60 protein-coding genes (1 of these 60 cut by a window edge) are annotated in these 56256 nt (G+C 74.9%); 11 read left to right on the plus strand and 49 right to left on the minus strand.

The features are described 5' to 3' along the window. The first annotated feature begins 199 nt into the window (after nucleotides 1–199). Nucleotides 200–517: a DUF4031 domain-containing protein gene (locus IR158_RS15455; protein ID WP_291814345.1), complete on the plus strand. Its 318-nt coding sequence runs from the start codon at nucleotides 200–202 to the stop codon at nucleotides 515–517. 105 nt (nucleotides 518–622) lie between these two features. Here IR158_RS15455 and IR158_RS15460 read toward each other — a convergent pair whose 3' ends face one another. The 3 genes from IR158_RS15460 to uca all read right to left on the minus strand — a co-directional run bounded on the left by IR158_RS15460 (nucleotide 623) and on the right by uca (nucleotide 7138). After that, entirely contained in the window at nucleotides 623–1597 is a 975-nt protein-coding gene (locus IR158_RS15460) for an energy-coupling factor ABC transporter permease (protein WP_291814346.1), read from the minus strand. Between the two features lie 88 nt (nucleotides 1598–1685). After that, the gene (gene atzF, locus IR158_RS15465; protein WP_291814347.1) at nucleotides 1686–3485 is read right to left on the minus strand and encodes an allophanate hydrolase; all 1800 of its coding nucleotides are present in this window, start codon (nucleotides 3483–3485) and stop codon (nucleotides 1686–1688) included. Then, nucleotides 3482–7138, minus strand: coding sequence for an urea carboxylase (uca, locus tag IR158_RS15470; RefSeq protein WP_291814349.1), 3657 nt, complete (start codon nucleotides 7136–7138; stop codon nucleotides 3482–3484). The genes atzF and uca overlap by 4 nt, the downstream gene beginning before the upstream one ends. Nucleotides 7139–7306: 168 nt before the next feature. Between uca and IR158_RS15475 the strand changes: the two genes are divergently transcribed. Further along, nucleotides 7307–8929, plus strand: a complete 1623-nt coding sequence (locus IR158_RS15475) for a sodium-dependent transporter (protein ID WP_291814350.1) — start codon at nucleotides 7307–7309, stop codon at nucleotides 8927–8929. Further along, a complete protein-coding gene (locus tag IR158_RS15480; RefSeq protein WP_227578154.1) occupies nucleotides 8929–9063 on the plus strand; it encodes a methionine/alanine import family NSS transporter small subunit in 135 nt (44 codons plus the stop codon). Before IR158_RS15475 ends, IR158_RS15480 begins: the two co-directional genes overlap by 1 nt. Nucleotides 9064–9103: 40 nt before the next feature. Here IR158_RS15480 and IR158_RS15485 read toward each other — a convergent pair whose 3' ends face one another. The 6 genes from IR158_RS15485 to urtA form a co-directional block, all read right to left on the minus strand. Further along, nucleotides 9104–9778, minus strand: coding sequence for a GntR family transcriptional regulator (locus IR158_RS15485; protein ID WP_291814351.1), 675 nt, complete (start codon nucleotides 9776–9778; stop codon nucleotides 9104–9106). A gap of 72 nt (nucleotides 9779–9850) precedes the next feature. Beyond that, nucleotides 9851–10543, minus strand: a complete 693-nt coding sequence (gene urtE / locus IR158_RS15490) for an urea ABC transporter ATP-binding subunit UrtE (protein ID WP_291814353.1) — start codon at nucleotides 10541–10543, stop codon at nucleotides 9851–9853. Then, the gene (gene urtD / locus IR158_RS15495; RefSeq protein ID WP_291814355.1) at nucleotides 10543–11466 is read right to left on the minus strand and encodes an urea ABC transporter ATP-binding protein UrtD; all 924 of its coding nucleotides are present in this window, start codon (nucleotides 11464–11466) and stop codon (nucleotides 10543–10545) included. Before urtD ends, urtE begins: the two co-directional genes overlap by 1 nt. Then, nucleotides 11463–12671 (minus strand): urea ABC transporter permease subunit UrtC, encoded by a 1209-nt coding sequence (urtC, locus tag IR158_RS15500; RefSeq protein ID WP_291814357.1) that lies wholly within the window; start codon nucleotides 12669–12671, stop codon nucleotides 11463–11465. Before urtC ends, urtD begins: the two co-directional genes overlap by 4 nt. After that, nucleotides 12668–13552, minus strand: a complete 885-nt coding sequence (gene urtB, locus IR158_RS15505; RefSeq protein ID WP_291814358.1) for an urea ABC transporter permease subunit UrtB — start codon at nucleotides 13550–13552, stop codon at nucleotides 12668–12670. Before urtB ends, urtC begins: the two co-directional genes overlap by 4 nt. 107 nt (nucleotides 13553–13659) lie before the next feature. Continuing rightward, on the minus strand, nucleotides 13660–14949 hold the full coding sequence (urtA, locus tag IR158_RS15510) for an urea ABC transporter substrate-binding protein (RefSeq protein ID WP_291814360.1): 1290 nt from the start codon (nucleotides 14947–14949) through the stop codon (nucleotides 13660–13662). Between the two features lie 223 nt (nucleotides 14950–15172). On the opposite strand from urtA, the gene IR158_RS15515 reads away from it, so the two are divergent. The 8 genes from IR158_RS15515 (at nucleotide 15173) to IR158_RS15550 (ending at nucleotide 22324) form a co-directional block, all read left to right on the plus strand. Then, the gene (locus IR158_RS15515) at nucleotides 15173–15475 is read left to right on the plus strand and encodes an urease subunit gamma (RefSeq protein WP_291814362.1); all 303 of its coding nucleotides are present in this window, start codon (nucleotides 15173–15175) and stop codon (nucleotides 15473–15475) included. A gap of 76 nt (nucleotides 15476–15551) precedes the next feature. After that, nucleotides 15552–15890 (plus strand): urease subunit beta, encoded by a 339-nt coding sequence (gene ureB, locus IR158_RS15520; RefSeq protein ID WP_291814363.1) that lies wholly within the window; start codon nucleotides 15552–15554, stop codon nucleotides 15888–15890. Beyond that, on the plus strand, nucleotides 15890–17593 hold the full coding sequence (locus IR158_RS15525) for an urease subunit alpha (protein WP_291814364.1): 1704 nt from the start codon (nucleotides 15890–15892) through the stop codon (nucleotides 17591–17593). The genes ureB and IR158_RS15525 overlap by 1 nt, the downstream gene beginning before the upstream one ends. 418 nt (nucleotides 17594–18011) lie before the next feature. Continuing rightward, on the plus strand, nucleotides 18012–18557 hold the full coding sequence (locus IR158_RS15530) for an urease accessory UreF family protein (RefSeq protein WP_291814365.1): 546 nt from the start codon (nucleotides 18012–18014) through the stop codon (nucleotides 18555–18557). Then, nucleotides 18550–19365 (plus strand): urease accessory protein UreG, encoded by an 816-nt coding sequence (ureG, locus tag IR158_RS15535; RefSeq protein WP_291814366.1) that lies wholly within the window; start codon nucleotides 18550–18552, stop codon nucleotides 19363–19365. The genes IR158_RS15530 and ureG overlap by 8 nt, the downstream gene beginning before the upstream one ends. Next, nucleotides 19362–20120, plus strand: coding sequence for an urease accessory protein UreD (locus IR158_RS15540; protein WP_291814368.1), 759 nt, complete (start codon nucleotides 19362–19364; stop codon nucleotides 20118–20120). Before ureG ends, IR158_RS15540 begins: the two co-directional genes overlap by 4 nt. Before the next feature lie 59 nt (nucleotides 20121–20179). Then, nucleotides 20180–21004 (plus strand): urease accessory protein UreD, encoded by an 825-nt coding sequence (locus tag IR158_RS15545; protein WP_291814369.1) that lies wholly within the window; start codon nucleotides 20180–20182, stop codon nucleotides 21002–21004. A gap of 90 nt (nucleotides 21005–21094) precedes the next feature. Next, a complete protein-coding gene (locus tag IR158_RS15550) occupies nucleotides 21095–22324 on the plus strand; it encodes a pyridoxal phosphate-dependent aminotransferase (protein ID WP_291814371.1) in 1230 nt (409 codons plus the stop codon). A gap of 45 nt (nucleotides 22325–22369) precedes the next feature. On the opposite strand, the gene IR158_RS15555 is transcribed toward IR158_RS15550, so the two are convergent. The 40 genes from IR158_RS15555 to IR158_RS15750 all read right to left on the minus strand — a co-directional run. Further along, complete coding sequence (locus IR158_RS15555) at nucleotides 22370–22855, minus strand: hypothetical protein (protein WP_291814372.1); 486 nt, start codon at nucleotides 22853–22855, stop codon at nucleotides 22370–22372. Next, nucleotides 22852–23214: a response regulator gene (locus IR158_RS15560; RefSeq protein ID WP_291814374.1), complete on the minus strand. Its 363-nt coding sequence runs from the start codon at nucleotides 23212–23214 to the stop codon at nucleotides 22852–22854. The genes IR158_RS15555 and IR158_RS15560 overlap by 4 nt, the downstream gene beginning before the upstream one ends. A 31-nt stretch (nucleotides 23215–23245) precedes the next feature. After that, complete coding sequence (locus IR158_RS15565) at nucleotides 23246–23698, minus strand: chemotaxis protein CheX (RefSeq protein WP_291814375.1); 453 nt, start codon at nucleotides 23696–23698, stop codon at nucleotides 23246–23248. Continuing rightward, nucleotides 23695–24078, minus strand: a complete 384-nt coding sequence (locus IR158_RS15570) for a response regulator (protein WP_291814376.1) — start codon at nucleotides 24076–24078, stop codon at nucleotides 23695–23697. Before IR158_RS15570 ends, IR158_RS15565 begins: the two co-directional genes overlap by 4 nt. Further along, nucleotides 24075–24998, minus strand: coding sequence for a protein-glutamate O-methyltransferase CheR (locus IR158_RS15575; RefSeq protein WP_291814377.1), 924 nt, complete (start codon nucleotides 24996–24998; stop codon nucleotides 24075–24077). Before IR158_RS15575 ends, IR158_RS15570 begins: the two co-directional genes overlap by 4 nt. Beyond that, entirely contained in the window at nucleotides 24995–26062 is a 1068-nt protein-coding gene (locus tag IR158_RS15580) for a chemotaxis response regulator protein-glutamate methylesterase (protein WP_291814379.1), read from the minus strand. The genes IR158_RS15575 and IR158_RS15580 overlap by 4 nt, the downstream gene beginning before the upstream one ends. 17 nt (nucleotides 26063–26079) lie before the next feature. Continuing rightward, nucleotides 26080–27768: a methyl-accepting chemotaxis protein gene (locus IR158_RS15585; protein ID WP_291814381.1), complete on the minus strand. Its 1689-nt coding sequence runs from the start codon at nucleotides 27766–27768 to the stop codon at nucleotides 26080–26082. A 105-nt stretch (nucleotides 27769–27873) separates the two neighbouring features. Then, a complete protein-coding gene (locus tag IR158_RS15590) occupies nucleotides 27874–29502 on the minus strand; it encodes a methyl-accepting chemotaxis protein (RefSeq protein WP_291814384.1) in 1629 nt (542 codons plus the stop codon). Nucleotides 29503–29579: 77 nt separating this feature from the next. Next, on the minus strand, nucleotides 29580–29993 hold the full coding sequence (locus IR158_RS15595) for a chemotaxis protein CheW (RefSeq protein WP_291814386.1): 414 nt from the start codon (nucleotides 29991–29993) through the stop codon (nucleotides 29580–29582). Next, a complete protein-coding gene (locus IR158_RS15600) occupies nucleotides 29990–32206 on the minus strand; it encodes a chemotaxis protein CheW (RefSeq protein ID WP_291814388.1) in 2217 nt (738 codons plus the stop codon). Before IR158_RS15600 ends, IR158_RS15595 begins: the two co-directional genes overlap by 4 nt. Nucleotides 32207–32286: 80 nt before the next feature. Then, nucleotides 32287–32574: a carbon storage regulator CsrA gene (csrA, locus tag IR158_RS15605; RefSeq protein WP_291814390.1), complete on the minus strand. Its 288-nt coding sequence runs from the start codon at nucleotides 32572–32574 to the stop codon at nucleotides 32287–32289. Between the two features lie 47 nt (nucleotides 32575–32621). Then, nucleotides 32622–33749, minus strand: coding sequence for a hypothetical protein (locus IR158_RS15610; RefSeq protein ID WP_291814392.1), 1128 nt, complete (start codon nucleotides 33747–33749; stop codon nucleotides 32622–32624). Next, entirely contained in the window at nucleotides 33727–35781 is a 2055-nt protein-coding gene (locus IR158_RS15615) for a flagellar biosynthesis protein FlhA (protein WP_291814393.1), read from the minus strand. Before IR158_RS15615 ends, IR158_RS15610 begins: the two co-directional genes overlap by 23 nt. Before the next feature lie 2 nt (nucleotides 35782–35783). Continuing rightward, nucleotides 35784–36929 carry an EscU/YscU/HrcU family type III secretion system export apparatus switch protein gene (locus IR158_RS15620; protein WP_291814394.1) on the minus strand — a complete coding sequence of 382 codons (1146 nt, stop codon included), beginning with the start codon at nucleotides 36927–36929 and terminating at the stop codon, nucleotides 35784–35786. After that, complete coding sequence (locus tag IR158_RS15625; protein WP_291814395.1) at nucleotides 36926–37693, minus strand: flagellar biosynthetic protein FliR; 768 nt, start codon at nucleotides 37691–37693, stop codon at nucleotides 36926–36928. The genes IR158_RS15620 and IR158_RS15625 overlap by 4 nt, the downstream gene beginning before the upstream one ends. 9 nt (nucleotides 37694–37702) lie before the next feature. Further along, on the minus strand, nucleotides 37703–37975 hold the full coding sequence (locus IR158_RS15630) for a flagellar biosynthetic protein FliQ (RefSeq protein ID WP_291814396.1): 273 nt from the start codon (nucleotides 37973–37975) through the stop codon (nucleotides 37703–37705). Continuing rightward, nucleotides 37975–38853 carry a flagellar type III secretion system pore protein FliP gene (fliP, locus tag IR158_RS15635; protein WP_291814398.1) on the minus strand — a complete coding sequence of 293 codons (879 nt, stop codon included), beginning with the start codon at nucleotides 38851–38853 and terminating at the stop codon, nucleotides 37975–37977. Before fliP ends, IR158_RS15630 begins: the two co-directional genes overlap by 1 nt. Beyond that, nucleotides 38850–39284 carry a flagellar biosynthetic protein FliO gene (locus tag IR158_RS15640; RefSeq protein WP_291814400.1) on the minus strand — a complete coding sequence of 145 codons (435 nt, stop codon included), beginning with the start codon at nucleotides 39282–39284 and terminating at the stop codon, nucleotides 38850–38852. The genes fliP and IR158_RS15640 overlap by 4 nt, the downstream gene beginning before the upstream one ends. Further along, nucleotides 39284–39967 (minus strand): flagellar motor switch protein FliN, encoded by a 684-nt coding sequence (fliN, locus tag IR158_RS15645; RefSeq protein ID WP_291814402.1) that lies wholly within the window; start codon nucleotides 39965–39967, stop codon nucleotides 39284–39286. Before fliN ends, IR158_RS15640 begins: the two co-directional genes overlap by 1 nt. After that, a complete protein-coding gene (locus IR158_RS15650; RefSeq protein ID WP_291814404.1) occupies nucleotides 39964–40896 on the minus strand; it encodes a flagellar motor switch protein FliM in 933 nt (310 codons plus the stop codon). The genes fliN and IR158_RS15650 overlap by 4 nt, the downstream gene beginning before the upstream one ends. 102 nt (nucleotides 40897–40998) lie before the next feature. Further along, nucleotides 40999–41487: a flagellar basal body-associated protein FliL gene (locus IR158_RS15655; RefSeq protein ID WP_291814406.1), complete on the minus strand. Its 489-nt coding sequence runs from the start codon at nucleotides 41485–41487 to the stop codon at nucleotides 40999–41001. A 54-nt stretch (nucleotides 41488–41541) separates the two neighbouring features. Further along, nucleotides 41542–42432, minus strand: a complete 891-nt coding sequence (locus IR158_RS15660) for a flagellar motor protein MotB (RefSeq protein WP_291814408.1) — start codon at nucleotides 42430–42432, stop codon at nucleotides 41542–41544. Further along, nucleotides 42429–43208 carry a MotA/TolQ/ExbB proton channel family protein gene (locus IR158_RS15665; protein ID WP_291814411.1) on the minus strand — a complete coding sequence of 260 codons (780 nt, stop codon included), beginning with the start codon at nucleotides 43206–43208 and terminating at the stop codon, nucleotides 42429–42431. The genes IR158_RS15660 and IR158_RS15665 overlap by 4 nt, the downstream gene beginning before the upstream one ends. Continuing rightward, nucleotides 43208–43486 carry a flagellar FlbD family protein gene (locus tag IR158_RS15670; protein ID WP_366928454.1) on the minus strand — a complete coding sequence of 93 codons (279 nt, stop codon included), beginning with the start codon at nucleotides 43484–43486 and terminating at the stop codon, nucleotides 43208–43210. The genes IR158_RS15665 and IR158_RS15670 overlap by 1 nt, the downstream gene beginning before the upstream one ends. A gap of 131 nt (nucleotides 43487–43617) precedes the next feature. After that, the gene (locus tag IR158_RS15675; protein WP_291814413.1) at nucleotides 43618–44196 is read right to left on the minus strand and encodes a D-alanyl-D-alanine carboxypeptidase family protein; all 579 of its coding nucleotides are present in this window, start codon (nucleotides 44194–44196) and stop codon (nucleotides 43618–43620) included. A 2-nt stretch (nucleotides 44197–44198) separates the two neighbouring features. Then, nucleotides 44199–45377, minus strand: coding sequence for a flagellar hook protein FlgE (locus IR158_RS15680; protein ID WP_291814415.1), 1179 nt, complete (start codon nucleotides 45375–45377; stop codon nucleotides 44199–44201). A gap of 27 nt (nucleotides 45378–45404) precedes the next feature. Then, nucleotides 45405–45896: a flagellar hook capping FlgD N-terminal domain-containing protein gene (locus tag IR158_RS15685; protein ID WP_291814417.1), complete on the minus strand. Its 492-nt coding sequence runs from the start codon at nucleotides 45894–45896 to the stop codon at nucleotides 45405–45407. A 12-nt stretch (nucleotides 45897–45908) separates the two neighbouring features. After that, nucleotides 45909–47147 carry a flagellar hook-length control protein FliK gene (locus IR158_RS15690; protein WP_291814419.1) on the minus strand — a complete coding sequence of 413 codons (1239 nt, stop codon included), beginning with the start codon at nucleotides 47145–47147 and terminating at the stop codon, nucleotides 45909–45911. Next, nucleotides 47144–47584, minus strand: a complete 441-nt coding sequence (locus IR158_RS15695) for a flagellar export protein FliJ (protein ID WP_291814421.1) — start codon at nucleotides 47582–47584, stop codon at nucleotides 47144–47146. The genes IR158_RS15690 and IR158_RS15695 overlap by 4 nt, the downstream gene beginning before the upstream one ends. After that, on the minus strand, nucleotides 47581–48918 hold the full coding sequence (locus IR158_RS15700) for a FliI/YscN family ATPase (RefSeq protein ID WP_291814565.1): 1338 nt from the start codon (nucleotides 48916–48918) through the stop codon (nucleotides 47581–47583). Before IR158_RS15700 ends, IR158_RS15695 begins: the two co-directional genes overlap by 4 nt. 8 nt (nucleotides 48919–48926) lie before the next feature. Beyond that, on the minus strand, nucleotides 48927–49565 hold the full coding sequence (locus IR158_RS15705) for a FliH/SctL family protein (protein ID WP_291814423.1): 639 nt from the start codon (nucleotides 49563–49565) through the stop codon (nucleotides 48927–48929). After that, nucleotides 49558–50556: a flagellar motor switch protein FliG gene (gene fliG, locus IR158_RS15710; protein WP_291814425.1), complete on the minus strand. Its 999-nt coding sequence runs from the start codon at nucleotides 50554–50556 to the stop codon at nucleotides 49558–49560. Before fliG ends, IR158_RS15705 begins: the two co-directional genes overlap by 8 nt. Next, complete coding sequence (gene fliF, locus IR158_RS15715) at nucleotides 50553–52151, minus strand: flagellar basal-body MS-ring/collar protein FliF (RefSeq protein ID WP_291814427.1); 1599 nt, start codon at nucleotides 52149–52151, stop codon at nucleotides 50553–50555. The genes fliG and fliF overlap by 4 nt, the downstream gene beginning before the upstream one ends. Beyond that, on the minus strand, nucleotides 52151–52423 hold the full coding sequence (locus IR158_RS15720; RefSeq protein ID WP_291814567.1) for a flagellar hook-basal body complex protein FliE: 273 nt from the start codon (nucleotides 52421–52423) through the stop codon (nucleotides 52151–52153). Before IR158_RS15720 ends, fliF begins: the two co-directional genes overlap by 1 nt. A gap of 47 nt (nucleotides 52424–52470) precedes the next feature. Then, the gene (locus IR158_RS15725; protein ID WP_291814430.1) at nucleotides 52471–52872 is read right to left on the minus strand and encodes a flagellar basal body rod C-terminal domain-containing protein; all 402 of its coding nucleotides are present in this window, start codon (nucleotides 52870–52872) and stop codon (nucleotides 52471–52473) included. After that, the gene (locus IR158_RS15730; RefSeq protein ID WP_291814569.1) at nucleotides 52872–53213 is read right to left on the minus strand and encodes a flagellar biosynthesis protein FlgB; all 342 of its coding nucleotides are present in this window, start codon (nucleotides 53211–53213) and stop codon (nucleotides 52872–52874) included. Before IR158_RS15730 ends, IR158_RS15725 begins: the two co-directional genes overlap by 1 nt. Nucleotides 53214–53412: 199 nt before the next feature. After that, a complete protein-coding gene (locus IR158_RS15735) occupies nucleotides 53413–53757 on the minus strand; it encodes a hypothetical protein (protein ID WP_291814431.1) in 345 nt (114 codons plus the stop codon). A gap of 1 nt (nucleotide 53758) precedes the next feature. Then, the gene (locus IR158_RS15740; protein ID WP_291814432.1) at nucleotides 53759–54196 is read right to left on the minus strand and encodes a flagellar export chaperone FliS; all 438 of its coding nucleotides are present in this window, start codon (nucleotides 54194–54196) and stop codon (nucleotides 53759–53761) included. Between the two features lie 12 nt (nucleotides 54197–54208). After that, nucleotides 54209–55606 carry a flagellar filament capping protein FliD gene (fliD, locus tag IR158_RS15745; RefSeq protein WP_291814434.1) on the minus strand — a complete coding sequence of 466 codons (1398 nt, stop codon included), beginning with the start codon at nucleotides 55604–55606 and terminating at the stop codon, nucleotides 54209–54211. 119 nt (nucleotides 55607–55725) lie between these two features. Then, nucleotides 55726–56256 carry the 3' end of a flagellin gene (locus tag IR158_RS15750; protein WP_291814435.1) on the minus strand. 642 nt of this gene lie beyond the right edge of the window, so 531 of the gene's 1173 nt are visible here — the last part of the coding sequence; the start codon falls outside the window, past its right edge; the stop codon is at nucleotides 55726–55728.

Below are 56256 nucleotides of genomic sequence, written 5' to 3' on the forward strand. Positions count from 1 at the left end.
AGCGACGCGGACCCGTCCCGCCGGGGACGCGGACCGCGAGCGGACCCCGTCCCGCAGTGGACGTCAGCGACGTGGACCCCGTCCCGCAGTGGACGTCAGCGACGTGGACCCCGTCCCGCCGGGGACGCGGACCGCGAGCGGACCCCGTCCCGCCGGGCGCGCTCGCGACGCGCGCGGGCCGCTCTCGTAACCTCGGACCGTGACCGTCCTCGTCGACCCCCCGCTGTGGCCCCGGCACGGGACCGTGTGGGGGCACCTCGTGAGCGACACCTCGTACGCGGAGCTGCACGACTTCGCGGAGCGCGCCGGCATCCCGCGGCGGGCGTTCGACCAGGACCACTACGACGTGCCGGCCGAGCGGTGGGACGACGTCGTCGCGCTGGGCGCCGAACCCGTGGGCACGCGTGACCTGGTCCGCCGCCTGCGCGCCTCGGGACTGCGCGTCACCGCCCGCGAACGTCACCCGCCAGCTCCCCCGGCGGGACGGCCAGGACACCCGGCACGTCCCACCGGCTGAGACACGGCCCCCACGAGACCGGGCTCGGTCGTCGATCGCGGCATCGAAGGACGACCCAGCCCGGTCTCGCGCGGACCGCGTCCCGGGATGTGGACGACGGGCGCCTCAGGCCTGGACTGCCGTCCGCGACCGCGCCACCGCCGCGGCCAGGCCCACCGCGAGCGCTGCACAGACCAGCACCCCGACCGCTCCCGCCACGGCGACGAGCACACCCCCCGCGTCGCCGTAGTCGGCCAGCGGCATCCCGGCGAGCGCGTGGTCACGGGCCGCACCGGCGAACCCGGTGCGTTCCGCGGTCGCCTCGAGGCCGTCGGGCGCGGACGAGGCGAACGACGACAGCACCACGGCCGCCAGCCCTCCGAGTCCGGCGAGGACGCCGGCAGGACGCAGCGCCCCCGAGCGGGCGGGCGCGCCGTCGCGCGCGGTGAGCGCGACCGCGTCGGGCCGCACGGCGACGACCACCGCGACCACCGCCCCCGTGATCACGGCCTCACCGAGCCCGATCAGGGCGTGCACACCGAGCATGTGCGCCGCCAGCGCACCCGTCGGCACGCCGACCGTCCCGCCCACGGCATACAGCCCGACGAACAGCGCCGCCGCTGCGACGACCCCCGCGGCACCACCGAGAGCCGCACCCAGCGGGCCTGCCGCGCGCCCGTCCCCGCCGGCCGTCCGGCGGCGCGCGGCGCCGACGACGCCCCGCGCGACCACCCAGCCGACGAGCGTGCCGACGACCGCCATGAGCAGCGTGTTCGTCCCCAGTGCCGTGAGGCCGCCGTCCGCGAAGACCGCCGCCTGCACGACCAGCACCACCGTCACCGACAGCAGCCCCCACACCGGTCCCAGCAGCGCAGCAGCGACCGCGCCCCCCATCAGGTGCCCGCTCGTGCCGGCACCGACCGGGTAGTTCACCATCTGCAGGCCGAACACGGCGGCCGTCGTCGCGCCGATCATCGCCGGGTGCGGCCCACGCGCCGCACCGCGTCGGGCGCGCAGCGCGGCCGCCACGACGACGGCGCCGGCGGCCGCCGCGGTCGTCGCGGACACCGGGTCGCTCAGGTACTGGTCGGGAACGTGCATCGTCGTGCTCCTTCGGGTGCTCGGGGGCGCGATCGCCCTGTCCGGGATCGGTGGTACGGGTGTCGGGCCGACGTGCCGTGCCGGCTCATCAGGTCCTCTGCGTCGCGAGGACCGCCGGCCGGCCGGGGCCGGCGCGGGCCCCCGTCGCGGCGGGAGCGCGGGGCACGCAGGTCCAGCAGACGACCCACGAGCCGTCGGTGAGCTCGACCGGCCCGAGGGCCGCGGGCGCGGGCAGCGACACCAGGAGCCTGCCGAGCGCCCCGGCCGAGAGCCGCCAGACGTCGCCGGCGAACGACGCGCCCGCACCCCGTGCGACCCGCGCGAGGGCCGGCCCGTGGGGGTACGCCGGGCGGGGCTCGTCCCCGTCCGGCGCGCGGAGCTCGTACGCGTCCGACGTCCGCGCCCCGCGCTCGCACCGCCCGCCGAGGCCGGCGAGGGTGCGCCGCACAGCGCCGTCGGCCGGCCCGACGACCAGCAGCTCGACGGACCCCGGCACCACCAGGGGCGCGACGGGCCTCGGCAGCACCTGGGCGCCGTCGCCCGCCACCGGCGCGAGCAGCCGCGCCGCGAGGTCGAGGGCAGGCTGGTCGTCGAAGGCACGCGCGAGGACGCTGACGCCGAACGGCTCGCCGTCGACCGTCCCGACGGGCAGCGCGACGGCGGCCAGGTCCAGCAGGTTGACGAAGTTCGTGTAGGTCCCGAGCCGGCGGTTGACCCCCACGGGGTCGGCCGCGACGTCGGCGAGCGTCGGGTGGTCGGTGGTCGTGGGCAGCAGCAGCAGGTCGCACCCGTCGAGCACGTCGAGCGCGTGGGCGCGCGCCGTGGCCAACGCGGCCCGGTCCCGCACGTACTCCGCCGCGGAGACGCTCGCCCCGGCGAGCACGATGGCCGCGACGGTGGGGTCGGCGTCCGGCGGCGAGCCCGCCAGGAAGTCCCCGACGGCGGCGTACCGCTCGGCGAGGATCGCACCGTCGTAGAGCAGGTGCGCGGCGGCGAGCATGCCGGACACGTCGACCTCCACCGTGCGCGCACCCACGGCCCGCGCGTGCGCGACGGCGGCACGGAAGGCGACGCGCCACGACGGCGTCAGCGCCTCGAGGTCCGCCGCCCGGGGCACGGCGACGACCGGGTGCTCGGGCAGCGCGAGCCGGACGTCCGCCGGCCAGCCACGACCGCCCGACCGGTCGCCCGAGGCCTCGACCATGATCCGGGTCGCGTGCGCACCGGTGGCCAGGTCGCGCGTCAGCGTCGTGACGACGTCGTACGACGCGCACGCGGGCACGACGCCGTCGGTCGGGACGAGGCCCACGGTCGTCTTGATGCCCACCAGACCGTGGAACGCGGCCGGGACGCGGCCCGAGCCGGCCGTGTCGGTGCCGATGCCGATGTCCGCGACGCCCAGCGCGACGGCGACCGCCGACCCGGACGACGACCCCCCGGACACGCGGTCCGGCAGCGTCGCGTGCCGGACCGCGCCGTACGGGCTGCGCGTGCCGACCAGGCCCGTGGCGAACTGGTCGAGGTTGGTCTTGCCCAGCAGGACCGCGCCCGCGTCGAGCAGCGCCTGCACGGCCGGTGCGGTGCGCGGGGCCGGGCCGGGGCGGCCGCGGGGGTCCGTGGCGTACGAGGGGCAGCCGGCGGTCGTCGGCAGCCCGGCGACGTCGACGTTGTCCTTGACGGCCAGCGTCGTGCCCGCCAGCGGCAGGTGCTCGCCCGCGGCGACCCGCTGGTCGACACGCCGGGCGGCGGCGAGCGCGTCGGCCTCGGGGAGCAGCAGGGTCCACACCTCGGGCCGGTCGACCTCCCGCAACCGCGCGTGGGCCGCGCGCACCCGGGCCTGCGCGGTCGCGCTGCGCGTACCGGCCGCGCCGGGACGCCGGGCCGTCACGTGGCGACCTCCAGCACCGCGAGGGGCGTGCCGGGTGCCACGTGGTGCCCCGGCTCGACGAGCACGCGCACCACGCGACCGTCGGCCGGCGCGGCGACGGGCAGCTCGAGCTTCATGGCCTCCAGGGCGACCAGCACGTCGCCCGCGCGCACGTCGGCGCCGACGGTGGCCGCCACCCGCCACACGGCCCCGACCATGGGCGACACCACGAGCACGTGCCCGGCGGGGAGGTCGACGACGGGCGCGTCGCCGTCCGGAGCACCGGCGGCGCCGTGGCCCCGCCACGACGGACCGCACCGCGCAGCACCGGCACGCGCCCCCTCGTCCTCGGCACGGACGTCGAGCTCGCCCGCCGCGGCCCAGGCGGCGCGCTCCGCCGCGAAGGCCACCGCCTGCCGCGCACGCGTCGCCGCGATCTCCTCGGCGTGCGTGGTCAGCAACGCGTGGTGCTCCCGCGCGGAGAACTCCCCCTCCTCGACGTGCACGTCGAGGCGCCCGGCGGCGAACGCGGCGCGCTGCTCCGCGAGCTCGGCGGCGCTCACGCGGTGCCACACGATGCGGTCGAAGAACCGCAGCAGCCACGGCGCGCCCGACGTCCCACGACGCCGGTGCCCCGACCAGACCGGCAGGGTCCGGCCGACCAGCTGGTAGCCACCCGGGGAGTCCATGCCGTAGACGCACAGGTACTGCCCGCCCAGCCCGACCGTCCCCGCCGCGGTCCACGTGCGCGCCGGGTTGTACTTGGTCGTCAGCAGCCGGTGCCGGGGGTCGAGGGGCACGGCCAGGGGGGCACCCAGGTACACGTCGCCGAGGCCGAGCACCAGGTACTCCGCCGCCAGCAGGGTGTCCAGGACGTCGTGCGCGCTCGCCAGGCCGTTCATGCGGCGTACGAGCTCGACGTTCGACGGCAGCCAGGGCGCGCGCTCCCGCACGCCCGCGGTGTACCGCTCGACCGCCTCGTCCACCGCCGGGTCCTCGAACGACAGCGGCAGGTGCACGCGGCGGGACGGCACGACGAGCACGTCGGTCGGGGGCAGGTGGGCCTCCAGCGCGGCGAGCACGTCCACGAGCGCGCGCACGGGCAGCGACGCCGGGTCGACGTGCACGTGCAGGGTGCGCACCCCGGGCGTGACGTCGACGACGCCGGGCAGCGCGCGGGCGCGCAGCGCCTCGGCGAGCGCGTGCACCCGCAGCCGCAGCCCGAGGTCCAGCACCGGAGGGCCGTACTCGACCAGCACGTTGTCGTCACCGCCACGCCGGTAGACCACCTCAGGACGCCCGCGTGGGCCGTCGGCCGTCACCTGCGCGAGCACGCCGTCGTCGCCGTCGGGACCGGTGCGCAGGTCCGGGGGCAGCGTCGCCGCGGCGCGTCGGACGGTCGAGGTGCGCAGCACCTCGGCGGCGGCCGCGTCGACCGGAACCAGGCGCACGGTGTCCCCGGGGCGGATCTGCCCGAGGCGCCAGCGGTGGCCCGTCACCACCGTGACAGGGCACGCGAACCCGCCCAGCGAGGGCCCGTCCGGGCCCAGCAGGATCGGGGTGTCGCCCGACAGGTTGAGCGCGCCGACGCTGTACGGGTTGTCGTGGACGTTCGACGGGTGCAGGCCGGCCTCGCCGCCGTCGGGCCGTGCCCAGCGCAGCCGCGGGCCGGTCAGGCGGACACCGCTGCGGTCGGTGTGGGCCTGCACCTGCCACGTGGCGCCGTACAGCGTCGCCATGCCCTCGCGCGTCAGGTGGGCCGGGGCGGGCTGCGGCCCCTCCTGCACCGCGAGCTCCCACGCGTGCGTGAGCCGCGGACGCGCCTCGAGGGGCACCGGCGCGACCGGGCGGGCGTCGTCCGGCACCGGCGCGGGGACCAGCACGTCCCCCGTCGCGAGCGCACTCCCGGTGTACCCGCCGAACCCGCCGGGCACGAACGTCGCCGCCGACCCGAGATACCGCGGGACGTCCAGACCCCCGCGGACCAGCACGTACGTCCGCAGGCCGGGCCCGTGGGGTGCGCCGATGTCGAGCACGCCGCCCGCGGGCACGTCGACGGGCTGCCACGACGGGACGGGCACGCCGTCGACGCTCACCGGCACGTCCGCGCCCGTCACGCACACCACCGCCGGGTGGCTGAACCGCAGCCGGGGGCCCGCCAGCGTGCACTCCAGGCCCGGTGCGCCCTCGGGGTTGCCGAGCGCGACGTTGCCGAGCCGGAACGACAGGTCGTCCACCGGCCCCGACGGGCACACGCCCACGTCCCAGTACCCGACGCGTCCGGGCCAGTCCTGCACGGTCGTCAGGACGCCGGGCCGCAGCACCTCGACCCACGGCTCGTCGTCCGTGACCCCGGCGAGGGTCGCGGTCGTGTGGCGTGCCGCCCGGACGTCCGGGTCCGCCACGGCGGCGCGCAGCAGCGGCAGGTTGGTGGCGACGCCGTGCACGGCCGTGCCCGCGAGCGCGACCCCGGCCGCGGCGAACGCCGACGCGCGGTCGGAGGCGTGCACGACGACCTTGGCGAGCAGCGGGTCGTAGTGCGTCGTGATCTCCTGACCGGGCTCGGCCCAGGTGTCGACGCGGACGTCCGCGGGCAGGTCGACGGCGGTGAGCAGGCCGGTGCCGGGGCGGTAGCCGCGGCGCGGGTCCTCCGCGTAGACGCGCGCCTCGACCGCGTGGCCGTGGACCGGCGGGCCGGTGTCGGGCAGGGCGGCGAGCTCGGCGTGCAGGTCGCCGTCCCCGCGCGCGAGGCGCAGCATCCAGCCGACGAGGTCGACGCCCGTGACCTCCTCGGTGACGGTGTGCTCGACCTGCAGCCGCGCGTTGACCTCGAGGAACGCGTGGTCCCCGCGCTCGACGTCGACGACGTACTCCACCGTGCCGGCCGACCGGTACCCGACCGACGCGGTCAACGCACGCGCGGACGCGGCCAGCTGCGCGCGCAGGTCGCCGGGCAGGCCCGGGGCGGGCGCCTCCTCGACGACCTTCTGGTGGCGGCGCTGCAGCGAGCAGTCGCGGTCCCCCAGGCTGACGACCCGCCCCGTGCCGTCGCCGAACACCTGGACCTCCACGTGCCGGGCCCGGCGCACGAGCCGCTCGAGGAAGATCCCGTCGTGGGACGCCGGGAGCCGCGCGAGCCGCTCGTACGCCGCGCGCACGTCCGCGGGTGTCGCGCACGCGCGCATGCCGAGGCCACCGCCCCCGCCGGCGGCCTTGACCATCACGGGGTAGCCGAGGTGCTCGGCGGCGGCCAGCGCGTCGTCGACGTCGGCCAGCAGACCGCTCCCCGGCAGCAGCGGGACGCCTGCCGCCTGCGCGGCCCGGCGCGCGCGGTGCTTGTCGCCGAACAACGCGAGCTGGTCGGGCGTCGGGCCGACGAACGTCAGCCCTGCCGCCTCGACCGCGCTCGCGAAGCCGGGGTCCTCCGACAGGAACCCGTACCCCGGGTGGACCGCGCCCGCCCCGGTGCGCAGCGCGGCCTCCACGACCGCGTCGACGTGCAGGTACGCGTCGGGCGGGCCGATCCGCACGGCCACGTCCGCCAGCCGCACGTGCGGCGCGGCGGCGTCGACGTCGGAGTGCACCGCCACCGTGCGCAGGCCCAGCGCGGCCGCCGCGCGCAGGATGCGCACGGCGATCTCGCCCCGGTTGGCCACGAGCAGGGTGTCGAACACGGCGTCCTTCAGGTCGGGAGCGGCGTGTATACGCGCCGGTATCCCGGACGGTAGGGATGCGGTGTTGCCCCGGACGTCCGACGATGTGAACGCTGGGTTACGCGCCTCGCGTTGACCGGTTCGCCGGGATACTGCACGCTCGGACGACCACGACGGCAGGAGGCCGGCATGAGCGCAGCGGCGGCGGGCGCCACAGGGCAGGTGGACGAGGGGCGCAAGCGCGGCGCGTTCAGCTCGCGGCGCGTCTTCATCCTCGCGGCGATCGGCTCGGCGGTCGGGCTGGGCAACATCTGGCGGTTCCCGTACGTGACCTACGAGAACGGGGGCGGCGCGTTCATCGTGCCGTACCTGGTCGCGCTGCTGACGGCGGGCCTGCCGTTCCTGCTGCTCGACTACGCGATCGGTCACCGGAACCGCGGCTCCGCCCCGCTGTCCTTCGCCCGCCTGCGCCGCGGCACCGAGGGGCTCGGCTGGTGGCAGGTGGCCATCTGCTTCGTCATCGCCGTCTACTACGCGGCCGTGGTCGCGTGGGCGCTGCGCTACACCTTCTTCTCGCTCGACAAGGCCTGGGGCTCCGACCCCGAGGGCTTCTTCTTCGGCGAGTTCCTCCAGGCCGGCGACGTCCGCGTCACCACCGACGTCGTGCCCGGGGTGCTCGTGCCCCTCGCGATCGTCTGGCTGGGCGTGCTGGTGATCATGGCGCTGGGCGTCCAGCGCGGGATCGGTGCGAGCTCCGTGGTCTTCATCCCGGTGCTGATCCTGGCGTTCGCGGCCCTCGTCGTGCAGGCGCTGCTGCTGCCCGGCGCGGCGGCCGGGCTCGACGCCCTCTTCACACCGGACTGGTCGGCGCTCACCTCGGCATCGGTGTGGGCGGCCGCGTTCGGCCAGATCTTCTTCTCGCTGTCCATCGGCTTCGGCATCATGATCACGTACGCCTCGTACGTGGGCCGCCGCGAGGACATGGTCGGCTCGGGCTTCGTCGTCGGCTTCGCGAACTCCAGCTTCGAGCTGCTCGCCGGCATCGGCGTGTTCGCCGCCCTCGGGTTCATGGCGCAGGCCAACGGGGTCGCGGTCGGCGACGTCGCCAGCAGCGGGATCGGTCTGGCGTTCATCGCGTTCCCGACGATCATCAGCGAGGCACCGGCCGGCGCGCTCATCGGCGTCCTGTTCTTCGGGTCCCTCGTCCTGGCCGGCATCACGTCGCTCGTCAGCGTCATCGAGGTGGTCATCTCCGCCGTCCGCGACAAGTTCGACACCCGTCGCCTCACCGCGACCCTCGCGGTCGTCGTGCCGTGCGCGCTGCTGAGCCTGGCCCTGTTCAGCACGACGAGCGGCATCTACGTCCTCGACGTCGTCGACCACTTCGTCAACCAGTACGGCATCCTCGTCGTGGCGCTGGTCAGCATGCTGGTCGTCGCCTGGGCGCTGCGCGCCCTGCCCGCCCTCGGCGCGCACCTCAACGTCCACGGCCGCCCGCGGCTCGGTCGGACCTGGCGCTTCCTGACGAGCGTCGTGGCCCCGGTGGGGCTGGTCGTCGTGCTCGTCTTCGCGCTCCGCGACGACCTCGGCGCACCCTACGAGGACTACCCCGCCTGGCTGCTGATCGTCTTCGGCTGGCTCATGGTCGTGCTGCTGCCGGTCGTCGGGTTCCTGCTGGCCCGCGTCCCGTGGCGCGCCGGGACCCACCTGGACGGGCCGCCACCCGGCTCCGACCCCACGGCACCGCTGGACGCCACCGGCATCGGGGCGTCCGGGGCTCGCCCGGCCCGTGACGACGAGGGAGACCGCTGATGAGCACGAGCGCGATCGTGATGATGGTGGTGGCGATGGTCGTCATCTGGGGTGGGCTGGCCGCGGCGATCGTCAACCTGCTGCGGCACGGCTCGGTCGAGAACCGCGCGGAGAACGTGCGCCGGGACCTGTGAGGCCTGCGGCCGGCTGACGAGGCGGGGTCGCCGCACCCTCTCAGCCCGCGACCGCCATGCGCGCCATCGCGTGCGACGCGCGCTCCATCACGACCTCCAACGACTCCCCCACGTGCCGGTGCAGCGCCGTGAGCGCCTCGCCGAGCCGCTCGCCGAGGACCAGGTCGAGGATCTCGATGTGCTCCTCGACGGTCGCGGTGATGCGCTCGTCCTCGATGAAGTCGTGCATGCGCACGGCGCGGATCTTCTGGTTCACGGTGACCAGGGCGTCGGTGAGCTGGCCGTTGCCCGACGCCTGGGACAGCGCGCGGTGGAAGCCCTCGTCGAGCACCACGAAGCTCGGGTCCGGGTCGGGGACGACGTCGCGCATCTCCTGCCAGCGGGCCAGCTCGGCGCCCAGGAGGTCACGGTCGTGCTGGACCTGCGGGTTCTCGATGGCGCGCGCGATGCCCCGCAGCTCGAGCGTGATCCGCAGCTCGTACAGGTCGCGCAACGCGGCCAGCGACGGCACGACGACGGCGTAGCCGAAGTCCGTGCGCTCGACGAGCCCGTCGGACAGCAGCCGCGACAGCGCCTCGCGCACCGGGGTGCGGGACACCTCGAACGCCTTCGACAGCTTGGGCTCGGTGAGCCGCTCACGCGGCGAGACACGCCCGTTGAGGATCTCGTCGCGCAGCTGCTGGTACACCTGCTCGCGCAACGACCCGCTGGCCATGCTCATGACAGTAGCCCTCCGCCCCCCACGTCCCCGGGGCGGACGCCCCGGGGATCAGCCGCGCGACGACGCTCAGAGCGCCATCGCGGCACGCACGTCACCCTCCTGGGCGACGCCACCGACACCGTCGGCCGTCACCCTCCCCGACTCCAGGACGTAGTAGCGCGACGACGCGGCGAGCGCGAAGCCCACGTGCTGCTCCACGAGCAGCACCGACAGCCCGTTCCCTGCGAGCTGCACGATCGCGTCCTCGATCTCGGCGACGACCGACGGCTGGATGCCCTCGGTCGGCTCGTCGAGGACGATGAGCCGCGGCCCGGTGATGAGCGCGCGGGCGATCGCGAGCTGCTGACGCTGCCCGCCGGACAGCAGCCCTGCACGCCGCCCCAGCAGCTCGCGCAGCGCGGGGAACAGGTCGAGCGCCTCGTCGAGCCGCCGGGCCCCCGCCGGCCCGGCGACGTCGGCGACGAGCTGCAGGTTCTCCCGCGCAGTGAGCTGCCCGAACGACTGCTGCCCCTGCGGCACGTACGCCAGGCCCGCGCGCACCCGCTGGTGCGGCCGCCACCGCGTGACGTCCTGCCCACCGAGCAGGACCGTGCCGGACCGCACCGGCAGCAGCCCGACCGCGGCCCGCAGGAGCGTCGTCTTGCCCGCACCGTTGTGGCCCATGACGGCGACGACCGACCCGTCCGGCACCTCGACGTCGACCCCGTGGACGACCGCGGTGCGGCCGTACCCGACGTGCACCCCGCGCAGCTCCAGCATCACTCCACCTCCGTGCTCGCGACGGGCGCGGCGTCCGTCTGCGCCGCCGCGCCATCCGTCTGCGCCGCCGCGCCTCGCCCCCGCCCGTGCGCCCCCGACCCCAGGTACACCTCGACGACCCGCGGGTCCGCCTGCACCTGCGCGACCGTCCCCTCGGACAGGACCCTCCCCTGGTGCAGCACCGTGACCGAGGAGGCGAACGAGCGCAGGAACTCCATGTCGTGCTCGACGACGACGACCGTGCGCTGCTCGCCGATGCGCTGCAGCAGCAGGCCCGTCTCCTCGCGCTCGGCCTGGCTCATGCCCGCCACCGGCTCGTCGAGCAGCAGCAGCCGCGCGTCCTGGACCAGCAGCATGCCGATCTCGAGCCACTGCTTCTGCCCGTGCGCGAGCACCCCGGCGGGCAGGTCGCGCACCTGCGTCAGGCCCACGGTCTCCAGCGCGGCCTCGACCTCGGGCGGCACGACGTGCCGACGTCGCAGCATGGTCCACGGCCCGCGCCCGGCCCCGGCGGCGATGTCCAGGTTCTGCAGCACCGAGAGCTCGTCGAAGACGCTCGCGGTCTGGAACGTCCGCCCGACGCCCGCGCGCACGATCCGGTGCGACGGTCGCCCGAGCAGCTCGACGCCGCCGAACTGCACGGACCCGGTCGCGGGCGCCAGGCCCGTGATCGCGTCGACGATCGTGGTCTTGCCGGCGCCGTTCGGCCCGATCAGGAAGCGCAGGTCCCCCTGCGTGACGGTCAGGTCCACGCCGTCGACCGCGACGAACCCGTCGAAGACGACGCGCAGGTCGCGGATCTCCAGGTAGTCGTGGCGGAAGCGCTCACCCGGGGCGGCGATGACCGCCTCGAGGGCCTCGGGGTCCAGGCCGCCTGTGGCGTCGGGCGCGACGACGGGGCCGGTGTCGGTGTGCTCGCTCATGCGTGCCTCCCTGCGGTGCGGGCCGCGTCGGCGGCGTGCTGCGCGTCGTCATCGGGTGCCGTGCCGGTCCCCGCGGGCGTGGCGGTCGGGGCCGGCGGGTCCCCCGGCACGTCGTCCGACGTCCCACGGCGCCGCCGCCACAGGCCGCCGAGGGACGCGAACCCCTGCGGCAGGAACGCGACGACGAGGATGAACAGCGCCCCCTGGAAGTAGGTCCAGAAGGACGGGAACTGCTCCGAGAGGCCGGTCTCGGCCCACGACACGGCCACCGCGCCCAGCACCGGGCCCAGCAGCGTCGCGCGCCCGCCGATCGCGACGCCCACGAGGAACCCGATGGACGGGATCACGCCCACGTCGGCGGGCGAGATGATCCCCACGACCGGGGCGAACAGCGCGCCGCCGATGCCGGCGAAGCACGCCGCGATCGCGTAGGCGACGACCTTGACGTTCGCCGGGTCGTACCCGAGGAACCGGACGCGGTTCTCCTGGTCGCGGACGGCGACGAGCAGCTCGCCGTAGCGCGAGTGCATGAGCAGCCGCACCACCACCACCATCGCGATGAGCACGCCTGCCGCGATGAAGTAGAGCATCCGCTTGTTGACGGGGTCGGCCAGGTCGTACCCGAAGAACGACCGGAACCCGTTGAGGCCGTTAGTGCCGCCCGTGACCTTCTGCTGACCGACCAGCAGGATCGCGAACGCGGCCGCGAGCGCCTGGGACAGGATCGCGAAGTACGCGCCGCGCACCCGGCGGCGGAACACCGCGAGACCGAGCAGCGCGGCGATGCCGGCGGGCAGCACGAGGATCGCCAGGACGGTCACGACGGGGCTGCGCAACGGCTCCCACCAGCCGGGCACGACGCCGTCGCCGTACAGCAGCAGGAAGTCCGGCACCCCGCCGGGGCCCGCGTCGGACAGCTTCATGTGCATCGCCATCAGGTAGCCCCCGATGCCGAAGAACACGCCCTGCCCGAGGACGAGCATGCCGCCGCGCCCCCACGCCAGGCCGATCCCGACCGCGACCATCGCGAGGCACAGGAACTTGGCGAGCAGGTTCAGCCGGAAGTCCGAGAGCAGCGCGGGGGCCAGCCCGAACAGCACGACCGCGGCGACCGCGACGCCGGCCCACACGCGCACGGCAGGGCGCCGCCACCAGGTCGTCGACGTGCTCGCAGGCTGCGCGGCGTCCGTCGTCCCCGCGCTCATGCCAGGCTCCGCGTGCGGACCGAGACCAGGCCCTGCGGCCGGACCTGCAGGAACGCGACGATGACGACGAAGAGCAGGACCTTGGCCAGGCTCGCGGTCGTCGAGTACTCGAACGTCGCCTGCACGATCCCGAGCGAGAACGCGGCGATCACGGCGCCCTTGAGCTGGCCGATGCCCCCGACGACGACCACGAGGAACGCGTCGACGATGTAGTTGGTGCCCAGGGTCGGGCCGATCGACCCGAGCAACGTCAGCGCGACGCCCGCGACCCCCGCCACGCCGGAGCCGACGAAGAACGTGAGGCGGTCGGTGGCACGCGTCGAGACGCCGGAGGTCTCCGCGAGGTCGCGGTTCTGCACGGTCGCGCGGATGCGGCGGCCCAGCGACGTCATCTTGAGGACGAGGGCCAGCACGACCACGCACGCGATCGCGAGACCCAGGATGAACAGCCGCGTCTTCGGCAGGTTCATGCCGAGGAACGGCACCGCACCCGAGAGCCACGCCGGGGCGCGCACGTCGACGTTGGGGGCACCGAACACGTCCCGCGCCAGCTGCTGCAGCACCAGCGCGACGCCGAACGTCACGAGCAGCGTGTCCAACGGCCTGCGGTACATCCGGGAGATCAACGTGACCTCCAGCAGCAGGCCCAGCAGGCCGCCGACGACGAACCCGACGGGCAGCGCGACGAGCAGCGAGACGCCCGCGTCGGGGATGAACGCCTGCAGGACGAACGCCGTGTACGCGCCGGCCATCATGAACTCGCCGTGCGCCATGTTGATGACGCCCATCTGGCCGAACGTCAGGGCCAGGCCGAGCGCCGCGAGCAGGAGCACCGAGCCGAGGCTCAGGCCCGCGAAGAGCTGGGAGAACAGGGCGTCCATGCGGCGCCGCCTTCCGTGGGTGGTCGTGCACCGGGGCGGGTGGCCCGGTCCGTTCGTCGGACCGGGCCACCGCGCTCAGGGGTGCGTCCGGGCGTGCGGGACGCGGGTCAGGACAGGCCCTCGGCCCAGTCGTAGCCCTCGAGGAACGGGTCCGGCTCGATCGGGCCGTCCGACTCCCAGACGGAGTGGATGAGACCGTCCGCACCGATCTCGCCGATGTACGCCGTCTTGGCGATGTGGTGGTTGTCGCCGTTGACGGTGACGGTGCCCTCCGGGGCGTCGAAGCTGACGCCGTCCGCGGCCTCCTGGATGTCCGCGACCGCGAAGGACTCGGCCTTCTCGACCATGCCCTTCCACAGGTAGAGCGACGTGTACGCGGCCTCCATCGGGTCGGACGTCGGGCGGTCGTCGCCGTACTTCTCCTTGAACGCCGCGACGAACGTCGTGTTCTCGGGCGACTCGACCGTCTGGTAGTAGTTCCACGCGGTGAGCTGGCCGACGATGTTGTCGACGCCGATGCCGCCGACCTCCTCCTCGGCGATCGACACCGAGACCACGGGGGTGGCGTCCACCGTCAGGCCGACGTTCTTGTACTCCTTGAAGAACGCGACGTTGGAGTCACCGTTCAGGGTGTTGAACACCGCGTCCGCGCCGGACGCCTTGAGCTTGTTGACGATGGTCGCGAAGTCGGTGTGCCCCAGCGGCGCGTACTCCTCACCGACGATCTCGATGCCGTTCGCCTCGGCGTAGGCGTTGATGATCTTGTTCGCGGTGCGCGGGAAGACGTAGTCCGACCCGACGAGGAAGACCTTCTTCTTCCCCTGCTCCTTGAGGTAGTCCATGCCGGGGATGATCTGCTGGTTCGTCGTCGCGCCGGTGTAGAAGATGTTCTTCGACGCCTCGAGGCCCTCGTACTGCACGGGGTAGAACAGCAGCGAGTTCTTCGACTCGAAGACCGGCAGCATCGCCTTGCGGGACGAGGACGTCCAGCCGCCGAAGACCGCGGCGACGCAGTCGGACGAGATGAGCTTGTCGGCCTTCTCGGCGAAGACGGTCGGCTCGGAGGCGCCGTCCTCGGCGACGACCTCCAGCTGCTTGCCGAGCACGCCGCCGGCCGCGTTGATCTCCTCCGCCGCCAGGTCGAGCGAGTCGCGGACCGTCTGCTCGGAGATGGCCATGGTGCCGGACAGCGAGTTGAGGAACCCGATCTTCACGGTGTCGCCGGAGGTGTCGACGCAGGACGCGCCACCGGAGGCGGACGCCGTGCCGCCGTCGCTGCCTGCGGCGGTGCGGGCGCCGCCGCAGGCCGACAGCGTGAGGGCGGCCGCGAGCGCCGCGGCCGACAGTGCGAGCGCGCGCTTCCGGGACGTCCGCGAGGGGAGGGGGTGTGTGGTCAACGGAGTGCCTTTCGATCAGGACGAGCTGACGGGCGATGCCGGGCTCGGGCGCCGACCCACCGCGTGCCACCGCGCTGTGTCCCGCGGCGTATACAGGCCGGTGCCCATGGCCGAGGACGCTAGGGAGCACGTGTTTCGCGGATCCGCCGGTTCCTGTAAACATCGCGTTTCGGCTGTATACGCAGGCGGATACAGCCCCGTCGACGGCCCTAGGGTGCGGTCCATGAGGCTCACTCCCGCCGATACCGAGAAGCTGTTGCTGTCCGTCGCCGGCATGGTCGCGCGCGACCGGCTGACCCGCGGCGTCCGGCTCAACCACCCCGAGGCCGTCGCGCTGCTCAGCACCTGGGTGATCGAGCGCGCACGCGACGGGGTCGGCGTGTCGCAGCTGATGTCGGACGGCCGCTCGGTGCTGCGCCGCGACCAGGTCATGGACGGCGTCCCGGAGATGCTGGCTGACGTGCAGGTCGAGGCGACCTTCCCCGACGGCCGCAAGCTCGTGACCCTCCACCACCCCATCCCCTGACTCACGAGACCGAGAGATCGAGGGGTTCCGGCCCCGGAAAACTCTGGCTCACCAGACCGACCTTGGAGGTAGGCACATGGCAGGCACGTCCGGCGACGGCCCCGGTGCGGTGCGCACGCGCGCGGGCACGCTCGTGCTCAACGGGGACCGCGCAGCGCACGAGCGGATCACGCTCGTCGTCGAGAACACCGGGGACCGGCCGGTGCAGATCGGCTCCCACCTGCACCTGCCCGATGCCAACGCGGCACTCGCCTTCGACCGCGCGGCCGCGCACGGGTTCCGGCTGGACGTGCCGTCGGGGACCTCGCAGCGGTTCGAGCCGGGGGCCTCGCGGGCGGTCGAGGCCGTCGCGATCCGCGGGGCACGGCGTGTGCCGGGCCTGCAGCGCGGCAAGGCCGACGGGGGTGCGCTCTAGTGGTCGAGATCTCGCGTGCGCGGTACGCCGCGCTGTACGGCCCGACGACCGGCGACCAGGTGCGCCTCGGTGACACCGACCTGTGGATCGAGGTCGAGGACGACCTGACCGTCGGCGGCGAGGAGGCCGTGTTCGGCGGCGGCAAGTCGATCCGCGAGTCGATGGCGCAGGGCTCGACGACGCGGGCGCAGGGGGCACCGGACACGGTGATCACCAACGCCCTGGTCCTGGACTGGTGGGGCATCGTCAAGGCGGACGTCGGCATCCGCGACGGACGCATCGTGGCCCTGGGCCGCGCAGGCAACCCCGACGTCGCGGACGGCGTGCACCCTGACCTGCACATCGGCCCGTCGACCGACGTCATCAGCGGCGAGGGACGCATCCTCACGGCGGGCGGCATCGACGTCCACGTGCACTTCCTGTCCCCGTCGCAGGTGCACGAGGCCCTGGCGACCGGCCTGACGACGCTCGCCGGCGGCGGGACGGGCCCGTCCGAGGGCTCGAAGGCGACGACAGTGACGCCGGGGGCCTGGCACCTGCGCGCACTGCACCGCGCGCTCGACACCGTCCCGGTGAACCTGCTGCTGCTGGGCAAGGGCAACACCGTCAGCGCCGAGGGCCTGGCCGAGCAGGCCCTGGCCGGCGCCGGCGGCTACAAGGTCCACGAGGACTGGGGCTCGACGCCCGCGGCGATCGACGCCGCACTGCGCGCCGCCGACGACTGGGGGCTGCAGGTCGCGCTGCACTCCGACTCGCTCAACGAGGCCGGGTTCGTCGAGTCGACGATCGGCGCGATCGCGGGCCGGTCGATCCATGCGTTCCACGCCGAGGGCGCCGGCGGCGGGCACGCGCCGGACATCCTCACGGTCGCCTCCCTGCCGCACGTCATCCCCGGATCGACCAACCCGACGCTCCCCCACACGGTCAACACGGTGGCCGAGCACCTCGACATGCTCATGGTCTGCCACCACCTCAACCCGGCCGTCCCCGAGGACCTCGCGTTCGCCGAGTCCCGCATCCGCGCGACGACCATCGCTGCCGAGGACGTCCTGCACGACATGGGTGCGCTGTCCATCACGTCGTCCGACGCCCAGGCCATGGGCCGCATCGGCGAGGTGATCACCCGCACGTGGCAGGTCGCGCACGTCATGAAGCACCGGCGCGGACCGCTGTCGTCGGCCATGCCCGCGGACAACGAGCGTGCCCGCCGCTACGTCGCGAAGTACACGATCAACCCCGCGGTCGCGCACGGCATCGACCACGTCGTCGGGTCGGTCGAGGTCGGCAAGCTCGCGGACCTCGTGCTGTGGGACCCGCGGTTCTTCGGCGTCCGGCCCGACGTGGTGATGAAGGGCGGCGCGATCGCGTGGGCCGCGCTGGGCGACCCGAACGCGTCCATCCCGACCCCGCAGCCGGTGCTGATGCGGCCGTCGTTCGCCGACGCGACCGGGGCGGACGTGTCGGTGTCGTTCGTCGCGCCGGCCGCCCTCGACGACGGCCTGGCCGATCGTCTCGGCCTGCGGCGCCGTCTGGAGGGCGTGCGTCCCACGCGCGACGTCGGCAAGGCGCAGATGGTCAACAACGACACCCTCCCGCGCATCGAGGTCGACCCGGAGACGTTCACCATCCGCATCGACGGCGACGTCGTCGAGCCGGCCCCCGCGGACGTCCTGCCCCTCGCCCAGCTCTACTCCCTCTTCTGACATGGACACCCCCACCCCTCCCCCGCGGGAGAGCAGTCCAGTCACCGACGCGTCAGCCCTGCTCGTTCTCGCCATGCTGGCCGACGCCCGCCTCCCGACCGGCGCCCACGCCCACTCCGCCGGCCTCGAGCCGGCCGTCCAGGCGGGCCTGCTCACCCCGGCCGCGTCCCCCGACGTGCCACCCAGTCACGCCACCCCTGACTGGATTGCACTCTCACGACCAACGGGGGTGCCTACGGGGGTGCCCACGGGGGTGCCCACGGGGGTGCCCACGGGGGTGCCTACGGGGGTGCCCACCCGGGGGCTCGCGGGGGTGGCCTCCCACCCCACCCCGGGCGTGAGAGTGCGATCCAGTCACCGCACCCGCGACTCGATCGCACTCTCGCGAGGGCGGGGTGGGGGGGAGGACGTGGGGCGGGTGCCCGCGCTGGCGGCGACGCGGCTGCGGACCGTGACCGCGACCGAGGCGGGGGCCGCCGTGGTCGCGCGGCATCGGTGGCTCGACCGGCGTGACCTCGCGCCGGTCGAGGACGCGTGGGCCGCGCGCACCCCCAGCCCTGCGGTCCGCGACGCGACGCGGCGCCTGGGCCGCGGCTACCTGCGGCTCGCGCTGGCGCTGTGGCCCGACGAGCTCGCCGGCGCGTTCGCGCCCGGGTCCGCGCCCCCGCGCCCGCTGGTCGCGGGCGCGATCGGGGCGGTCGCCGGTCTCGACGCGCTGCAGGTCGCGCTGCTCGTCGGCTACGACGACGTCCAGACGATCGCGTCGGCCGCGCTCAAGCTCACCCCCCTGGACCCCGCGACGACGACGCGCTGGGTGCTCGACCTGCACCCGGCCGTGGCGGCGATGGCGGCCGACGTCGCCCACCTGACCGACCCGGACGACATCCCGTCGGCGGGAGCACCGATGACCGACGCGTGGGCACAGGCCCACGCCCGCACCACCCGGAGGCTGTTCCATGGCTGAGACCCCCGCCACCCCCACCCGCGCGTTCCGGCTCGGCGTCGCCGGACCGGTCGGCACCGGCAAGACGTCGCTCATCGGGCTGCTGTGCCGCGAGCTGGCGGACGAGATCGAGATGGGCGTCGTCACCAACGACATCTACACCGACGAGGACGCGCAGATCCTGCGGGCGGCGGGCGTGCTGGAGATCGACCGCATCCGTGCCGTCGAGACGGGCGCGTGCCCGCACACCGCGATCCGCGACGACGTCACCCCCAACCTCATCGCCGTCGAGGACCTCGAGGCCGACCACGGGCCGCTGGACCTCGTGCTGGTCGAGTCCGGCGGCGACAACCTCACCGCGACCTTCTCCCCCGCGCTCGTCGACGCGCAGATCTTCGTCCTCGACGTGGCCGGCGGCGGCGACGTCGCCCGCAAGGGCGGCCCGGGCATCGCGCGCGCCGACCTGCTCGTCGTCAACAAGACGGACCTCGCGCCGTACGTCGAGGTCGACGTCGAGCGCATGCTGAGCGACGCGTCCGACGCCCGCGACGGCGGCCCCGTCATCGGCCTGTCGCGGCACGACCGCGCGTCCGTCGACGCCCTGACCGACTGGGTGCGGCGCATGACGGCGGCCGTCCGCGCGGGGCAGCACACGCCCGTCGACCCCGGCCCGATGGCACCGCACAGCCACGCCGACGAGGACGGGCACGTGACCGTCCACAGCCACGACCCGGCGGACGGCCACGCCCACGACCGCGTCGCCCACGGACACCCGCACCCCCAGGAGCACCGCCCGCACCCGCTCGCGCACGAGCGCCCGGCAGTGTGAGCCCCTCCACGCTCGGTGCGACCCGGCTCGTCGTCGCCCGCGCACCCGACGGGCGCGTGCGGGCGGACCTCGACGGGACGCTGCTGTCGTGCCGACGGCTGCCGGACGAGCACGGGACGGTCCGCGTCGCGCTCGTCGCCACCCAGGCCCTGCTGCTGGCCGGCGACGACGTGCGGATCACCGTGCAGGTCGACGACGGCCTGGCGCTCGAGGTCGTCGAGGTCGCCGGGACGGTCGCGTACGACATGCAGGGCGGCAGCGCGACGTGGCGTGTCGACGTGCGTCTGGGTGCCGGTGCGCTGCTCGTCTGGGACGCGTTGCCGTTCGTCGTCGCCACCGGCGCCGACGTGCAGCGCACGGCGACGCTCGAGCTGGCCGAGGGCGCGCGTGCGGTGCTGCGCGAGACGTTCGTCCTCGGCCGCACGGGCGAGGTGGGTGGTCGGCTGACGACGACCACGCGCGCCCGTCTGGCGGGTCGCCCGCTGCTCGTCGAGACGCTCACGGTCGACCCGGACGCCCGCCGGGACCCGGCGCTGCTGGGCGGCGCACGGTGCCTCGACACCGTGACGGTGCTCGGCTCCCGCTACGACGCCGAGCCGCCGCCCGGCGCCGACGTCCTGCAGCTCGACGGTCCCGGCACGCTGGTCCGCACCTTCGGCACGGACGCCCACACGGGCGACCTGACGGGCGCCGTCACGCTCGCCCGGCACACCGTGACCGCCGGCCCCGATGGCGCGACGCCCGCACGTCGGTGAAGATGGCCCGGTGCTCGTGCCCGCCCGCGGGGAGGTGGGCGGGCACGAGCACGCCGGAGGTGGACATCCTGCAGGTCACGACGCACGAGCCCCAGGGCGTCCGCACGACCGGCCGGCCGGTGGCCTGCCGCACCCGTGTCGCCGTCACCGCCGAGGGCGACGTCGAGCTCGCGGGTGACCTCGTGAGCGCGCGGCGCCTGCCAGCCGAGCACGGCCGAGCCCGCGTCGCGCTCCTCGCGCCGCCGGCGCCGGTCGGGGGCGACCTGCGGATCGAGGTCGACGTCGCGCCGGGTCGCGCGCTCGAGATCGTCGAGAGCACGCGCACCGGAACCCACGACGTGAACGGCCCCCGGACCACGTGGCTCGCCCACGTCCGCCTCGGGCAGGACGCCGTCCTGATCTGGCCGAGCCTGCCGGTCGTGGTCGGCGACGGGGCCGACGTCCTGCGGCTCACGCACGTGGAGCTGGCGCAGGGTGCCCGCGTGGTCCTGCGCGAGACCCTCGTCCTGGGACGCACGGGCGAGGCGGGCGGGCGCGTGCGCACGACGGTGCGGGCGCGGCTGGCTGACCGGCCGCTGCTCTCGGAGACGTTCGTCGCCGAGCCGGCACCACCGATGATCGGCGAGCTCGACGCCGTGCTCGACGCGGTCAGCCTCATCCGCGACCCGCAGGACGCCATGGCGGCCGCCCACCGCGACCGACAGCCGCCCGTGCAGGAGCAGCGCCTCGACACGCTGCTCGTCCTGGGCGCACGCCTCCACCACCCGGACGCGCTGCAGCTGGAGCGCGAGGGCACCATGCTGCGCGGCCCGGAGGCGCGCGCTCACGACGGCGACCTGGCCGGGCTGATCGCCCCGTACGCGTCGTTCGTCCTGCCCGGCTGACCGCGGACCGACCACCGGCCGTCGCGACCAGGCCACCTCCTCCCGAGTGGCCGCAGCGTCCGCCCACGAGGCAGGACTACCCTGCATGACATGCTGCTGCGCCCCCTCGACCAGTCCGCCAAGCTCAAGGACGTCCTCTACGAGATCCGGGGCAAGGCACTCGACGAGGCAGCACGCATGGAGGCCGAGGGCCGCCGCGTGCTCAAGCTCAACACCGGCAACCCTGCGGCGTTCGGGTTCGACGCGCCGCACCAGATCGTCGCCGACGTCATCGCCGCGGTCCCCCACGCGCACGGGTACACCGAGTCGCGCGGCATCCTGTCGGCACGCCGCGCCATCGTCACGCGGTACGAGACCGTCGAGGGCTTCCCCACGTTCGACGTCGACGACGTGTACCTGGGCAACGGCGTCTCGGAGCTCATCACCATGACGCTCCAGGCGCTGCTCGACGAGGGCGACGAGGTCCTCATCCCGTCGCCGGACTACCCGCTGTGGACGGCCATGACGAGCCTGTCCGACGGCAAGCCCGTGCACTACCGGTGCGACGAGACGAACGGCTGGGAGCCGGACGTCGAGCACATCCGCGAGCAGATCACGCCGCGCACCAAGGCGATCGTGGTCATCAACCCCAACAACCCGACCGGCGCGGTGTACCGCCGCGAGGTGCTCGAGCAGATCGCCGACATCGCGCGCGAGCACAGCCTGCTCCTGCTGGCGGACGAGATCTACGACCGCATCCTCTACGACGACGCGCAGCACATCCCGATGGCGAGCGTCGCGCCCGACCTGCTGTGCCTGACCTTCAACGGGCTGTCGAAGACGTACCGGGTCGCCGGCTACCGCTCCGGGTGGGTCGTCGTCACCGGGCCGCAGAGCCACGCCAAGGGCTTCCTCGAGGGCATGACCCTGCTCGCGTCGACGCGGCTGTGCCCCAACGTCCCGGCGCAGTACGCCATCCAGGCGGCCCTGGGCGGCGTGCAGTCGATCAACGGCCTCGTCGCACCGGGCGGCCGGCTGCACGAGCAGCGGCAGGTCGCGTGGGAGGGCGTCAACGCCATCCCGGGCGTCTCGTGCACCAAGCCGGACGGCGCGCTCTACCTCTTCCCGCGCCTCGACCCCGAGGTGTTCGGCATCGTCGACGACGCCCAGCTCGTCTACGACCTGCTCGTCAGCGAGCAGATCCTCCTCGTGCAGGGCACCGGGTTCAACTGGCCCACGCCCGACCACCTGCGCATCGTCACGCTGCCCGAGGCGCGCGTGCTCGCCGAGGCGGTCGAGCGCATGGGCAACTTCCTGTCCTCGTACCGGCAGACCCGCTGACCCGTCGGCGGGCGGCCCGGGCCTCCCGGTCGCCCGCCGACGCGCTCACAGCACGAGCAGCGAGAAGCCGCCGGACCCGTACCCCGGGACCTCGACGACGAGGTCGGTGCGCCGCACGTAGGCACGCACCCACGGCGCGGCGTCGGCGGGCAGCGCCTCGCGCGGCTGGTACACCGCGTCGAGCCGCAGGTGCGGCGCACCCTCGACGTTGAGCAGCGAGGCGAGGACGTTGAGCACCTCGGCCGCGTTCTCGTCGAGCGGCGCCTCGAGCACCTGGCTCACCGCGCAGTCCTGCGCGAGGCGGGCCGGCACGAGGCCGAGCGCCGCCCCGAGGTGTGCCGCCGCGGCGACGTCCAGCAGGCACATCGCCTTGAGGCGCAGCAGCCCGTCGACGTAGAGGCCGACCATGGCGCCCCCCTCGGACGACGGGTCGACCATCGGGGCGCCGGTGCGGACGTCGACCTCCCGCCCCACGAGGCCGCAGAGCAGCTCCCGCACGTGCTTCGCGGTGGGCAGGGGCGTCTCGGTCATGCGAGCACCGGCTCGATGACGGACCGGAACTGCTCGGCCGTGAACGGCTTGGAGACGAGGAACAGGGCCCCCTCACGCCCGGCGAGCTCGCGCATCTCCGGCGACCCCTCCGAGGTGACGAAGCCCAGCGGGGTCTCGTACCCCTCGGCGCGCAGCCGGCGCAGCAGGTCGATGCCCGTCATCTCGGGCATGTTCCAGTCCGAGAGGATGACGTCCGGCTCCTCGGCACGCACGGCCTCGAGCGCCTGCGCACCGTCGCCGGCCTCCCGGACCTCCCAGTCGTAGCCCGCCTGCCGGAGCGTACGGACGACGATCTGGCGCATGACGCGGCTGTCGTCCACGACCAGGACGCGGATCATCGGTGTCCTCCTCGGTTGCGGGGGTGCGCCGTCACGCGGCACCCCTGACGGTGAGCACGAGCGCGCGCCCGCGCCAGTCCAGCGTGACCCGCGTGAGGACGACCGTGGCGTCCTCGCACGGCTCGTGGTCGGCGACCTCGGGCAGCCCGAGGGTGCCGTGCGCCGGCAGCAGCGACTTGACGTTGCCCCCGACGACGTTGGCGACCTCCCCGAACGCGTCGCGCAGGTCCTCGTCACCGACCGCCTCGTCCGGCCCGAGCGCGAGCAGCGCCCGGGCGAGCGCGTCGGCGGTCGTGCGCTCGGTCGTCACCGAGGCCCGGCCGACCCACCCGCCGTGCAGGTCGACCCACGCGACGACGGGCCGCGCCCAGTCCGGGGCGGGGCCGTCCCAGGGGCGGACCGTGCCCGGCTCGCCGTCGACCATCGCGGCGAACAGGTCCTGGGCGATCGTGTAGACGTCGCCGTCGGCGAGGGTCTGGCTCATGCGTGCACCCCCTGGGGGACGAGGCCGAGCAGCACGAGCTTCTCGCGCACCGCCTCGGCCGAGAACGGCTTGATGAGGTACTCGTGCGCCCCGGCGGCCAGCGCCCGCACGATCTGGGAGTGCTCGCTCTCGGTCGTCACCATCATGAGCGTCATGGACCTCCACTCGGGGCGGGCCCGGACCTGGGAGACGAACGTCAGCCCGTCCATGACGGGCATGTTCCAGTCGATGCACGCGAGCTCCGGCAGCGGCCCCTCCGCGAGCCGCTCGAGCGCGTCCTGGCCGTGCTCGGCCTCGACGGTCTCGAACCCCAGCCCTTCGAGGATGCGGCAGACGATCCGGCGCATCGCGCGGGAGTCGTCGATGACGAGCGCTCTCACAGTGGCCCAGCTCCTCGCGGTGTCGGCAGGCCGGTCGCGGTGGCGACCGGTACGGCAGGGACGTGGACGCCGGGAGCCCAGAGGGCGGCGACCGGCGTGACGGCGTGCGCCGGCACGGGCACGGCGCGGAAGATCGTGGCCGCGCCGGCCGCGACCCGCTCGAAGCCCTCGTGGACCCCGAGGGTCGTCTCGGCGGACCCGAGCACGAGCCACCCGCCGGGCTGCAACGAGCGCAGCACCTGGTCGAGCACCCGCACCCGGGTCGCCAGGTCGAAGTAGATGAGCACGTTGCGCAGGAACACGACGTCGAACGTCCGCCACGCCGGGGGCGCCCCGAGCAGGTTGTGGTGCGCGAACCGCACCCGCGAGCGCAGCGCGTCGGACACCTGCCACCCGCTGCCGCTGCGCCGGAAGTGACGCACGAGCGCGGCCGCCGGCATGCCGCGGTTCATCTCGAGCGAGGTGTAGTGCCCCTCCCTGCCGCGCTCGAGCGCGCGGGGGGACAGGTCGGTCGCGAGGACGTCGCAGTCCCCCGCGGCCAGGTCGGCGAGGGTCATGGCGATCGAGTAGGGCTCCTGGCCGGTCGCGCACGCGGCCGACCAGATGCGCAGCGGCCCGGAGGGCCGGGTCGCGCGCACCTGCGGCACGACGTGCTCGCGCAGCGCGTCGAACGGCGCGACGTCACGGAACCACGACGTCTCGTTCGTCGTCATCGCCTCGACGACCTCCTCGACGGTCGCCGGCGTCGGGTGGGCGCGCAGCCGCGCGACGAACGTGTCGACGTCCGTGGCGCCGCACTCCCGCGCGGGCTGCGCGAGCCGGCTCTCGACGAGGTACTCCTTGCCGGGCTCGAGGTGGATCCCGGCGCGCTCGTGGACGAGCTGCGCGACGTACGCGAACGTGGCCTGCGAGATCGTCATCGGGCTCCCCCCGTGCGGGTCTGGACGGCCCGGGCGACGGCCGGTGCGAGGTCGTCGAGCGGCAGGACGTGGTGGGCGTACCCGGCGGCGACGACCGCGCCGGGCATGCCCCACACGACGCTCGTGGCGCGGTCCTGGGCCAGGACGGTGCCGCCCGCGGCGACGACCCTGCCGGCCCCCGTGCGCCCGTCCGCGCCCATGCCGGTGAGCACGACGGCGAGCGTCCGCCCGCCGACGGCGTCGACCGCCGACCCGAGCAGGACGTCGACCGCCGGGCGGCAGAAGTTCACCGGCGGCCCGTCGGTGAGCCGCGCCACGAGGCCGCCGGCGACCCGGCGCACCTCGAGGTGGCGGTCGCCGGGGGCGATGTGCACGCGACCGGGCCGCAGCACCTCCTCGTCCGCCACCTCGACGACCGACCACGGCCCGACGCGGTCGAGCCGGCCCGCGAGCTGCCGGGTGAACACCGGCGGCATGTGCTGGACGACCGCCACCGGCACGTCGAGCAGCGGGAGCCCCTCGAGCAGCCGGGTGAGGGCAGCCGGGCCACCGGTCGAGGCGCCGACGAGGACGAGCTCGACGCCGTGCGGCGCAGGCGGCCGGGGCGGGGCGGGGACCGCAGGCGCCGCCGGTGCGCGCGCCGGCGCGGGTGCGGCGCGCCCGCCGAGCGCCAGCACGCGCGGCACGAGCTGCGCGGCCACCTCGTCGACGGACTGCGCCACCGTGCCGGTGCCCGTCGGCTTCGCGACGTAGTCGGTGGCACCGGCGGCCAGCGCGTCGAGCGTCGAGCGCGCGCCACGCTCGGTGAGCGTCGAGAACATGATGATCGGCTGCCGGTGCCCGGCGGCCCGCAGCGCGCGGACCGCCTCGATGCCGTCCATCTCCGGCATCTCGACGTCCATCGTGACGACGTCGGGCGCCAGCTGCTCGACCTTCTGCACCGCGATGCGGCCGTTGGCGGCCACACCCACGACCTCGATCGAGGGTTCGCGCGACAGCGCCGCGTGCACGAGCCGCCGCACGACGACCGAGTCGTCGACGACGAGCACCCGCGTCGTGGGCACCGCCCCTCCCGCGACCATCAGTAGATGAAGGCCGCGACGCGTCCGCGCAGCTCCTCGGAGAGGCGCGCGAGCTCGGTGACGGAGTCGTTCATCTGCGCGACGACCTGCGAGGACGTCTGGGCCGAGGTCGCGACGCCGGTGATGTTCGAGGCGATCTCGCCGGCGCCCATCGCTGCCTCCGTGACGCCGCGGCTCATCTCGTTGGTCGTCGCGGTCTGCTCCTCGACGGCCGAGGCGATCGTCATCTGGTAGTCGTTGATGCGCGCGATGATCGCCGAGATCTCGCCGATCGCCGCGACGGCGCCGTCGGTGTCCGACTGGATCGCCTCGACGCGGCGGGCGATGTCCTCGGTGGCCTTCGCCGTCTCCTGCGCGAGCTCCTTGACCTCCCCGGCCACGACCGCGAAGCCCTTGCCCGCCTCGCCGGCGCGCGCGGCCTCGATCGTCGCGTTGAGCGCCAGCAGGTTCGTCTGCTCGGCGATCGTCGTGATGACCTTGACGACCTCGCCGATCTCCCGCGAGCTCACGCCGAGCTTGGCGACGGTGTCGTTCGTCTGCACCGCGACGGCCGTCGCCTGGTCGGCCACGCGTGCGGCCTCCTGCGCGTTCTGCGCGATCTCCCGGATGCTCGCGCCCATCTGCTCGGCGCCCGCGGCCACCGCCTGCACGTTGCGCGAGACCTGCTCCGCGGCAGCCGCGACGACGCCGGCCTGCACGCTCGTCTCCTCGGCCCCGGAGGCGACCTGCGCACCCGCGGCCGACATCTCCTCGGAAGCCTCCGCGACCTGCGTGGACGCGAGCGCCACGCCGGACATCGCCTCGCGCAGGGCCAGCTGGGCGACGGTGAGCCCGTCGGCCACCCGGCCGAGCTCGTCCCGGCTGCGGACGTCCACCACGGCGGTGAGGTCCCGCTCGGCGAGACGCGCGACGGCCGCGGTGACCGCCGCGGTCGAGCGTGCGATGCCACCGGCGACGATCCACCCGATGGCGGCGGACACCGCCGCACCCACCGCCAGCACGACGACGAGCACGGTGCTCGTGCGGTCGGCGTCCGCGTCCGCGTCCGCGGCGCTCGCGGCGGCCGCCTCCTGGGCGCTGTGCGACAGGCCGGCCAGCTGCTCGATGATCGACTCCGCGAGCGGGCCCACCTGGTCGTCCCTCAGGGCCTGGACCTCCTCCATCCGGCCCTGGTCGCCGAGTGCCTCGACCTCGGCGACGAGCCCGAGGTAGGTCTCGACGTCGGCGTCGAGCGCGTCGACGAGCGCGAGGATGTCGGCGTCGGGCTCGGTCGCACGGAAGTCGACGATCCCCTCGGTGAGCAGCTCGCCGATCTCGTCCTGCTGCTCGGTGTACCTGGCCTTGAGGGCGTCGGTCGCCGCGTGGAGGTTGTTGACCGTGGCGAGGCGGTAGTCGGTGAAGAGGAAGCGCAGCTCCTCCGCCTTGGCGGCGCCGAGGGTGTGCTGGGAGTACAGCGTCTGGGTGGTGCTCGCGCTCGTGGCGAGCGCGTTGATGCCGAGCAGGCCGCCGACGAGCCCGCCGAGAACGGCGACGCAGACCGCCGCGGCCACCTTGAGCCGGACGGACACCCCGCGCCGGGAGCGCGGCCCCGCGGACGGCGTCGAGGCGGGTGCACCGGCGCCGCGGGGCGTCGGCCGGGCGGCGGGCGCCTCGGGTGCTGCAGGGGTCGGGGTGAGTGTCTGCGACATGTCGCTCTCCATGGGGGTTGGGGTGGCGGGCCTCGGACCGTCGGTGTGGGGTACCTCGCCGTCGGGGGAGTGCCGGGGTCGGACGTGCCGAACGTCGTCGTCGGGTCAGAACACGAACGTGCTCGCACGTGCGCGCAGGTCCTCGGACATCCGGGCCAGGTCGGCGACGGACGTGCTCATCTGCGCGACCACCTCGGACGAGGAGTGCGCGGAGGCGGCGACGCCGCCGATGTTCGCCGCGATCTCGCCCGAGCCGGTGGCCGCCTCGGTGACGCTGCGCGACATCTCGTTCGTCGTGGCGGTCTGCTCCTCGACCGCGGACGCGATGCTCGTCTGGAAGTCGTTGATCCGGGCGATGGTGCCGCTGATCCGGCCGATCGAGTCGACCGCACCGGAGGTGTCGGTCTGGATGGCCTCGACGCGGCGCGCGATGTCCTCGGTGGCCTTCGCGGTCTGCTGCGCGAGCTCCTTGACCTCGCTGGCGACGACGGCGAAGCCCTTGCCCGCCTCCCCGGCGCGCGCGGCCTCGATGGTCGCGTTGAGGGCGAGCAGGTTGGTCTGCTCGGCGATCTGCGTGATGAGCTTGACGACGTTGCCGATCTCCGCGCTGGAGGACCCCAGGCGCTGCACCGTGTCGTTCGCGCCCGCCGCCTCGCTGGTGGCCTCCTCGGCCACCCTCGCGGCCGCGGCCGCGTTCTGCGCGATCTCGCGGATGGACGAACCCATCTGCTCGGTGCCCGCGGCCACCGCCTGCACGTTGCGGCTCACCTGCTCGGCGGCGGCCGCGACCGTGCCGGCCTGCGCGCTCGTCGCCTCCGAGCCGGACGCGACCTGGTCGGAGGCCGCGGCGAGCTCCTCGGCGGCGGCCGCGACCGAGCCGGACGCCTCGACGACCCCGGCGAGGGTGGCACGCACGGACTCCTGGGCGGCCGCGAGCTGGACGGCCATGCGCCCGACCTCGTCCCGGTGGTCGACGTGCGGGACGCGCGTGAAGTCGCCGGCGGCCATCGCCTGGACCGACCGCTGCACCTCGAGCACCGAGGCGCGCACCGTGCGGGCCATGAGCACGGCGACGACGACCGCGCAGAGCAGGACGAGCCCGGTGACGGCGGACAGGTAGCGCCCGGCCTCGGCGGCCTCGGCGTCGGCGTCGGCCGCCGCCTGCTCCATCCGCGCGGTGATCTCGTCTCCGAACGCGTCGAGGTGCACGAGGTACGCCTCGATCATCGGGCCGCTCACCCCGCTCTCGACGTCCTGGAAGGCGGCGCGGTCGTCCGAGCGGGCGGCCGGGAGGAGCTTGAGGTCACGGACCTCGGCCCACTCCCGGTAGCCCTTCCAGAACTTCCGCCAGCTCTCGCTCTCCTCGGCGAACGGCGTGACGTTGAGGACGGCGGCGGCCGCCGACAGCTCGGCGTCGTTCGCGGCCTGCTCGTCCAGCCAGCGCTGCTGGTCGCCCACGTTGTCGGTGGCCGCGACCTGTGCGACGACGAGCCGGGCCGTCAGCTGTCCCTGGTAGACCACGGCCCGCGGCTCGGCGACGGTGGTCTGCAGCTCGGCCAGCTCGGAGGTGAGCCCGCCGACGACGCGCATCTCCGCGACGGCGTACACCGCTCCCCCGAGGCACACGGTGCCGAGCAGCGCGACGACGAGCAGGATCTTCGTCTGGATCGACCGGTCGCGGAACCGGCCCACGAGACCGCGGCGACCCGGACGCGCGGCGGTCGACCGCCCCATCGCGTGTCCTGCCCCGTCGAGGGACGCGCGGGCGCGAGGTGCCCCGCGCGGCCGGCGGACGCGGGGCAGGACGCGGCTCATCCGGCGACCGCCGCGTCGACGTCGAGGACGAGCAGCAGCCGGTCCTCGAGCTTGTGGGCGCCGCGCACGAGCGCGCGCAGTGCGGGGTCGAGGGTCGCGGGCGGCTCCTCGAACGAGTCGGGGCCGGCGTCGACGACGTCGCCGACGGCGTCGACGAGCAGGCTCACCGGCTCCCCGTCCACGTGGACGACGATCATCATCGGCTCCTGCTCCCCGCGCGGCGGCAGGCCGAGCCGCGTGCGCAGGTCGAGCGCGAGGACCACCTGCCCGCGCAGGTTGACGAGGCCCGCGACGTCCGTGGGCGCCAGCGGCACCCGGGTGCGCGGACGCGCCGTGAGCGCCTCCTGGACGCGCAGCACGTCGATGCCGTAGGTGGCCTCGTCGAGCGTGAAGGTGACGTACCTGCTCATGCCTCTGCTCCTGCCGGCTCCGCCGCGTCGACGGCGTCGAGGAAGCCCGGGTCGGCGGCGAGCACCGCCGTGCGCACGTCGAGCAGCTCGACGACGTGCTCCCCGATGACGGTCGAGCCGACGAGGCCCCGGTCGCTCACGTCGGCGTGCCGGTCCTCGACGTCGTCGACGATGTCGAGGACCTGGTGGACGACGATCCCCGCCGACCTGCCGCCGCGGGAGAGGACGACGACGAGCATGTCCTCGACCGGGTCGCCCGGGTCGGCGCCGAGCACGTCGTCCAGACGCGCGAGCGGCAGGATGACGCCGCGTCGCCGGACGACCTCCCGCCCTCCGACGCGCTCGACCTGGTCGGCGCGCAGGTGCTCGAGGCGGGTGACCTCGTCGGTCGGGAGGGCCACGCGCCGCCCGTCGCCCGTCGTGACGACGAGGACGGGACGGCTGGCGGCGGCCTCCGCCGTGACGTCCGCCGCCGGGGCGGTGACCTCCACGTCCCCGACCATCGCCCGCCGGGCGACGGCCTGGACGTCGACGATGAGGCACACCCGGCCGTCCCCGAGCACCGCCGCGCCGGCGTAGAGACCGATCGCGGTGAGGCGTGCGGACAGCGCCTTGACGACGATCTCCTCGGTGTGGAGCACCCGGTCGACGACGAGCCCGAAGCGGTGCTCGTGCGCCTGCACGACCGCGACGACCGCGTCCTGGGCGGCGTCCCACGAGCCGGTGCCGAGCACCTCGGAGAGGCCGACGAGCGGCAGCAGCTCGCCGCGCAGCCGGTAGACGCGTGCGCCGTGCACGTGCTCGACGGCGAGCGCGCCACGGCCCTCGCCGAGGGCGACGAGCTCGAGCAGGTCGACCTGCGGCAGCGCGTAGACGTCACCGTCGCACTCGACGGTGAGCGCCGGCATGATCGCCAGCGTCAGCGGGATCCGCAGGCGCCAGACGGTGCCCTCGCCGACCTGGGACTCGACGTCCACGGTGCCGCCGACGCCCTCGATCTTCGTGCGCACCACGTCCATGCCGACGCCCCGGCCGGACACGTTCGTCACGGCCTGCGCGGTGGAGAAGCCCGGCAGGAAGACGAGGTGCAGCAGCTCGGCCGGGGTGGCGGCGGCGACCTGCTCGGCGGTCCGCAGCCCGCGCTCGACAGCCTTCGCCCCGACGACGGCCGGGTCGATGCCCGCGCCGTCGTCCGCGACCTCGACGACGACCTGGCCGCCACTGTGGAAGGCGCGCATGGACAGCCGCCCCGTGGCGGGCTTGCCCGCGGCGACCCGCGACGCGGGCGGCTCGATGCCGTGGTCGACGGCGTTGCGCACGAGGTGCGTGAGCGGGTCCTTGACCGCCTCGAGGACGCTGCGGTCCACCTCGGTCTCCCCGCCGGACATCTCGAGCTGGACCTCGCGCCCGCACGTCGAGGCGAGGTCGCGCACGACGCGCGGCATCTTCGACCACAGGTGCTCGATGGGCTGCATGCGCGTGCGCATGACGCCCTCCTGCAGCTCACCGGCGACCAGGTCGAGCTGCTGGGCCGTGCGGGACAGGTCGAGGTCCTCGAGGTCGGCGGCGAGCCGGGTGATGCGGTTGCGCGCGAGGACGAGCTCACCGACCTGGCGCATGAGCCCGTCGAGGAGGTCGACGTCGACGCGGATCGCGGTCTCCGCGGCGCGCACCTGGGCGCCGGGCTCCTCGGCGGCCTCGACCCCGGCCTCGGCGCCGGCCTCGGGCGACGGGTGGGGCGTCGGTACGGCCGGGGCGGGTGGGACGACGGCGGGCTCGACCGGCACCGTGGCGGTCGCGGGCACGTCCTGCGTCTCGGTGGCGGGCGCGGCGGCGAGGACCCCCTCGAGCGCGGCGACGACGTCGTCGATCGGCACGTCGCCCTCGGTGCCGTCGCGGTCGACGGCGGCGAGCACGGACCGGACACGGTCGACCATGGCGAGCAGCACGTCGGTCGTGCGCTGGTCCATGGTCCGGCGGCCGTCGCGCAGCTCGGCGAGGAGGCTCTCACCGGCGTGCGTGAGGCGCTCGAGCCGGGCGAAGGCGAGGAAGCCGCTCGTGCCCTTGATGGTGTGGATCGTGCGGAACACGCTGCTGAGCAGCGGGCGCGAGGTCGGGTCCTTCTCGAGTGCCACGAGGTCCTGATCGAGCTGGTCGAGATTCTCCAGCGACTCCATCAGGAACTCGCGGACGATCTCGTCGACGTCGTCCACGTCCACCTCCCCCGCCGGGCCACGCGCGCCGGCAGGTGCCTGATCGGCACGGCGGTGGGAGGACTGAGACGTCGGTGGGCTCAGCCCTGCGCGGGTGCGCCCTGCCCACCTGCCGCGTCGGGGGCGGCGGCCCCGTGGCCGGACCGCGGGACCAGGTCACGCAGGGCGGCGACGGCGTCGTCGTCGGCCTGCACGGCGGTGACGTTCTCGACGCGCACCGCGTCGAGCACCTCCGCACGGTGGACGCGCACGTGGCGGGGAGCGTCGATGCCCAGCCGGACGCCGTCGGACCGCACCTCGAGGACGGTGACGACGATGTCGTCCCCGATGACGAGGCTCTCTCCGACACGACGGGTGAGCACGAGCATGCGGCGACACTACCTCCCGTCCGGCACGACGCCGGCGACGGCCCGGCTCAGCCCAGCGCCTGCTCGAGCTCCTGGCCGAGAGCCGCGGCCCACACCAGGCGCGACGCCGGGACGCCGTCGACCCAGGCCACGGGCAGGCCGGGCTCGAGCACCGTGCCCGGCGCCGCGGTCTCGAGCAGACCGTGCACGGCCAGCGCGTCGACGCGGTGCCGGACGCCGACGGCGGCGACCCACGCGGCGACGTCGGCCGGCTTGGTCCGGGCGTCCGTCACGGCCCACACCTGGTCCGGTGCGAGCTGCGCGAGCGCCTGCGCGGCGAGCGTGCGGTCGTGCGGCTTCGGTCCGACCCGCAGCGCGACGACCTGCGGCGCACGGGCGTCGCGCGGGAACGGGACGACCGCCGCGGCGTCGAGCTCGTGCACGCGCTCGTCCGGGAGCGCCCAGCGCACCGCGAGGCTGCGGACCACGGCCCGTGGCCCGTCGCCCTCGCCGGCGACGACGAGCAGCTCACCGGCGCCGCGCGGCGCCGGGGGCGGCTGCGGCAACCGCCGCAGGACGGCGGCGAGCGTCACCGGGCCCGGCCCGAGCAGGCGGTCGGGCACGCCCATGCGGACGAGCTCGGCCCGCAGCGTCGGGGGTTCGGGGCTGCGCACGGTCGCCGCCGCCGCGTCCGCCGGCGCCGCGGTGGCCGGCGCCGCGGTGGCCCGCGCTGCGGTGGCCGGCGCGGGCGGGACGGGGTGCGTCGCGGCCCGCGCGACGTCGGCCCGGGCGGGCACGACGACGTCCGGCACCGGCAGCCCGACGAGCGACCTCACCTGGTCGAGCACCACCGCGAACTGCTCCGAGCTCGTCGACACCTGGGTGCTCCCCCCACCCGCGTCCGGGGAGCGGGCCGGACCGTCCGCGGCGTCCGCGGCGTCGAGCAGCGCGTCGAGGTCGCCGTCCGGCGCCGGTGCGGGTGCGGGTGGGTGGTGGGCGAACGCCCGGGGCGGGGGCGCCGCCTCGTCCGGCACGTCGACCATCATCTCGAAGTGCTCCGTGGTGAAGAAGCCCGCGAACCCGCCGGAGCGCACCCGCTCGGCGCTGACGATGCGCGCCGTGGGGCCGAACTGCTCGCGCACGGTGGCGACGAGCTCGGTGAGGTCGGTGCCCTCAAGCAGCAATCGCGTGGTCACCGTTCACCACCCCGACGGTGTCGACGCGCACCCCGGCCGCCGTGACCTCGGGGTACGAGAGCACGGTGAGCCGGGTGTCCGCGAGCGCGACGAGCCGGCGCAGCGCGGGGCGGATGGCCGGGGAGCAGACGAGCACGGCGCCGCGACCCTCGGCCTCCGCCCGTGCCACCACGGTGCGGACCTGCGTGAGCACCGCGTCGAGACGCTGGGGGTCGACGACGAGCTGGGTGCCCTGGTCGCCGGGCCGCAGCCCTTCGGCGAGCTGGTGCTCGAGGACCGGTTCGAGCGTGACGACGCGCAGCGCACCGTCCTGGACGTACGGTCCGGCGAGCGCCGGCCCGAGCGCGGCGCGGGCCGCCTCGACGAGCCCCTCGGGGTCGGTCGAGACGCGGGCGCGCAGCGTGAGGGCCTCGTAGACCCGCCCGAGGTCGCGGATGGCGACGCGCTCGGCGAGCAGCCCCTGCAGGACGCGCTGCACCTCCCCGAGGGAGAGCAGGGACGGCACGAGCTCCTCGACGACCGACGGGTTGACCTGCTTGAGCCCGTCGGTGAGCAGCCGGACGTCCTCACGCCCGAGCAGCCGCGCGGCGTGCTCGTGGACGAGCGCCGACAGGTGCGTGACGAGCACCGACACCCGGTCGACGACGGTCGCGCCGGCGATCTCCGCCGGGTGGCGCAGCTCGGCGGGGATCCACTTGCCCGGCAGGCCGAAGACCGGCTCGTTGACCGGCTGGCCGGGCAGCGCGGCGAGGTCGTCCCCGAGCGCGAGGAGCCGCCCGGCGGGCGCCTGCCCGCGACCCACCTCGACGCCCGCGACCCGCACGACGTACGTCGACGGCGGCAGGTCGACGGAGTCCCGCGTCCGCACCGGCGGCACGACGATGCCGAGGTCCATCGCGACCTTGCGGCGCAGCGCCCGCACGCGGGCGAGCAGGTCCTGGTCGGGGCCGGTGCCGACGAGGTCGACGAGGTCGGGCGCGAGGAGGATCTCGAGGGTGTGCACCCGCATCTGCTCGATGAGCTGGTCGGGGGTGTCGGTGGCCGGCGGCGCGACGCCCGCAGCGGGCACGGCGGCGGCCCGCGCCTCGGCCTTCTGCTCCGCGCCGACGCGCTGGGCCGCGACGAGCATGAGCGCACCGACGAGGAGGAACGGCACCTTCGGCATGCCGGGCAGCAGCGCGAGCACCACGGCGGCGCCGCCGGCGACGGTGAGCGCGGTGCGCGACTGCGTGAGCTGGGTCGCCGCCGCCGTGCCCATGTCACCCTCGGCGGTGGCCCGGGTGACGACGATGCCGGTGGCCACCGACAGCAGCAGCGCGGGGATCTGCGTGACCAGGCCGTCGCCGATCGTGAGCAGGGAGAACCGCTCGATCGACTCCCCCGCGGACATGCCCATCTCGAGCATCCCGATGGCGAAGCCGCCGACGAGGTTGATGAGCGTGATGACGATGCCCGCGATGGCGTCGCCCTTGACGAACTTCGAGCCACCGTCCATCGCGCCGTAGAAGTCGGCCTCGGCGGAGATCTCGGCCCGGCGGCGACGGGCCTGGTCCTCGTCGATGAGGCCGGAGTTGAGGTCGGCGTCGATCGCCATCTGCTTGCCGGGCATCGCGTCGAGGGTGAACCGGGCGCCCACCTCGGCGACGCGGCCGGCGCCGCTGGTGATGACGACGAACTGGATGACGACGAGGATGAGGAAGATGACGAGCCCGATGACGAGCGAGCCGCCGACGACGAAGTGGCCGAACGCGTCGATGACCTCCCCGGCGTAGCCGTCGCGCAGCACGAGCCGGGTGCTCGCGACGTTGATCCCCAGCCGGAACAGCGTGAGCACGAGGATGAGCGAGGGGAACACCGAGAAGTCGAGTGGCTTGCGCACGTACATGCTCGTCAGCAGCACGACGAGCGAGCCGGTGATGTTGACGACGATGAGCACGTCGAGCAGCTGCGGCGGCAGCGGGACGACGAGCAGCAGGACGATGCCGACGACCCCGACGGGCACCGCGAGGTGGGCGACGGAACGGCTCTTCACGGTCAGCTCCTGGTGGCGCCGGCACGCGGCCGGCGAGGTCGGGACGGGGTACCGGCCGGCAGGGCCGGACCGGTGGGAAGACGGTGGTGGCCGGCGCTCGCACCGCGGCGGCGCAGCGCCATGACGAACGCGAGGACGCGCGCGACGGCGGTGAAGAGGTGCTCGGGGATCTCCTGGCCGACGTCGCAGGCGCCGTGCAGGGCGCGTGCCAGCGGCACGTCCTCGACGAGCGGCACGCGGTGCTCGGCCGCGAGCTCGCGGATGCGGGCGGCCACGGCGCCGGCGCCCTTGGCGACGACGCGGGGCGCGCCGGAGCCGGGCTCGTACCGCAGCGCGACGGCGACGTGCGTGGGGTTGACGAGGACGACGTCGGCGCCCGCGACCTCGGCCATCATCCGGTTGCGGCTCATGCGGGCCTGCCGGGAGCGGATCGCGCCCTTGACCAGCGGGTCACCCTCGGTGCGCTTGTTGTCCTCCTTGAGCTCCTGCTTCGTCATCCGCGTCGACTTGCGGTTGCGCCGCATGACGACGACGAGGTCGAGGACGGCGAAGCCGATGCCGGCGGCGATGCCGCCGCGCAGGAGGGTGGACGTGCCGTCGCCGGCGGCGGACAGCAGCGCGGACAGCGTGAGGTGCCCCGAGGCCATGAGGGTCGGCACCATGGCCTGCACGCCGGCGTAGAGCACGCCGGCGACGGCGAGGGTCTTGAGGAAGGTCTTCGTGCCCTGCCACAGGGCCTGCGGCCCGACGAACCGCTTGGCGGCGGCGGCAGGCTTGAGGTGGTCGAAGCGCGGCTTCATGCTGCGCGCGTGGACTCCGCCCTGCGCCACCGCGACGACGACGGTGGTGAGGACGAGCACGAGGAACATCGGGGTGAGCGTCGACACGGCCGACGAGATGCCGGCGCGCAGCACCTCCACGGCCTGGGCGGGGTCGGCGGTCACCGCGACGTGCCTCACCTGCGCCATCTGGTCGAGCGCCGCACCCTGGGCACGCTCGAGGACCCCGGGCAGCATGACCGCCGCGGCCCCGAGCCCCACCCACGCCGACAGGTCCTGCGACCGGCCCAGCTGCCCCTTGCGGCGCACGTCCTTGAGCCGCTGCGGGGTCGCCTTCTCGCTGCGCTCGCCGCTGCCTGCGCCGCTCACCGCAGCACCGCCGGCAGGTCCCGCGCGACGTCGTCCGCGAACGCGGAGAGCACGGCCGGCAGCGCGAGCAGCGCGAACCCGGCGAGCGTGAGGGTGAGGAGGATCTTCAGCGGGAAGCCGAGCGCGAACGCGTTGAGCGCCGGCGACACCCGGGTGAGCAGGCCGAGCCCGACGTCGGCGAGGAAGAGGACGACGAGCAGGGGGCCGGCGATCTGCAGCGCGCCGACGAACATGTCCGTCAGCCCGTCCGTGACCGAGCGGCCGTACGACGCGGTGGAGAACATCACGCCGACCGGCAGCGCGTCGAAGGTGCGCACGAGCCCGGCCACGACCACCTGGTAGCCGTCGGAGGCGAAGAGCAGCGCGGTCGCGAGCATCTGGTAGAGCCGGCTGAACTGCGCGCTGTTCGTCATGCTCATCGGGTCGTAGGCCGCCGCGATCTGGAACCCGCCGAAGACGTCGACGAGCGAGCCGGCGGACTGCACGGCGGCGAGCACGAGGTAGACGAGGAAGCCGCTGGCCGCACCGACGAGCGCCTGGAGCACGAGGTCACCGACGAAGGTCGCGGTGCTGTCGGCCTCGACCTGCGGCAGGCGAGGCGTCACCGCCATCGCCAGCCCGGTGCCGAGCGCGACCTTCACCGTCCCCGGGATCGCGCGCTGCGCGAACGGCGGCGCCACGACGAGGAACGCGATGATCCGCACCGAGGCGAGCAGCGTGGTCTCGACCGTGGCGAGCGGCAGGGTGACGGCGGCGGGGTCCATCGGCCCGGCTCACCCGGCCAGCAGCGCGGGGATGCGGGCGTACAGCTCGTGCGTGAAGGTGACGAGCTCGGTGATCATCCAGTGCCCGCACACCAGCAGCGCGCTCGCGGCAGCGAGCGCCTTGGGCACGAACGACAGCGTGATCTCCTGGATCTGCGTGACCGACTGCACGAGGGAGACGGTGAACCCCACGACGAGCGCGCTGACGAGCACCGGGGCGGCGAGCTTGGCCGCCAGCACGAGCGAGTCGAGGGCGATGTCGAGGACGGCGTTGGTGTCCACTACCCGCCCCCGGTGTACGAGCCGACGAGCGCGGTGACGACCAGACCCCAGCCGTCGACGAGCACGAACAGCAGCAGCTTGAACGGCAGGGAGACCATGGTCGGCGGGAGCATCATCATGCCCATCGCCATGAGCGCGGCGGAGACGACGAGGTCGATGACGAGGAACGGCACGAAGATGACGAAGCCCATGATGAACGCGGCCCGCAGCTCCGAGAGCAGGAACGCCGGTGCGAGCACGCTGAAGGACACGTCGGCGTGGGTCTGCGGGTCGGGCTGGTCGGCGGCCCGGGTGAGCAGCGCGAGGTCCTCCTGGCGGGTGTGGGAGAGCATGAACTCCCGCAGCGGCACCTGGCCGGCCTCGACGGCGTCCGTGAAGGTGAGCGACCCGTCGAGGTAGGGCTGCACGCCGAGGTCGTTCACCGCCCCGATGACCGGGGCCATGACGAACAGCGAGAGGAACAGCGCGATCCCGGCGAGCACCTGGTTGGGCGGCACCCCCTGCAGCCCGAGCGCGTTCCGGGTGAGGGAGAGCACGACGAGGATCTTCGTGAAGCTCGTCGTCAGCAGCAGGAGCGAGGGCGCGACCGACAGCAGCGTGATGCCGAGCAGCACGACGACCGAGCTGCTCGGGGTGCCGTTGATCCCGTTGATGCTCACGCTCACCTCGGCGCCGTCACCGGCGGGCGGGGTGGGTGGGGTCGGGCCGACGGTGGCGTGCGCGGGGGCGGCGAGGACGACCTGCAGCAGCACGACGAAGAGCAGCGCCAGGGCGAGAGCGAGCGCGACCCGGCGGGTGCCGGAGCCGACGGTGCCGGTGCGGGCGGCGCCGGTGAGGGCGGGCCGGGGCGCGGCGCCGAGCAGGCCGGCGTGGGTCATCGCCGCACCGTGCGGTCCTGCAGCACCCGCAGGGTCGCCCGCCACGTCGCCGGGGAGAGCACGGAGCCGGCGAGCGGCCCGGACGTGACACCGACCGGGCCGGGCGCGGCAGCGGCCGGTCCCGCCGGGTCGGCGGCGGACGCGTGCGCCGCCGCGGGCAGGGGCGCGGCCGCCTCGGCGACCGGGCGCAGCTCGGTGAGCATCGTCACCTGCTGCTCGCCGAACCCGACGAGCAGCCGCCGGCTGCCGACCGCGACGACGGCGACCCCGGCGGTCCGCGAGAGCTGCTGCCTGTCGACGACCCGCACGCTCGGCTCACGGTCGTCACGTGCGGGACGCGCGGCGCCGAAACGCCGCGCGAGGTACCACACGAGCCCGACGACGCATGCGAGCGAGAGCAGCACGCGGCCGACGAGCAGCAGCTCGTCCATCAGCCTGCGTCCGCCGGGCTGACGATCTCGGTGACGCGGATGGCGAAGTCCTCGTCGACGACGACGACCTCACCGCGGGCGACGACCCGGCCGTTGACGACGACGTCGGCGGGGCCGCCGGCGGCCCGGTCGAGCTCGAGCACGGTGCCGGGCGTGAGGTCGAGGACCTGGCGCAGCGGCAGACGGGTGCGCCCGAGCTCGGCGGTGAGGGTGAGCTCGACGTCGTACAGGGCGCGCAGCGCGGCGCCGCGCTGCTCCGCCACCGCCACCGCCGGGCGCGGGGCGGGTGCCGCGGCCGGGCGCACGGCGAGCCACGCCTGCGTGGCCCCGCCGCCGTCGAGGGCGAGCACCTGGGCGCCGGCGCCGGTGACGGCCGCGGCGGTCGTGAGGCGGGCGGGCTCGAGGACGCCTCCGCCGACGGCCTCGACGGCGGCCTGCAGCGCCGGGCGCAGCGCGTCCGTCGGCTCGAGGACGCCGCCGCCGGCCTCGGCGAGCGCCGCGGCGACGAGGGGGCCGACCACGAGCGCGACCTCGGTGACCCGTTCGCCGACGACCCGGGCCGCGACGGCCGTGGCCCCCGGGTCCGGCGCGGCGGCGCCGGGTGCGGCGTACAGCGGGACGGCTGCGGGGACGAGCCGTGCGGCAGCGGCGGCTGCCGCGGCGACGTCGACTGTGGTGCTCATGGGTGGTTCTCCTCGACGCTCAGGACCTGGCAGGCGATGCGGGACCCGTGCGTGCCGGCGGCGGCGTGCGCGAGCACGACGTCGTCGACGACGACCTCGAGCGGGCGGCTCGCCGGGTGGGACAGCGGCAGCACGTCGCCGACCTGGAGGTCGACGACGTCACGGGGGTGGCTGATGCGCGGGGTGAACCGCACGGCGACCTCGACGGGCACCTCGAGCACCGCGCGCTCGAGGGCGGCGTGCGCCTGCGCGAGGCTCTCGCGGGAGTCCGGCCCGGCGCCGTCCGGCGCCCGGTCGGTGCGCAGCGCGGCGAGCACGGGCTCGGCGGGGAGCATGAGCGTGGCGACGTCGCTGCGGTCCTCACCGATGCGGATCGTGAAACGGGCGACGACCACGGCGTCGGTCGCCGCGACGGCCTGCACGAACTGCGGGTTGTACTGGATCGAGCGCACCGACAGCTCGAGCGCCATGATCGGGGCGAACGTGTACGACAGGTCCGCGAGCGCGTGGCCGAGCAGGTCGCGCACGACGGACGTCTCGATCTCGGTGAGCTCGCGGCCCTCGCGGTCGTCGCCCAGGCCCGTGCCCCCGAAGAGGTAGTCGACCCACACGAGCGTCGTCGGCACCGGCACCTGGAGCAGCGCGGTGCCACGCCCCCGCTCCCCCGCGCACACGAACAGCCCGGTCGGGGTCGGCAGGCTCGCGACGTGGTCGTCGTAGGTCTGCAGCGTGACGTCCTCGAAGGACACCTGGACGAGGGCGCGCAGCCGGGTCGTCAGCTGGGTGCCCCACAGCCGCGCGAACCGCTGCAGCGCCATCGACAGGTGCCGGGCGTGCTCGCGCGACAGCGTGAGCGGCCGTCGGAAGTCGTACGGCTCCGGTGCGGCGTTGCGCCGGCGGGCGGGCGCGGCGGGCGGGGACGGCGTCACGCACCCCCCATCGGCCGGGAGCGTGCGGACGTGAGAAGAACTCCTGCGCCCGCCGGACCGCACGACGCCGGCGGCGCCCCGCGTGGCGCCGCCCGGGTCACGTCACTGCGTGACGTAGTTCGTCAGGTAGACGTCCATCACCTCGCCGTCGTACGTCTCCTGCAGCACCGTGACGAGCTCGGCCGTGAGCGCGTCACGCGCCACCGGGTCCTGGACCTCGGCGATCGTCCGGCCGGAGAAGAGCGCGATGGCGGCGTCGAGCGCGGGAGCCGGGTCGGGCGCGCCGTGCGCGTCGGCCGTCAGCTGCAGCCCGAGCCCGAGGCGCAGGTAGTGGCCGTCGGCGAGGTTGACCGAGATCGCCTCGACGTGGGCGACCTCACCGGGCTCGGCGGTGGGCTCCGGGACGGAGGCCCCCGCGCCGCGCCCGTAGAGGAACCACCCTGCGGCGACCGCGGCCGCCAGCAGGACGACGGCGACCGCGACGAGGAGCGCCGCCCGGCGGCGACGGCGCGGGCGCGCGGGCTCCGGCTCGGTGGGTGCCGGCGGCGGCGGCGCGGTGGCGGCGCGGGCGCCGATCTTCTGGCGGGACACGACTCGCTGCTCGACGGGCACCTCACACCTCCGGGTGCGGTCGGTGGGTGACGGTCACGAGGTGACCACCACGGGGATGAGCTCGCGCACGCGCTCGGGCGCGTCGCTGAGGACGACGAGGTCGACGCGGCGGTTCATCGCCAGGGACTCCTCGTCCATCCCCGGCGCGACCGGGCGCGCGTCGCCGTAGCCGACGGCCGAGATCCGGCCCGGGGGCAGCCCGTCGGACTCGACGAGGTGGCGCAGCACCCGCGTCGCACGGTCCGCCGAGAGCTCCCAGTTCGTCGCGTAGCGGCCGCCCACGGGCAGCACGTTCGCGTGCCCCTCGACGGCGAGCTGCTCGCTGAGGCCGACGAGCGTGGGGGCGGCCACGTCGAGCACCCGCTGCGCGGTGTCGGTGAGGGCCGCGCTCGCCGGGCCGAAGAAGACGTCGTCGGCGACGAGGCCGAGCACGAGCCCCCGGTCGTCGATGCGGAACTGCACGACGCCCTCGAGTCCCTGGGAGCGCAGCCCGCCGAGGATCGCCTCGCGCACCTGCTGGAGGTGCGTGACCTCCTCGCGGGCCGCGGCGACCAGCGCCGGGTCGACCGTCTCGGACGCTCGCGGCACGGCGCCCTGCGTGCCGAGGCCGTCGTCGGCGTCGACGAGCCCCGCGGTGCCCTCGAAGCGGCCGTCGTCAGGGCCCTTCGGGCCGCCGTCGAGGATGCCGGCGGTGCCGTCGAGCACGGACGCGGTGACGACGACCTGCCCGTCGCCGAAGCCCGCCGCGAGCGACTCGCGCAGCGCGATGTACTTCTCCTGGTCGACCTGGCTGATGGCGAACAGGACGATGAACAGCGCCATGAGCACGGTGATCATGTCCGAGTAGCTGACGAGCCAGCGCTCGTGGTTGACGTACTCGTCGGGCTCGACGTGCCGGCGCCGGCGCCGGCCGCGCGCGCTCACGCCGCTTCCTTGCCGCTGTCGGGCTGCTTGCCGTCGCTGGGCACGAGGCTGCGCAGCCGCTCGCTCACGAGGCGCGGGTTGGCTCCGGCCTGGACGGCGAGCAGGCCCTCGAGCGTCACCTCCATCTGCTGGCACTCGAGGTCGGAGATGCGCCGGATGCGCGCGCCGAGCGGCAGCCACACGACGTTCGCGGACGCGATGCCCCACAGGGTCGCGACGAAGGCCGAGGCGATGGAGTGGCCGAGCGTCGCGGGCTCCGAGAGGTTCTCGAGCACGTGGACGAGCGAGATGACGGTGCCGATGATGCCGATGGTCGGCGCGTAGCCACCCATGTCGATGAAGTAGCGCGCGCTCACGCGGTCGGCCGTGCGCTTCGTGGCGATGCGGTCCTCGAGGATCATCCGCAGGTCCTCGGGGTCCGTGCCGTCGATCGCGGCCTGCAGGCCCTCGCGCAGGAACGGGTCCTCGATCTTGCGGGCCTCGTCCTCGAGCGAGAGCAGCCCCTCGCGGCGGGCGCGCTCGGCGAGCCGCACGACGGTGTCGACGTGCGCGCCCGGCCTCGGGGCACGGGCCCGCAGCGCCCGCGGCACCGCGGCGTACGCGGCGGCGGCGTCCCGCAGGGTGTTGCCCGCGAGACCGACACCGATGGTGCCGAGCCACACGAGGATGAGCGGCGCCGGCAGCACGATCGACATCGGGTCGGCGCCCTCGAGCGTCATCGCGACGAAGATCGCCCCGAAGGCGATGACGACGCCGATGATCCCTGCCGGGTCCATCAGCGGTTCCTCGGGCGCAGCGGCACCGGAGGCGGTGTCGGCCCCTCGTCGGGCGTGTCGTCCGGGACGAGCTGGACGGGGCCCCGGCGCTCGATCTCCCGGGCGCGGGCCAGCAGGCCGGCCCGCTGCTCGTGGACGAGCGCGATGACCTCGTCGATGGACTCGCGGACGATGAGCTTGGTCCCGTCGACGAGGGTGAGGATCGTGTCGGGTGCACTGTCGACCCGCTGGATGAGGTCGGGGTTGACCCCGAACCTCCCACCGCTCAGGCGCGTCACGACGATCACTGCATCATCCCGTCCCTGGTCACTGCTGTCGTGCGGCGCTCGGCCGCGTACACCCCGTCCGTGGGGTGCAGGTATCTCATCGGCAGCTCGCGGCCGGCGCTGAGAGGTCGCGGCGAGAGTGCTCAGGTCTGGAACGCCCAGTGCCACGGTTCGCGCGGGGTGTCCTCGGCGAACCCGTAGCGGGCGGCGTTGGCACGCATCCACGCCTGCGCCTGGTCGTCGAGGCGCAGGTCCGTCGCGAGGGCCCAGCCGTGGTCCGACGTGCCGGGCGCGGCCGCGAGCCCGCCCTGCGAGTACAGGCCCTTGCGCCGCACGAGGTCGGCCTGCGTCTCGTACGTGCGGTACGAGTCGGTGATGCCGATGGTGACGCCCTGGGCGCGCGCGTCGGCGACGAGCCGCGTGAGCGCCTCGGCGGCCGGCTGCCACAGCCGGTGCCCGGTGTCACCGACGGGCGACAGCGCGTCGGCGGGGATCCGGCCGTTCTCGTAGCGGGCGAGCCCCTGGGGCAGCGGGTCGCCGTTGACGCGGCGCACCGACGACGGCGAGGTGTCGACGGCGACCGCCGCCACCGCGCCGGCGAGCGCGTCGGCGAACGACGTCGACGTCCCGGCCGTGGCAGGGCGTGCCACCACGGCCGGGGTCGGCGCGACGAGCTGCTGGAGCTGCGCGACGCGTGCCACGATCGCTGAGATCTGCTCCATGCTCAGCGCTTGAGGTTGACCAGCTCGTTGAGCACCTCGTCGGACGTCGTGATGATGCGCGAGTTCGCCTGGAACCCGCGCTGGGCGACGATGAGGCTCGTGAACTCGCTCGACAGGTCGACGTTCGACATCTCGAGCGCGCTGCCGGCGAGCGTCCCGCGACCACCGGTGCCCGCGGTACCGAGCTGCGCGCCGCCGGAGTTCACGCTCGTGCGGTAGAGCGAGCCGCCGGCCTTCTCCAGCCCCGCGGGGTTGGTGAAGGAGCCGAGGGCGATGCGGCCGATGGTCTGCTTGAGCCCGTTGCTGAACGCGCCGGTGATGGTGCCGTCCGCGCCGAGCGAGAAGGACAGCAGGGTGCCGGCGGCCTGGCCGTCCTGTCCGCCGGACTGCACGGTGTCGAGGCCGGCGTACCCGGTGAGGGTGCCGAGCTCGAGGGTGATGCCGCCGACCGTCGGCTGGACGGGGCCGGTGATCTTCCCGTCGGCGCCGAAGACGACGGGCTCCGGTCCGAAGGTCCCGGTGCCGTCCGTGGCCGTCACGGTCCAGCCGGCCGCGTCCTTGGTGAACGTCGTCGTCAGGGTGCGCTCGTTGCCGATCTCGTCGTAGAGCTTCTCGGTGAGGGTGCGCGTCGTACCGACCGCGGCCGCGGCGTCGAGGTTGCCCTTGATGTCGGACGTCGTGGAGGGCACCGCGGCCATCGTCGTGCCGGCCGGGACCTGCAGGTCGGTGAGCGGCCCGGTGGTGTCGACGACGCCGTTCACGGCGGCCCACCCCTGCACGAGCGCGCCGTCACCGGGGAGCACCATCTGGCCGGTGGCGTCGAAGTCGAAGGACCCGGCGCGGGTGTAGAACGTCTCGGCGCCCTTGCGGACGACGAAGAAACCGTCGCCCTGGATCATCATGTCGGTGCTGCGGCCGGTGGACTGCACCGCACCCTGCGTGAAGTTCGTCGTCACGCCCGCGACGCGCACGCCGAGGCCGACCTGCGCGGGGTTGGTGCCACCGACGCCGTCCTGCGCGCCGCCGGCGCCCAGGAGCATCTGGCTGAGGGTGTCCTGGAACTGCACCTGCGAGGACTTGAAGCCCGTGGTGTTGACGTTGGCGATGTTGTTGCCGGTGACGTCGAGCATGGTCTGGTGGCTACGCAGACCGCTGATGCCGGAGAAGAGCGAGCGGAGCATGGTGGGGTTCCCTTCGGGTGGTCCGCGTCAGGCGGCGGTGTCGGGCGCGGTGTCGGGCGCGGTGTCGGGCGCGGTGTCGGGCGCGGGGTCGGGCGCGGTGGTGCGTGGTGCGGTGACGGCGGCGATCGCGTCGAGCGGCACGTCGGTCTCGCCGACGCGGACGGTCGGCACCGCGCCGGTGTAGGTCACCGAGCTGACGACGCCGTGGTGGGCGACGCCGTCGGCGTCCGCCCAGCGCACCTCGTGCCCCACGAGGGCCGCTGCGGAGGAGCGCATCTGCAGCGCGAACGCCTCGCGCTGGGTGTCGGAGAGCTCGACGAGCCGCTCCATCGTCGTCAGCTGCGTGGTCTGCGCCATGAGCTGCGAGGTGTCCATCGGGCTCGTCGGGTCCTGGTAGCGCAGCTGCGCGACGAGGAGCTGGAGGAACGCCTGCTTGTCGAGGGTGTCGCCCGCCGCGGCGGCGACGGGCTCGGGGGTGCGTGCCGTCCCGGAGACGGCGTACGACGTGTCGATGCTCATGGGGCCTCCGCGTCAGACGACGAGGTCGAGCGCGCCGCGGCGCGCGGTGGTCGTGGGGTCGGGGACGGCGGGTGCCGCGGGAGCGGCCGCCGGCCCGTCGGACGGGTGCCCGGGACCGTCGTGGTGGGTGCCGGGCCCGCCGTCGCGGGCGGTCCCGCCGGTGTCCTGCCCGCTGCGGGCGTCGCCGCGCTGCAGCCCGATCTCGGCCTGCAGGCCGGACGCCTGGAGGTCCCGGCGCAGGTCGGCCAGGCCGGCCCGCAGCAGGTCCCGGGTGACCTCGCTCGCCCCGACGAGCTCGAGGCGCACGACGTCGCCGGTGATGTGCGCGACGACCCGGACCGGCCCGAGGTGCTCGGGGTCGAGCGGCACCGACAGCACGTGACGGCCGGTGCCGAGCGAGCCGACGGTGCGCAGCCGCGCCCCGAGCTGCTCGGCGACGGGCACGGACGGTGCGGCGGCAGGGCGCTGGGGTGCGAGGGCCGGTGCGGGGGCCGGTGCTGCGGCCGCCGGGGAGGCCGGGCCCCCGGGAGCCGTGACGACCGGGGCGGGGGTGCCCTCGGCGCCGGTGCGGGACCCGATCTCGGCCGACGGCACCGCGGGCGGCGCGGTCGCGACCGGGTCCGCCGGCAGCGCGGCGCCCGGGCCGGTCGGCCGGCCGGCCGTGGTCGCCGGGCGCGCGGGACCGTCCGCGGGTGCGGTGCCCTCGGGTGCGGTGCCCTGGTCTGCGGTGCCCTGGTCTGCGGTGCCCTGGGGTGCGGGCGGGGTCGCCGGCTGCGTGACGCCGCCCTGCGTGCCGGCCGGGGGCACCGGCGGGGCCGCCGCGACCGGCACGCCGTCCGGCGTGGACGACGGCGCCGCGGCGGGCGCGACGGGCGAGCCACCCGGCGCACCACCCTCGGTGGCGGTCACGGACGGCACCGTGGCGGCGGGGCCCGTGGCCGGTGCCGGTGCGGGGGCCGTCGGCAGCAGGCCGACCGGCACGGCCACGGCCGACGCGTCCTGCGCCGTCGCGGCGTCCTCCTCCGTCGGCAGCTGCCCGTCGGGGCCCGCCCCGTCGACGGCAGCCCGCCCGGCGGGGGTCGTCCGGTCGGCACCCGGCCGGGCCGCCTCGGTCCGGTCGGCACCCGGCCGGCCGGTGCCGAGCTCGGCGGCGAGCGCCTGCTCGAACGCGCCGGCCGGGCCCGTGGCCGCGGGTGCGCCCCTGGGGACCGGCCGGGCGACGGCCGGCAGGGTCGTGACGGCGGCGGTCATGCGCCCTCCTCGCCCAGTGCGGTGGTCGGCGGACGGCGAGCGGCCACCTCGTCGATCGCGGCCTGCTCGGCGCGCTCGTCCTCGGCGCGCTGCTCCTCGTCGTGCTTGTCGCGCAGCCGCTCGACGGCACGGGTGCGGACCCGTGCCCGCGTCCACTCGTCCTGTCGGCGCCCGGTCTCCTCCTCGGCGTCCCGCACCTCGGCGACGTCCTCGGTGAGCAGGGAGGACAGCGCGACCCGGGCAGCGACCGCCGCCTTCCAGGCGGACAGCTCGGCCTCCCCCGGCGGTCGGGACGAGCCGAGCATCTCCGCGGTGCAGGCGGCGCGGCGGCGGGCGGCGTCCTCCTCGCGGCGGGCCGCCGCCAGCTCGGCCGCGGCGGTGTCCTCCGCGAGCGCGCGCACCCGCAGCAGGCCCGCGAGCGGGAACGGTCGGCTCATCGCTGCTCCCCCATCTGCTGCACGAGCGCGTGCAGCCGGTCCCACGAGTCGGCGGCGGCCGCTCGCTCGTCCATGCCCTGGCGCAGGAAGGCGTCGATCGCGCCGGCGTGCGTCACCGCCGTGTCGACGAGCGGGTTCGACCCGGAGACGTACGCGCCGACGTCCAGCAGGTCCTGCGCCTGCCGGCGGGCCGCCATGACGGCCCGCAGGCGTGCGGCGTCCGCCCGCTGCTGCGGGGTGCACACGTGCGACGCGACGCGCGACACCGACGCGAGCGCGTCGACGGACGGGAAGTGCCCGGCGACCGCGAGGCGGCGGTCGAGGACGACGTGCCCGTCGAGGATCGACCGGGCCGCGTCCGCGACCGGCTCGTTGTGGTCGTCGCCGTCGACGAGCACCGTGTACAGGCCCGTCACGGACCCCGTCGGCCCGGTGCCGGCGCGCTCGAGGAGCTGCGCGAGCAGCGCGAACGTGCTCGGCGGGTACCCGCGCGTCGCGGGCGGCTCCCCGACGGACAGCCCGATCTCCCGCTGCGCCATCGCGACGCGGGTGAGGGAGTCCATCATGAGCACGGCGTGCCGGCCCTCGTCGCGCAGGTGCTCGGCGATGCGCGTGGCGACGAACGCCGACCGCAGCCGCACGAGCGGCGGCTGGTCGGACGTCGCGACGACGACGACGGAGCGTGCGAGCCCCTCCGGGCCGAGGTCGTCCTCGAGGAACTCGCGCACCTCACGGCCGCGCTCGCCGACGAGCGCGATGACCGACACCTCGGCGTCGGTGCCGCGTGCCACCATCGACAGGAGGCTCGACTTGCCGACGCCCGAGCCGGCGAACAGCCCGAGGCGCTGGCCACGTCCCGCGCTGACGAGCGTGTCGAGGACCCGCACTCCGAGCGGCAGCGGCGCGTCCACGCGGGCGCGGTCGAGCGGGTGCGGCGCGGCGCGGTCGAGCGGCACGCGCGCCTGCGCGTCCAGCGGGCCGCGGCCGTCGATCGGCCGGCCCAGCCCGTCGAGCACCCGCCCGAGCAGGCCGGGGCCGACGGGCACCCGCAGGCCGGTGCCGTGCGCGCGGACCGGCAGACCGGCGCGCATCCCGTGCGCCGGCCCGAGCGGCATGCAGCGAGCCGTGCCGCCGCTCGTCGCGACGACCTCGGCGGGCACGGCGTCCGCACCCTCGCCGACGGTGACGAGCTCGCCCACCGCCGCCCCGGTGCCGACGGTCTCGAGCGAGAGCCCGACGGCGGCACGCACCCGCCCGACGCGCTCGGGCCGCGCGGCGCGCCGGACGGCCTCCCAGCGCGGGTCGGCGGACGTCGCGAGGGCGGGTGTCGCCAGGGCGGTGCTCACGCCTCCCCCCAGGCGGCGCGGACCCGGTCGAGCGCGCTGCGCAGGCGCGCGTCGACGCTGCCGTCGGCGTGCTCGGCGACGGCGTCCCCGGGCTCCAGGGCGGGGTCGGCGACGAGCGCGAGCCCGTCGGGGCGCTCCGGCAGCGCGTCGAGGTCCTGCGGGTGCAGGCGCACGACGAGATCGGCGGGCAGGTCGGGCACGGCGAGCACGCGGTCGAGCGCCGCCCGGGCGCGTGCGGACGCGTCGGAGAGCTCGGCACCGAGCAGCACCTGCGCGAGCTCGAGGGCGGCGTGCCGCACCGTGTCGAGCAGGTGCTCGACGACCGGCTCCTCCCGGGCGCGGACCGCGCGGGCGGCGGTCTCGAGCGCCGCGAGCGCCGCGGCGTGCTCCTGCGCGCGGCGCTGCTCGGCCCGCTCCTGCTCGGCCCGCACCCGCTCGGCCTCGACCGCGGCGTCCACGGCGGCCTGCCGGGCGGCGTGCCGGGCGGCCGCGGCGTAGCCCGCGGCCCAGCCGGCGCCGTGCGCGGCGGCATCCGGGCGGGCCTGCCCGCCGAGGCGCGCGAAGTCCGCCGGGCGCAGCACGCCCGGGCCGGGCGTCCAGGTGGTCACCCCCGGGGCGAGGTCGACGTCAGGCAACGAGCTCGTCCTCGCCCTCGCGCCGCACGACGATCTGCCCGCTCTCCTCCAGGCCACGGATGACCTGGACGATCGCGGCACGCGCCTCCTCGACCTGGGACAGCCGCACCGGGCCGAGCATCTCGATCTCCTCGAGGAGGTTCTCGCGCGCCCGCTCGGACATGTTGCGCAGGACCTTCTCGCGTACCTCGGGCCCGGCGCCCTTGAGCGCCTGCGACAACGTGCCGGTCTCGACCTGGCGCAGCACCAGCTGCACGGCACGGTCCTCGAGCAGCACGACGTCGGCGAAGACGAACATGAGGCTGCGGACCTGCTCGGCGAGCGCCTCGTCGCGCTCGGTGAGCCCCTCGAGGATCGCCCGCTCCGTCGTCGGGTCGGCGCGGTTGATGATCTCGACGAGCGGCTGCACACCGCCGACGGCCGCGAGCTCACGCGGCGCGAGCACCGCCGAGGCCTTGCGGTGCAGGCTCTCGGCGACGACCGCGACGACGTCCGGGGACGCGCGCTCCATGAGGGCGATCCGGTGTGCGACGTCGGCGCGCAGGTCGTTCGGCAGACCCGCGAGGATCGCGGACGCGTGCTCGGGGCGCAGGTGCGCGAGCACCAGGGCGATGGTCTGCGGGTGCTCGCCGTCGAGGAGCGAGACGACCTGCCGGGCATCGGCCTGCTGGAGGAAGTCGAAGGAGTGCCCGGCCATCGACGCCTGCAGCCGCTCGAGCATCCCCGCGGCCTGGTCCTTGCCGAGGGACGCCTCGAGCACCTGCTGGGCGAACCCGACGCCGCCGCCAAGCCCCGGGCCGAGCTGCGCCACGGCGCAGAACTCGTCGACGACCTCGTCCGCGAGCCGCTGGTCGACCCGCTCGAGGCGCATGATCTCGCCGGTGAGCTCCTCGACCTCGGCGACGTCGAGGTGCTCCATGACGCGCGCCGCCCGTTCCCGCCCCAGCTGCACGAGGAGCAGCGCGGCCTTCTGCCGTCCGGACAGGTTCATGGCCGGGCACCTGCCATCCAGCCGCGGAGCAGCTCGGCGACCTGCTCGGGCTGCTCGTCGGCGAGGGCGGCGACCTCGGCCCGGCGCACCTCGGCCGGGTCCGGCGCGGCCGGTGGCGGCGGGAGCACGGGCAGGTCGTCCTCGTCGGCCAACGCGCCGTCGAGCAGCGTGAGCGGCATCGCGGCGGCACGGGCGGCCTCGAGCTCCCCGAGGTCGAGCGCCTCGCGCCGGGCACGCCGTGAGCGCCGGCCGACCGCGACGAGCACGGCGATCACGACGGCCGCGATCGCGGCGGCCACCGCGAGGTCGCGCACGAGGTCGCGCTGCGCGACCGCGGCGGCCTGCTCGTCGGCCACCGCGAGCGCCTCGGCGGCGGCCTCGGCCGTCGTCGTATCGAACGGCATGCGCTGCACCGAGAGGGTGTCGCCCCGCTCGGCGTCGATGCCGGCGGCCGCGGCCACCGCGTCGCGCAGGGCGCCCATGTCGATGGCGGCGGCGGCGGTCTGGTCGACGAGCACGGACACCGACTGGCGCTGCAGGGCGCCGGGGCCGGAGCGCGTCACCTCGGTGCTCTTGTTCACCGCGTTGGTGACGTCCTCGCTGGTGGCACTGTAGGAGCCGCCGCCGTCGTCGTTCGGCACGGCGATGTTGTCCGGGCCGAGCACCCCGGTGCCGCCGGCGCCCGCCGCGGCGCCGCCGGTGTACTCCTCGGTCGTCGTCGAGGAGCCGAGCGGGGGGGTGTCCGGCGTGGCGGAGAACTCCTCGGTCGTCCGCTCGGTCTCGGTGTGGTCGACCTCCGCGGTGACGGCGACGGTCGCCCCGCCGACGCCGACGAGCCGGTCGAGCATCGTCTGCACGGCGCCGCCCACCCGGTTCTCGTGCTCGGCCGCGAGCGAGTCCTCGGACCCGCCGGAACCCTCCTCGCCGACCGCCGAGAGCACCGTGCCCGAGGCGTCGACGACGGCGACGTCGAGCGGCGCCATGCCGTCGACCCCGGCCGAGACGAGGTGCGTGATCGCCCGCACCTGGTCGGTGGAGAGCTGCACGCCGGTGCGCGTACGCACGAAGACGGAGGCGGTCGGGGCGCCGCGCTCGGCGACGAAGACCGTCTCCTCGGGGATCGCGAGCCGCACGGTCGCGGCCTCGACGCCCTCGATCGCGGAGACCGTGCGGGACAGCTCGCCCTCGAGGGCACGGCGGTAGGTCGTCTCCTGCTGGAACTCCGAGGCCGTCATCGGCATCTCGTCGAGCAGCGAGTACCCGGCACCGTCGGCGTCCGCGGGCAGGCCCGCCGCGGCGAGCCGCACGCGCTGCTCGTACACCGCTGCGGTCGGCACGAGCACCGTGGCGCCGCCGTCGGCCAGCTCGTAGCCGACGCCGGCGGAGGTGAGCTCGTCGACGACGGCGCTCGCGTCCGCACCGGACAGGCCGGAGAACAGCGGGACCATCGACGGCCGCGACATCCAGCTCGACAGCGCGACCACGCCGAGCACGAGCGCGCCGATCCCGATGAGGGCGAACGTGCGCTGCGCGATCGTGAACGCGCGCAGTACCGACGTCAGCCGGCCGAGGGCGTCCTGCACCTGTGCGGGCATCAGGCCTGCATCCTCATGATCTCGGTGAACGCGTCGACGGCCTTGTTGCGCACGGCCGCGGTGAGCTCGAGCGCGAGCGAGGAGCGCGCCGCGGCGATCGTGTAGTCGTGGACGTCGTCGAGGTCACCGGTGACCGCCTGCACGGCGAGCCCCTGCGACGTCGACTGCAGCTGCTGGAGCTGGTCGATGTTCCCGAGGACGGCGGTGAACGCCGAGCCGTCGGTCGCACCCGCGGCGCCGAGGCCGGCGCCCGCGCCGGTGGTCGGCAGCATCCCGCCGGGGCCGGTCACGCCGGAGACGGCCGGCACCGCGAACGTGCTCACTGGTTGCGTCCGATCTGCAGCGCCGCCTGGTACGACTCGGTCACCCGCGACACCGTCGCGGCGTTCGCCTGGTAGCCGCGCTGGGCCATGATGAGTTGCGTCATCTGGGAGGCCATGTCGACGTCGGGGTAGCGCACGTACCCGTCCTCGTCGGCGAGCGGGTGCCCGGGCTCGTGGACGAGCCGGCCCTCGGCGCTGCCGAGCGCGATGCCCGCGACCTGCACGCCCCCGTCGCCGCCCGTCATCGGCTCGACGAGGACGAAGCGCGACCGGAACGCCTCCTCGCTCGTCGGCGTGACGGTGCTCGCGTTCGCGATGTTGTCGCTGATCGCGTCCAGCCACTTGCGCGTGACGGTCATGCCCGTGCCGGCCACACCGATGGCCCCGAAGATCGTCATCAGCTCGTCCTCATCGCGGTCCGCACCGAGCTGAACGTGCCCGACATCGCCTGGCTCGCCAGCTGGAAGCGCAGGTTCGTGTCGATCTGGAGCAGCGTCTCGGCGTCGAGGTTGACGTTGTTGCCGTCCTCGCGGGTCGGCTCGAGGGACTCCGCGACGGTCGCCGGGACGGCGCCGCTGCCGCGGGACACGGCCTGGGACAGCGCCTCCTCGAACTGGACCCGCTTGGCCTGGTAGCCGGGGGTCTGCAGGTTGGAGACGTTGTCCGCGCTGGTCCGCTGGCGCAGCGCGAGACCGTCCAGCGCGCTGTCGAGCGCGACGGAGGTCACCGAGTCGAACAAGCCCATGACGAGCCACCTCACCGATGACGAGGAGTGGGGTCGGCCGATCCGTGGCCAGTTGCGCGAGCATCCGTTCTCGCACGGCCCCCATCGGCCGACCCCGGTGGGGTGTGAGACCTCGGCCCGACGACGTCACCCGTCCGGCGGTACGCCGCGCGCCGGTACGTCCGGGTCGTCCCGAGACGCCCGGGTGGCGGGTTCACGCCTGGGTGTCGACGAACACCGGGCGCGCCACCGGACGCGTGCGCATCGCGTCGGCGGCGACGAGCTGGCGCCGCGCGGCGGCCATCGCCTCCGCGGTGCGCCGCGCGAGGTCGAGCTGGCGCTCGAGGAGCGCCTGTGCGCGCTCCTGCAGCGGCGCCGGCAGCGGTCCCAGCCCGGCAGGCGGCTGCCACCGGCGGGCGGCGACGTCCGCGACGTCGGGCAGGTGGGCCTCGGCGAGCAGCCGCTCAGCCGTGGCGACGTCGAGCTCGAGCTCGTCCAGAGCGCGCTCCCACCGGTCGTGCCAGCCGCCGGGCCCGACCGGCGGAACCGCGGCGGCCACGTCAGCCGACCCCGAGCAGGCCCGTGCCGGAGGCCGGTGCCGGCGTGCCCGCGACCGGCGCGGCCGCGTCGCGGGCCGACTGCTCGGCCGCCTCGCGCCACGTGCGCGCGATCGGCTCGACGACGCGGGCGCACGCCCGCACCCGCTCGACGTCACCGGCGGCCGAGGCCGCGAGCAGCTCGCCGTGCAGCCACGTGTAGATCGACAGCAGCCCCGGCCCGCCCTCCCAGCCGTCGACGTCGAGGCTGGCGATGAGCTCGGCGACGATCTCCTGCGCGTGCGCGAGCTGCTGGGTGGCCCGCGGACGCTGCCCCGCGTCGAGCGCGTGGGCGGCGCGCTCGACGTCGAGCAGCAGCCGGTCGCACAGCATCGTCAGCAGCCGTGCCGGGCTCGCGGTCTGCACCGAGGTCGCGACGTAGCTGCTGCGGGCGTCGTACATGGGGGCCTCCTGCTACTTCGTCGACTGCTGGTCCAGTGCCGCGATCTGGCTGGCGAGATAGCTCGACTGCGCGGACAGCCGCGACAGCGTCGTCTCGAGCGCCGCGTACTGCCGCTCGAGCGCGCTGCGGCGCATGGCGAGCCGGTCGTCCCAGCCGGACATGCGGTCGCCGAGGTCGCGCACCGTCGTCTGCTGGGCCTCGACCGCGAGCGTCAGCGTGCCGTCACCGCTGCGGGAGGCCACGGTCGCCATCTCCGCGAGGCGCGAGGCCACGCCGCTGACGACCGCCTGCACCTTGTCGGGGTCCTTCGCCAGGGCGGCGGCGAACGCCTGCTCGTCGAACGTGAACGTGCCGTCGCGGTTGATGACGATCCCGACGTCGGAGGGCGACGTCCCGTCCACGGGCATCGACGCCTCGGTCATGACCTGCTGCTGGAGCAGGCGGATGCGCGTGTCACCGGCGAAGAGCCCGCCGCTGACGACGGTGCGACCGTCCTCGTCCGTGCTCTCCTTCGACTTCGTGCGCGAGGCGATCTCCGAGAGCACGACGTTGACGTTGGCGACGAGGTCCGATGCGAGCTTCTGCAACGCGGCGTCGTCCGGGGCGACCGTCACCGTGAGGGGCTCGGCCCCAGGGGCCGTCACCGCCGTCACCGTGAGGTCGACGCCCGTCATGACGCCGTCGAAGGTGTTCGAGGACGACGTGAGCACCTGCTCGGCGCCCGACCCGGGGAACAGCGTGATAGCCGCGTCCGAGGCTGCCCGGATCGTCCGGAGGTCGACGGCCACGTCGCCGTCGGCTCCCGCGTAGGTGAGCGTGAAGGCGTTCTGGGTGCCGGTCTCGGTGCCGGTGAGCTGCAGGCGGTACGTGCTCTCACCGGTGGGCCGGCCCTGGTCGTCGAGCACGGGGAGCTTGACGGCGGTGGCGCGCACACCCGTCCCGGACGCGTTGAACGCGTCGACGAGGTCGGGCACGTCGGCGCTGCGCGCGGTGACGGTGACGGTCTCGCCACCCCTCGTCAGCGTGAAGGTCGCCCCGTCCCCGGCGTGGTCACCGGGCGCGGGGAGCGTGACGAGCGACGCCTGGGACTGCGCGACCGCGTCGACACGGAACGTCAGGGTGCCCGAGGTGGCGGTGCTGCCGACCGCGGTGGTGGCGCCCGGGGCGCTCACCCCGGCCTGGGTCACCGTGCCGGACACCGCCTGCCAGGACGCCGGCCTGGCGGCCGCGGTCGCGGCCTCCGCGAGCGAGGACACTCTCGTCGTGAGGGACTCCAGCGCGCTGGCGAGCGACTGCGCGGCCGCCTTCTTCGAGGCCAGCTGCCGCTGCGTGCCGGCCTCGAGGTAGATGAGGTTGTCGATGAGGTCGCCCGTCTTGATCCCGCTGACAAGCCCGTCGATCGTCGCCATCGAGGGTCCTCCTGGTGTCCGGTGCCGTGTGGCCGTGCGTGGAGCACGACCGGCGGTGGGCGGGGCGCCCACCGCCGGTCGCTGATGCTGGTCCGGTCACCTCGCGGTGACCGGGCAGGTCACTGCAGCAGCTGCAGGACGGACTGCGGCAGCGCCTTCGCCTGCGCGAGCATCGCGGTGCCCGCCTGCGAGAGGATCTGCGCCCGCGTGAACGCCACCATCTCCTCGGCCATGTCCGTGTCACGGATGCGGCTCTCCGACGCGGAGAGGTTCTCCACGGCGACGTTGAGGTTGTTGATGGTGTGGTCGAAGCGGTTCTGCACGGCACCGAGCTGCGAACGGACCTTCGAGACGGCCTCGATCGCGTTGTCGATCGCCGTGATGGCGCTCTGCGGGCCACCCGTGCCACCGACCGCGTCGGCACCGCCGGCGAGCGTGACGCCGGTGAGCCCCGTGACCGCGCCGTTGCCGGCCACACCGGCGGCGACGGCCTTGACGGTGACGTCGTAGTTCGCCGGGGTCGTGGCGTTGGCCGTGACGGTCACCGCGTAGTTGGCGCCGGCAGCGGTCTGCAGCGCGGTCTGGACGTCGGCGGCGGTCGGGGTGCCGGTGAGCGCCGTGCCGCCCTTCATGGTGTTGACGGCCGTCAG

It is taken from the genome of Cellulomonas sp., from assembly GCF_015234515.1.
Taxonomy (GTDB): domain Bacteria; phylum Actinomycetota; class Actinomycetes; order Actinomycetales; family Cellulomonadaceae; genus Cellulomonas.

Coding starts and splice junctions, on each gene's coding strand:
- urtB (WP_291814358.1), bottom strand. CDS start 13,552: ATGGACGCCCTGTTCTCCCAGCTCTTCGCGGGCCTGAGCCTCGGCTCG.
- IR158_RS15460 (WP_291814346.1), bottom strand. CDS start 1,597: ATGCACGTTCCCGACCAGTACCTGAGCGACCCGGTGTCCGCGACGACC.
- urtE (WP_291814353.1), bottom strand. CDS start 10,543: ATGCTGGAGCTGCGCGGGGTGCACGTCGGGTACGGCCGCACCGCGGTC.
- IR158_RS15625 (WP_291814395.1), bottom strand. CDS start 37,693: ATGGACCCCGCCGCCGTCACCCTGCCGCTCGCCACGGTCGAGACCACG.
- IR158_RS15555 (WP_291814372.1), bottom strand. CDS start 22,855: ATGACCGAGACGCCCCTGCCCACCGCGAAGCACGTGCGGGAGCTGCTC.
- IR158_RS15575 (WP_291814377.1), bottom strand. CDS start 24,998: ATGACGATCTCGCAGGCCACGTTCGCGTACGTCGCGCAGCTCGTCCAC.
- IR158_RS15485 (WP_291814351.1), bottom strand. CDS start 9,778: ATGGCCAGCGGGTCGTTGCGCGAGCAGGTGTACCAGCAGCTGCGCGAC.
- fliP (WP_291814398.1), bottom strand. CDS start 38,853: ATGACCCACGCCGGCCTGCTCGGCGCCGCGCCCCGGCCCGCCCTCACC.
- IR158_RS15475 (WP_291814350.1), top strand. CDS start 7,307: ATGAGCGCAGCGGCGGCGGGCGCCACAGGGCAGGTGGACGAGGGGCGC.
- IR158_RS15585 (WP_291814381.1), bottom strand. CDS start 27,768: ATGTCGCAGACACTCACCCCGACCCCTGCAGCACCCGAGGCGCCCGCC.
- IR158_RS15590 (WP_291814384.1), bottom strand. CDS start 29,502: ATGGGGCGGTCGACCGCCGCGCGTCCGGGTCGCCGCGGTCTCGTGGGC.
- IR158_RS15685 (WP_291814417.1), bottom strand. CDS start 45,896: ATGAGCATCGACACGTCGTACGCCGTCTCCGGGACGGCACGCACCCCC.
- ureB (WP_291814363.1), top strand. CDS start 15,552: ATGGCAGGCACGTCCGGCGACGGCCCCGGTGCGGTGCGCACGCGCGCG.
- IR158_RS15675 (WP_291814413.1), bottom strand. CDS start 44,196: ATGGAGCAGATCTCAGCGATCGTGGCACGCGTCGCGCAGCTCCAGCAG.
- IR158_RS15640 (WP_291814400.1), bottom strand. CDS start 39,284: ATGGACGAGCTGCTGCTCGTCGGCCGCGTGCTGCTCTCGCTCGCATGC.
- fliN (WP_291814402.1), bottom strand. CDS start 39,967: ATGAGCACCACAGTCGACGTCGCCGCGGCAGCCGCCGCTGCCGCACGG.
- csrA (WP_291814390.1), bottom strand. CDS start 32,574: ATGCTCGTGCTCACCCGTCGTGTCGGAGAGAGCCTCGTCATCGGGGAC.
- urtD (WP_291814355.1), bottom strand. CDS start 11,466: ATGAGCGAGCACACCGACACCGGCCCCGTCGTCGCGCCCGACGCCACA.
- IR158_RS15695 (WP_291814421.1), bottom strand. CDS start 47,584: ATGAGCCGACCGTTCCCGCTCGCGGGCCTGCTGCGGGTGCGCGCGCTC.
- IR158_RS15560 (WP_291814374.1), bottom strand. CDS start 23,214: ATGATCCGCGTCCTGGTCGTGGACGACAGCCGCGTCATGCGCCAGATC.
- IR158_RS15720 (WP_291814567.1), bottom strand. CDS start 52,423: ATGCTGCCGACCACCGGCGCGGGCGCCGGCCTCGGCGCCGCGGGTGCG.
- IR158_RS15690 (WP_291814419.1), bottom strand. CDS start 47,147: ATGACCGCCGCCGTCACGACCCTGCCGGCCGTCGCCCGGCCGGTCCCC.
- urtC (WP_291814357.1), bottom strand. CDS start 12,671: ATGAGCGCGGGGACGACGGACGCCGCGCAGCCTGCGAGCACGTCGACG.
- fliD (WP_291814434.1), bottom strand. CDS start 55,606: ATGGCGACGATCGACGGGCTTGTCAGCGGGATCAAGACGGGCGACCTC.
- IR158_RS15725 (WP_291814430.1), bottom strand. CDS start 52,872: ATGACGATCTTCGGGGCCATCGGTGTGGCCGGCACGGGCATGACCGTC.
- ureG (WP_291814366.1), top strand. CDS start 18,550: ATGGCTGAGACCCCCGCCACCCCCACCCGCGCGTTCCGGCTCGGCGTC.
- IR158_RS15515 (WP_291814362.1), top strand. CDS start 15,173: ATGAGGCTCACTCCCGCCGATACCGAGAAGCTGTTGCTGTCCGTCGCC.
- fliG (WP_291814425.1), bottom strand. CDS start 50,556: ATGAACCTGTCCGGACGGCAGAAGGCCGCGCTGCTCCTCGTGCAGCTG.
- IR158_RS15565 (WP_291814375.1), bottom strand. CDS start 23,698: ATGAGCCAGACCCTCGCCGACGGCGACGTCTACACGATCGCCCAGGAC.
- IR158_RS15740 (WP_291814432.1), bottom strand. CDS start 54,196: ATGTACGACGCCCGCAGCAGCTACGTCGCGACCTCGGTGCAGACCGCG.
- fliF (WP_291814427.1), bottom strand. CDS start 52,151: ATGCCCGCACAGGTGCAGGACGCCCTCGGCCGGCTGACGTCGGTACTG.
- IR158_RS15665 (WP_291814411.1), bottom strand. CDS start 43,208: ATGGACCCGGCAGGGATCATCGGCGTCGTCATCGCCTTCGGGGCGATC.
- IR158_RS15680 (WP_291814415.1), bottom strand. CDS start 45,377: ATGCTCCGCTCGCTCTTCTCCGGCATCAGCGGTCTGCGTAGCCACCAG.
- IR158_RS15480 (WP_227578154.1), top strand. CDS start 8,929: ATGAGCACGAGCGCGATCGTGATGATGGTGGTGGCGATGGTCGTCATC.
- IR158_RS15595 (WP_291814386.1), bottom strand. CDS start 29,993: ATGAGCAGGTACGTCACCTTCACGCTCGACGAGGCCACCTACGGCATC.
- IR158_RS15550 (WP_291814371.1), top strand. CDS start 21,095: ATGCTGCTGCGCCCCCTCGACCAGTCCGCCAAGCTCAAGGACGTCCTC.